General features: G+C 68.2%; 54 protein-coding genes and 2 pseudogenes (1 of these 56 running past the window's edge). 24 read left to right on the top strand and 32 right to left on the bottom strand.

Going from position 1 to position 56,519, the window contains the following annotated elements:
• The 4 genes from AB0H86_RS15445 to AB0H86_RS15430 form a co-directional block, all read right to left on the bottom strand.
• Positions 1-963 carry the 5' portion of a hypothetical protein gene (locus tag AB0H86_RS15445; RefSeq protein WP_362437467.1) on the bottom strand. 126 nt of this gene lie to the left of the window's left edge, so only the first 963 of its 1,089 coding nucleotides appear in the window; its start codon is at positions 961-963; its stop codon lies off the left edge, out of view.
• A 111-nt stretch (positions 964-1,074) separates the two neighbouring features.
• Positions 1,075-2,013 carry an N-acetylneuraminate synthase family protein gene (locus AB0H86_RS15440; RefSeq protein ID WP_362437465.1) on the bottom strand — a complete coding sequence of 313 codons (939 nt, stop codon included), beginning with the start codon at positions 2,011-2,013 and terminating at the stop codon, positions 1,075-1,077.
• Positions 2,014-2,026: 13 nt separating this feature from the next.
• The gene (locus AB0H86_RS15435; protein ID WP_362437463.1) at positions 2,027-3,385 is read right to left on the bottom strand and encodes an N-acylneuraminate cytidylyltransferase; all 1,359 of its coding nucleotides are present in this window, start codon (positions 3,383-3,385) and stop codon (positions 2,027-2,029) included.
• Between the two features lie 197 nt (positions 3,386-3,582).
• The gene (locus AB0H86_RS15430; RefSeq protein WP_362437461.1) at positions 3,583-4,929 is read right to left on the bottom strand and encodes a DUF6716 putative glycosyltransferase; all 1,347 of its coding nucleotides are present in this window, start codon (positions 4,927-4,929) and stop codon (positions 3,583-3,585) included.
• A 198-nt stretch (positions 4,930-5,127) separates the two neighbouring features.
• On the opposite strand from AB0H86_RS15430, the gene AB0H86_RS15425 reads away from it, so the two are divergent.
• The 6 genes from AB0H86_RS15425 (at position 5,128) to AB0H86_RS15400 (ending at position 10,823) form a co-directional block, all read left to right on the top strand.
• Positions 5,128-6,114 carry a glycosyltransferase family 2 protein gene (locus tag AB0H86_RS15425; RefSeq protein WP_362437459.1) on the top strand — a complete coding sequence of 329 codons (987 nt, stop codon included), beginning with the start codon at positions 5,128-5,130 and terminating at the stop codon, positions 6,112-6,114.
• Positions 6,114-7,460 carry an alpha-2,8-polysialyltransferase family protein gene (locus AB0H86_RS15420; protein WP_362437457.1) on the top strand — a complete coding sequence of 449 codons (1,347 nt, stop codon included), beginning with the start codon at positions 6,114-6,116 and terminating at the stop codon, positions 7,458-7,460. Before AB0H86_RS15425 ends, AB0H86_RS15420 begins: the two co-directional genes overlap by 1 nt.
• 260 nt (positions 7,461-7,720) lie before the next feature.
• Complete coding sequence (locus AB0H86_RS15415; protein WP_362437455.1) at positions 7,721-8,758, top strand: glycosyltransferase family 2 protein; 1,038 nt, start codon at positions 7,721-7,723, stop codon at positions 8,756-8,758.
• Positions 8,742-9,164 (top strand): GtrA family protein, encoded by a 423-nt coding sequence (locus AB0H86_RS15410; RefSeq protein ID WP_362437453.1) that lies wholly within the window; start codon positions 8,742-8,744, stop codon positions 9,162-9,164. Before AB0H86_RS15415 ends, AB0H86_RS15410 begins: the two co-directional genes overlap by 17 nt.
• The gene (locus tag AB0H86_RS15405) at positions 9,161-10,429 is read left to right on the top strand and encodes an NAD(P)/FAD-dependent oxidoreductase (RefSeq protein ID WP_362437451.1); all 1,269 of its coding nucleotides are present in this window, start codon (positions 9,161-9,163) and stop codon (positions 10,427-10,429) included. Before AB0H86_RS15410 ends, AB0H86_RS15405 begins: the two co-directional genes overlap by 4 nt.
• A 178-nt stretch (positions 10,430-10,607) precedes the next feature.
• The gene (locus tag AB0H86_RS15400) at positions 10,608-10,823 is read left to right on the top strand and encodes a DUF6243 family protein (protein WP_362437449.1); all 216 of its coding nucleotides are present in this window, start codon (positions 10,608-10,610) and stop codon (positions 10,821-10,823) included.
• 97 nt (positions 10,824-10,920) lie between these two features.
• Here the strand turns inward: AB0H86_RS15400 and AB0H86_RS15395 are convergent, their stop codons facing one another.
• A complete protein-coding gene (locus AB0H86_RS15395) occupies positions 10,921-11,358 on the bottom strand; it encodes an ATP-binding protein (protein WP_362437447.1) in 438 nt (145 codons plus the stop codon).
• A gap of 270 nt (positions 11,359-11,628) precedes the next feature.
• On the opposite strand from AB0H86_RS15395, the gene AB0H86_RS15390 reads away from it, so the two are divergent.
• The 4 genes and pseudogenes from AB0H86_RS15390 (at position 11,629) to AB0H86_RS15375 (ending at position 14,406) form a co-directional block, all read left to right on the top strand.
• Positions 11,629-12,894: an XRE family transcriptional regulator gene (locus AB0H86_RS15390; protein ID WP_362437445.1), complete on the top strand. Its 1,266-nt coding sequence runs from the start codon at positions 11,629-11,631 to the stop codon at positions 12,892-12,894.
• Complete coding sequence (locus AB0H86_RS15385; RefSeq protein ID WP_362437443.1) at positions 12,879-13,418, top strand: GNAT family N-acetyltransferase; 540 nt, start codon at positions 12,879-12,881, stop codon at positions 13,416-13,418. Before AB0H86_RS15390 ends, AB0H86_RS15385 begins: the two co-directional genes overlap by 16 nt.
• Before the next feature lie 48 nt (positions 13,419-13,466).
• Positions 13,467-13,872, top strand: a pseudogene (locus AB0H86_RS15380) (transposase); the annotation flags it as partial.
• Between the two features lie 90 nt (positions 13,873-13,962).
• Positions 13,963-14,406: an ankyrin repeat domain-containing protein gene (locus tag AB0H86_RS15375; RefSeq protein ID WP_362438492.1), complete on the top strand. Its 444-nt coding sequence runs from the start codon at positions 13,963-13,965 to the stop codon at positions 14,404-14,406.
• A gap of 178 nt (positions 14,407-14,584) precedes the next feature.
• Here the strand turns inward: AB0H86_RS15375 and AB0H86_RS15370 are convergent, their stop codons facing one another.
• Genes AB0H86_RS15370 through AB0H86_RS15360 form a run of 3 tightly spaced genes read right to left on the bottom strand, consistent with a single transcriptional unit; the run spans position 14,585 to position 20,118 of the window.
• A complete protein-coding gene (locus AB0H86_RS15370) occupies positions 14,585-16,321 on the bottom strand; it encodes a hypothetical protein (protein ID WP_362437441.1) in 1,737 nt (578 codons plus the stop codon).
• 3 nt (positions 16,322-16,324) lie between these two features.
• Positions 16,325-18,655: a glycosyltransferase gene (locus AB0H86_RS15365; RefSeq protein WP_362437439.1), complete on the bottom strand. Its 2,331-nt coding sequence runs from the start codon at positions 18,653-18,655 to the stop codon at positions 16,325-16,327.
• Positions 18,652-20,118 (bottom strand): hypothetical protein, encoded by a 1,467-nt coding sequence (locus tag AB0H86_RS15360; protein WP_362437437.1) that lies wholly within the window; start codon positions 20,116-20,118, stop codon positions 18,652-18,654. Before AB0H86_RS15360 ends, AB0H86_RS15365 begins: the two co-directional genes overlap by 4 nt.
• 223 nt (positions 20,119-20,341) lie before the next feature.
• Here AB0H86_RS15360 and AB0H86_RS15355 point away from each other — a divergent pair, with 223 nt between their 5' ends.
• Positions 20,342-21,466, top strand: coding sequence for an acyltransferase (locus tag AB0H86_RS15355; RefSeq protein ID WP_362438489.1), 1,125 nt, complete (start codon positions 20,342-20,344; stop codon positions 21,464-21,466).
• A gap of 52 nt (positions 21,467-21,518) precedes the next feature.
• On the opposite strand, the gene AB0H86_RS15350 is transcribed toward AB0H86_RS15355, so the two are convergent.
• Positions 21,519-22,169, bottom strand: coding sequence for a TetR/AcrR family transcriptional regulator C-terminal domain-containing protein (locus AB0H86_RS15350; protein WP_362437435.1), 651 nt, complete (start codon positions 22,167-22,169; stop codon positions 21,519-21,521).
• A 74-nt stretch (positions 22,170-22,243) separates the two neighbouring features.
• On the opposite strand from AB0H86_RS15350, the gene AB0H86_RS15345 reads away from it, so the two are divergent.
• Positions 22,244-23,653: an FAD-dependent oxidoreductase gene (locus AB0H86_RS15345; protein WP_362437433.1), complete on the top strand. Its 1,410-nt coding sequence runs from the start codon at positions 22,244-22,246 to the stop codon at positions 23,651-23,653.
• 103 nt (positions 23,654-23,756) lie between these two features.
• Here AB0H86_RS15345 and AB0H86_RS15340 read toward each other — a convergent pair whose 3' ends face one another.
• On the bottom strand, positions 23,757-24,002 hold the full coding sequence (locus tag AB0H86_RS15340; RefSeq protein ID WP_362437431.1) for a LysE family transporter: 246 nt from the start codon (positions 24,000-24,002) through the stop codon (positions 23,757-23,759).
• A 20-nt stretch (positions 24,003-24,022) separates the two neighbouring features.
• On the opposite strand from AB0H86_RS15340, the gene AB0H86_RS15335 reads away from it, so the two are divergent.
• Together AB0H86_RS15335 and AB0H86_RS15330 are read left to right on the top strand one after the other, a co-directional pair.
• A complete protein-coding gene (locus AB0H86_RS15335) occupies positions 24,023-25,597 on the top strand; it encodes a recombinase family protein (protein ID WP_362437429.1) in 1,575 nt (524 codons plus the stop codon).
• A gap of 434 nt (positions 25,598-26,031) precedes the next feature.
• The gene (locus AB0H86_RS15330) at positions 26,032-26,598 is read left to right on the top strand and encodes a winged helix-turn-helix domain-containing protein (protein WP_362437427.1); all 567 of its coding nucleotides are present in this window, start codon (positions 26,032-26,034) and stop codon (positions 26,596-26,598) included.
• A gap of 741 nt (positions 26,599-27,339) precedes the next feature.
• Here the strand turns inward: AB0H86_RS15330 and AB0H86_RS15325 are convergent.
• From AB0H86_RS15325 to AB0H86_RS15295, 7 genes are all read right to left on the bottom strand, one after another.
• A complete protein-coding gene (locus AB0H86_RS15325; protein ID WP_362437425.1) occupies positions 27,340-27,501 on the bottom strand; it encodes a hypothetical protein in 162 nt (53 codons plus the stop codon).
• A gap of 353 nt (positions 27,502-27,854) precedes the next feature.
• Complete coding sequence (locus AB0H86_RS15320) at positions 27,855-28,688, bottom strand: helix-turn-helix transcriptional regulator (protein ID WP_362437423.1); 834 nt, start codon at positions 28,686-28,688, stop codon at positions 27,855-27,857.
• Positions 28,678-29,199, bottom strand: coding sequence for a DUF6879 family protein (locus AB0H86_RS15315; RefSeq protein WP_362437421.1), 522 nt, complete (start codon positions 29,197-29,199; stop codon positions 28,678-28,680). Before AB0H86_RS15315 ends, AB0H86_RS15320 begins: the two co-directional genes overlap by 11 nt.
• Positions 29,183-29,389: a hypothetical protein gene (locus AB0H86_RS15310; protein WP_361709517.1), complete on the bottom strand. Its 207-nt coding sequence runs from the start codon at positions 29,387-29,389 to the stop codon at positions 29,183-29,185. The genes AB0H86_RS15315 and AB0H86_RS15310 overlap by 17 nt, the downstream gene beginning before the upstream one ends.
• A 340-nt stretch (positions 29,390-29,729) precedes the next feature.
• Entirely contained in the window at positions 29,730-30,377 is a 648-nt protein-coding gene (leuE, locus tag AB0H86_RS15305) for a leucine efflux protein LeuE (protein ID WP_362437419.1), read from the bottom strand.
• A 44-nt stretch (positions 30,378-30,421) separates the two neighbouring features.
• Positions 30,422-31,105 carry a Uma2 family endonuclease gene (locus AB0H86_RS15300; protein WP_362437417.1) on the bottom strand — a complete coding sequence of 228 codons (684 nt, stop codon included), beginning with the start codon at positions 31,103-31,105 and terminating at the stop codon, positions 30,422-30,424.
• Complete coding sequence (locus tag AB0H86_RS15295; protein WP_362437415.1) at positions 31,095-32,675, bottom strand: methylmalonyl-CoA mutase family protein; 1,581 nt, start codon at positions 32,673-32,675, stop codon at positions 31,095-31,097. The genes AB0H86_RS15300 and AB0H86_RS15295 overlap by 11 nt, the downstream gene beginning before the upstream one ends.
• Before the next feature lie 177 nt (positions 32,676-32,852).
• Between AB0H86_RS15295 and AB0H86_RS15290 the strand changes: the two genes are divergently transcribed.
• Positions 32,853-33,761 (top strand): L,D-transpeptidase family protein, encoded by a 909-nt coding sequence (locus AB0H86_RS15290; RefSeq protein WP_362437413.1) that lies wholly within the window; start codon positions 32,853-32,855, stop codon positions 33,759-33,761.
• 241 nt (positions 33,762-34,002) lie between these two features.
• Here AB0H86_RS15290 and AB0H86_RS15285 read toward each other — a convergent pair whose 3' ends face one another.
• From AB0H86_RS15285 to AB0H86_RS15250, 8 genes are all read right to left on the bottom strand, one after another.
• The gene (locus AB0H86_RS15285) at positions 34,003-35,067 is read right to left on the bottom strand and encodes a hypothetical protein (RefSeq protein ID WP_362437411.1); all 1,065 of its coding nucleotides are present in this window, start codon (positions 35,065-35,067) and stop codon (positions 34,003-34,005) included.
• Positions 35,067-35,729 (bottom strand): RNA polymerase sigma factor, encoded by a 663-nt coding sequence (locus AB0H86_RS15280; protein WP_362437409.1) that lies wholly within the window; start codon positions 35,727-35,729, stop codon positions 35,067-35,069. The genes AB0H86_RS15285 and AB0H86_RS15280 overlap by 1 nt, the downstream gene beginning before the upstream one ends.
• Before the next feature lie 372 nt (positions 35,730-36,101).
• Complete coding sequence (locus AB0H86_RS15275; RefSeq protein WP_362437407.1) at positions 36,102-36,869, bottom strand: hypothetical protein; 768 nt, start codon at positions 36,867-36,869, stop codon at positions 36,102-36,104.
• Between the two features lie 123 nt (positions 36,870-36,992).
• Complete coding sequence (locus AB0H86_RS15270) at positions 36,993-37,610, bottom strand: RNA polymerase sigma factor (protein WP_362437405.1); 618 nt, start codon at positions 37,608-37,610, stop codon at positions 36,993-36,995.
• A 248-nt stretch (positions 37,611-37,858) separates the two neighbouring features.
• Positions 37,859-38,254 (bottom strand): hypothetical protein, encoded by a 396-nt coding sequence (locus tag AB0H86_RS15265; protein ID WP_362437404.1) that lies wholly within the window; start codon positions 38,252-38,254, stop codon positions 37,859-37,861.
• Between the two features lie 129 nt (positions 38,255-38,383).
• Positions 38,384-38,953 carry a hypothetical protein gene (locus AB0H86_RS15260; protein WP_362437403.1) on the bottom strand — a complete coding sequence of 190 codons (570 nt, stop codon included), beginning with the start codon at positions 38,951-38,953 and terminating at the stop codon, positions 38,384-38,386.
• Positions 38,954-39,029: 76 nt separating this feature from the next.
• On the bottom strand, positions 39,030-39,617 hold the full coding sequence (locus AB0H86_RS15255) for a hypothetical protein (protein WP_362437402.1): 588 nt from the start codon (positions 39,615-39,617) through the stop codon (positions 39,030-39,032).
• A gap of 179 nt (positions 39,618-39,796) precedes the next feature.
• The gene (locus AB0H86_RS15250; RefSeq protein WP_362438486.1) at positions 39,797-41,356 is read right to left on the bottom strand and encodes a glycoside hydrolase family 20 protein; all 1,560 of its coding nucleotides are present in this window, start codon (positions 41,354-41,356) and stop codon (positions 39,797-39,799) included.
• 291 nt (positions 41,357-41,647) lie between these two features.
• Here AB0H86_RS15250 and AB0H86_RS15245 point away from each other — a divergent pair, with 291 nt between their 5' ends.
• From AB0H86_RS15245 to AB0H86_RS15225, 5 genes are all read left to right on the top strand, one after another.
• Positions 41,648-42,247 (top strand): 2-oxo-4-hydroxy-4-carboxy-5-ureidoimidazoline decarboxylase, encoded by a 600-nt coding sequence (locus tag AB0H86_RS15245; protein WP_362437400.1) that lies wholly within the window; start codon positions 41,648-41,650, stop codon positions 42,245-42,247.
• A gap of 182 nt (positions 42,248-42,429) precedes the next feature.
• The gene (gene sdhC / locus AB0H86_RS15240; protein ID WP_362437398.1) at positions 42,430-42,810 is read left to right on the top strand and encodes a succinate dehydrogenase, cytochrome b556 subunit; all 381 of its coding nucleotides are present in this window, start codon (positions 42,430-42,432) and stop codon (positions 42,808-42,810) included.
• A 5-nt stretch (positions 42,811-42,815) separates the two neighbouring features.
• Positions 42,816-43,298: a succinate dehydrogenase hydrophobic membrane anchor subunit gene (locus tag AB0H86_RS15235; protein WP_362437396.1), complete on the top strand. Its 483-nt coding sequence runs from the start codon at positions 42,816-42,818 to the stop codon at positions 43,296-43,298.
• A 20-nt stretch (positions 43,299-43,318) separates the two neighbouring features.
• Entirely contained in the window at positions 43,319-45,073 is a 1,755-nt protein-coding gene (gene sdhA, locus AB0H86_RS15230) for a succinate dehydrogenase flavoprotein subunit (RefSeq protein ID WP_362437394.1), read from the top strand.
• Positions 45,073-45,852 carry a succinate dehydrogenase iron-sulfur subunit gene (locus AB0H86_RS15225; RefSeq protein WP_362437392.1) on the top strand — a complete coding sequence of 260 codons (780 nt, stop codon included), beginning with the start codon at positions 45,073-45,075 and terminating at the stop codon, positions 45,850-45,852. The genes sdhA and AB0H86_RS15225 overlap by 1 nt, the downstream gene beginning before the upstream one ends.
• Positions 45,853-45,936: 84 nt before the next feature.
• On the opposite strand, the gene AB0H86_RS15220 is transcribed toward AB0H86_RS15225, so the two are convergent.
• Both AB0H86_RS15220 and AB0H86_RS15215 read right to left on the bottom strand, forming a co-directional pair.
• Positions 45,937-46,557, bottom strand: a complete 621-nt coding sequence (locus AB0H86_RS15220; protein ID WP_362437390.1) for a Uma2 family endonuclease — start codon at positions 46,555-46,557, stop codon at positions 45,937-45,939.
• Positions 46,558-46,627: 70 nt separating this feature from the next.
• A complete protein-coding gene (locus AB0H86_RS15215) occupies positions 46,628-47,137 on the bottom strand; it encodes an ATP-binding protein (protein ID WP_362437388.1) in 510 nt (169 codons plus the stop codon).
• Between the two features lie 237 nt (positions 47,138-47,374).
• Between AB0H86_RS15215 and AB0H86_RS15210 the strand changes: the two genes are divergently transcribed.
• Together AB0H86_RS15210 and AB0H86_RS15205 are read left to right on the top strand one after the other, a co-directional pair.
• Positions 47,375-48,226: a Scr1 family TA system antitoxin-like transcriptional regulator gene (locus tag AB0H86_RS15210; protein WP_362437386.1), complete on the top strand. Its 852-nt coding sequence runs from the start codon at positions 47,375-47,377 to the stop codon at positions 48,224-48,226.
• A 10-nt stretch (positions 48,227-48,236) separates the two neighbouring features.
• Positions 48,237-48,524: a DUF397 domain-containing protein gene (locus AB0H86_RS15205; protein ID WP_362437384.1), complete on the top strand. Its 288-nt coding sequence runs from the start codon at positions 48,237-48,239 to the stop codon at positions 48,522-48,524.
• On the opposite strand, the gene AB0H86_RS15200 is transcribed toward AB0H86_RS15205, so the two are convergent.
• Both AB0H86_RS15200 and AB0H86_RS15195 read right to left on the bottom strand, forming a co-directional pair.
• Positions 48,490-49,191: a thioredoxin domain-containing protein gene (locus tag AB0H86_RS15200; protein ID WP_362438483.1), complete on the bottom strand. Its 702-nt coding sequence runs from the start codon at positions 49,189-49,191 to the stop codon at positions 48,490-48,492. The two genes, AB0H86_RS15205 and AB0H86_RS15200, sit on opposite strands and share 35 nt — an antisense overlap.
• A 249-nt stretch (positions 49,192-49,440) precedes the next feature.
• On the bottom strand, positions 49,441-49,581 hold the full coding sequence (locus tag AB0H86_RS15195) for a hypothetical protein (protein WP_362438590.1): 141 nt from the start codon (positions 49,579-49,581) through the stop codon (positions 49,441-49,443).
• On the opposite strand from AB0H86_RS15195, the gene AB0H86_RS15190 reads away from it, so the two are divergent.
• Both AB0H86_RS15190 and AB0H86_RS15185 read left to right on the top strand, forming a co-directional pair.
• A complete protein-coding gene (locus AB0H86_RS15190) occupies positions 49,522-49,914 on the top strand; it encodes a DUF5753 domain-containing protein (RefSeq protein WP_362438480.1) in 393 nt (130 codons plus the stop codon). The two genes, AB0H86_RS15195 and AB0H86_RS15190, sit on opposite strands and share 60 nt — an antisense overlap.
• A gap of 11 nt (positions 49,915-49,925) precedes the next feature.
• Positions 49,926-50,132 (top strand): DUF397 domain-containing protein, encoded by a 207-nt coding sequence (locus AB0H86_RS15185; protein ID WP_362437382.1) that lies wholly within the window; start codon positions 49,926-49,928, stop codon positions 50,130-50,132.
• A gap of 447 nt (positions 50,133-50,579) precedes the next feature.
• Here the strand turns inward: AB0H86_RS15185 and AB0H86_RS15180 are convergent, their stop codons facing one another.
• The 3 genes and pseudogenes from AB0H86_RS15180 to AB0H86_RS15170 all read right to left on the bottom strand — a co-directional run.
• The gene (locus tag AB0H86_RS15180; RefSeq protein WP_362437380.1) at positions 50,580-51,044 is read right to left on the bottom strand and encodes a hypothetical protein; all 465 of its coding nucleotides are present in this window, start codon (positions 51,042-51,044) and stop codon (positions 50,580-50,582) included.
• A 359-nt stretch (positions 51,045-51,403) separates the two neighbouring features.
• Positions 51,404-55,489, bottom strand: a pseudogene (locus AB0H86_RS15175) (polymorphic toxin-type HINT domain-containing protein); the annotation flags it as partial.
• Positions 55,490-55,543: 54 nt separating this feature from the next.
• Positions 55,544-56,519 (bottom strand): RNA-guided endonuclease TnpB family protein (locus AB0H86_RS15170; RefSeq protein WP_362437378.1); only part of this gene is annotated, 976 nt, incomplete at its 5' end.

Below are 56,519 nucleotides of genomic sequence, written 5' to 3'. Positions count from 1 at the left end.
GACCCGTACCTCCGTGCCGGACAGGGCCAGCGGGAGGGTGTGGACGACGGTCGAGGGGAAGCTGAGGATCGTCCGGCCGACCGGACCGCGGCGGGCGATCAGCTCCAGCGGGAGGTCGGGGCGGACGATCTCCAGGCCCGTCTCCACGGCCAGCCGGTGGAGCTTGTCGGTGCTCTCGCGGCGGTGGGCGAAGTAGCGGGTCGCGCCGTGGGCCTTGGCCAGGGTCTGGACCGCCTCCAGGTAGCGGTCCGCGTCGACGACCCCCGTCTCCACCAGGGAGGTGCCGACCATGTCCGCGCCCTTGGTGATGCGGGGCGGGCCGAAGCGGCCGCGGGTCCAGGCGAAGGTGTTCGCGGTGACCGAGACCCCCGCCGGGGGCTCCGCCATCGGCATCGAGGAGAAGATCTCGACCCGGCGGCTCTCGCTCGGCGTCAGCCGCCTGCGGGCCACGGAGGACACCGGCGCGAAGACCAGGTCCCGGGGGCCTGGGCGACCGCCCTTGCGGTGCCAGCGCACCAGACGCTCGCCGCTGGCCAGCTGGGCGACGAACTCCATCGTCGCCGTGCCGTCGTCGACCACGACCAGGTCACGGGCCCGGGTGATGGTCAGCAGCAGCTGTACGTAACGGGAGAACGGGTCCCCCAGGACGATCCGGTCGGCCCGCCGGAGCCTTCCGGTCAGACCGCCGATGGTCTGGAACGGGGCCATCGGACCGCCCCGCGCCTCCTCCCAGCGGACCTCGTGGCCGCACTCGCGGGCGAGTTCGGCCATGCGGCGCAGCTGGCCGCGGGTCATGGGGTCCATCGGGGCCAGGACCACGACGGTGAGCCCCGCGCCGGGTGCGCGCTGGTGTTCCCGCTCGAGCGCGTGCTCGTGCGCCCACTCCAGCACGTTCAGCAGCTGTACCGGACTCTCCACGAAGGCGAGAGTGCGGGGGCCGGCGGACCCGGCGCGGGGGCTCATCTACGGACGACCGTCCCGTCGTAAGTGATTCTCTGGGGGTGGTTCTCTGCGGTTCTCTGCGGGTGGTTCTCTGCGGTTCTCTGCGGGTGGTTCTCTGCGGGGTGGTTGGGCTCAGACCGAGACCGGCTCGCCCGCCGCCGCGGCGATCTCCGCCTCGGCGACGACGCCGCTGACCCGGCGCAGCTTCTTCATCGGGCCGAGCTCGGACTCGTAGACCTTCTTGACGCCGTCACCGAGGGAGGCCTCGATGGTGCGGATGTCGCGCACCAGGCGGGTGAGGCCCTGCGGCTCGACGGAGGCGGCCTGGTCGGAGCCCCACATCGCGCGGTCCAGGGTGATGTGGCGCTCGACGAAGGCGGCGCCGAGGGCAACCGCCGCGAGGGTGGTCTGCAGGCCCGTCTCGTGACCGGAGTAGCCGATCGGGACGTTCGGGTACTCGGCCTGGAGGGTGTTGATCACGCGGAGGTTGAGCTCCTCGGCCTTGGCCGGGTAGGTCGACGTGGCGTGGCAGAGCAGGATGTTGTCGCTGCCGAGGACCTCGACCGCGTGGCGGATCTGCTTCGGCGTCGACATGCCGGTGGACAGGACGACCGTGCGGCCGGTGGCGCGCAGCTCGCGCAGCAGCTCGTCGTCGGTCAGCGAGGCGGAGGCGACCTTGTGGGCGGGGACGTCGAACTTCTCCAGGAAGGCGACGGCCTCGTTGTCCCACGGGGAGGCGAACCAGGCGATGTTCTTGCTCTTGGAGTACTCGTCGATCTGGCGGTACTCGTCCTCGCCGAACTCCACCCGGTGGCGGTAGTCGATGTAGGTCATGCGGCCCCAGGGGGTGTCGCGCTCGATGTCCCACTGGTCGCGCGGGGTGCAGATCTCCGGGGTGCGCTTCTGGAACTTGACGGCGTCGCAGCCGGCCTCGGCGGCGGCGTCGATCAGCTTGAAGGCGTTCTCGAGCTCGCCGTTGTGGTTGATGCCGATCTCGCCGACGACATAGACGGGGCGGCCCGGGCCGGCGGTCTTCGAACCGAAGGTGCGCAGACGGGAGTTGGTGCTCATGGCGATACGTTCCTTACTTGTTGAGGGAGTCGAGAGAGGGGCCGAGGATCCAGCTGGCGATCTCTCGGATCGCGCCGTCGCCACCGGGGACGGTGGTGACCGCGCGTGCGGCGCCGCGCACGACGTCGTGGGCGCTCGCGACCGCCACGGGCCAGCCCACGAGGGCGAAGCACGGGAGGTCGTTGACGTCGTTGCCGACGTAGAGCACGCGCTCGGGCGCGATGCCCTGCTCCTCGCACCACTGCTTCAGTGCGAGGTCCTTGCGGTCGATGCCGTGCAGGACCGGGATCCTGAGCTTCCTGGCCCGGGCGGCGACGACCGGGTTCTGCTCCGTGGAAAGGATCAGCATGCCCAGCCCGCTCCTGCGCAGGGCCGCGATGCCGAGGCCGTCCCCGCGGTGCACGGAGACGAACTCCTTTCCATCGGCGTCGATCAGCACCCGGTCGTCGGTCTGGGTGCCGTCGAAGTCCAGTACGACCGCGTCGATGTCGTCGGCGGTCGGCAGCGAACCGGGTCGGTTCGCGTCGAAGAGGGGGGCCAGCGCGCGGGCGCGGGCCAGCTCGTGCGGGTCGTCGATCTCCAGTACGCGGGCCGGGTCCGTGCGGACGAGTTCCGTGTGGCCGAAGAAGCGGTGCTGGTGCTTACGGAAGCCCGTCGCCTCCATCGCGTAGGCGGCGCCGGTCTCCAGGAGGTCCTGGGGGCGGTCCTGGCGGCGGGGGCGGAAGGACTTGTCGTGGTTGACGCCGTGGCCTCCGGCGGTCGGCGCGGAAGTGGCACGGCTGTCGCCCGCCACCTCGTCCGCGCAGGAGGCGCCCAGCGCGTCCGCCGGGCGGGCCGTCGAGCCATCCGCCGTGGCGCCGGCGGCGCCCACCCGCTGGTTCGCGGAGAGGTCGTCGACCGCCTCCCGCCAGACGAATCCGTGGAACGGCGCGACCGTCAGCGCGGTGTCCGCGCCATGTTCCGCCACCGCCGCCACAACGCCGTCGATGTCCTCGCGGAGGATGAACGGGCTGGTGCACTGCACGAGCAGCACCACGTCGACCGCCGCCCCGTGCAGGGCCTCGTGGGCGTCCATGGCGTGCAGGACGGCCGCCTCCGAGGTGGCCGTGTCACCGGCGATGGCGGCGGGCCGCAGTACGACCTCGGCGCCGGCCTGGCGGGCCGCGGTCGCGATGGCCTGGTCGTCGGTGGACACCACGACGTCCGTCACCAGCCGGGTGGCCCGGCACTCGCGCACCGCCCGCGCCACCAGGGGGACGCCGCCGACGGGGGCGAGGTTCTTCGCGGGCACGCCCTTGGAGCCGCCGCGCGCGGGGATCACCGCGAGCACTCGGCGCACCGAAGCGCCCGCGTGTGCCGGGGAGTCAGACATGGTTTGCACTCCTTGCGCAGAGTTCGCAGAGCTGTGGAGGGCGGCGGAGCCGCCCGGCAGGGGCGCGGGGCTGTCTTGATCAGCGGCTCCGCCGCGATGGGGGTCCCCCCGCTCGAGCGAAGCCGAGAGTGGGGGAGCGACCGGCCCCGACGGCGCCGCGGCCGCCCGGCGCCCCGAAGCGGCGCTTCCCGGGGCGCTCACAGCTCCCCCATCCGCCGAATGACAGGCGCCACCCGCTGCACCCCGTGCCGATAAGCCCCCCGAGCGGCCCGGCGCACTATCTGCCGAACAGGCCCCGGCTCCTTGTCGGCCGAGGGTGCCCCCGGCAGAACGCTGCCGTCGGGGCCGAGGTGGTGGCGGGCGAGGATGCCGGGCAGATAGCCGGCGGCGGTCGCGGGTGTGTAGTACGGGGTCAGCGGCTCCGGGCCGCCGGGGCGGTCGAGCAGCTTGGCGATGCGTTCGCGGGCCGCGTCGAAGGCGGTCGCGTACGAGCCGTCCGTTGCGACGCCCTGCCGGGCCACCCACTCCTCGTCGGGCGCCGGCCGGTGCCCGGCGTCCAGCTGGTCCCAGGAGGCGAGGCACCCGGAGCCGACGAAGTGGTGGTTGCCGAGGACCTCGCGCACGCCCAGGTCGGTCAGGACGACCGTCGGGATGCGCCGGTGCAGGGACTCCAGCGCGGCCGTCGAGCTGATGGTGACCAGCAGGTCGGTCCGGTCGAGGACCTCGCCCATGTTCCCGTACACGAGGCGGAAGTTGGCCGGCGGATCGAGCCGCTGGACCAGCTTCTGGTAGGGCTGCTCCTCGATGTGGGTGGTGTGTTCGCCCGGCCGGGAGCGCAGCTTCAGCAGCACTTCGCGCTCGGGGTGCAGCCGGGCGTGCTGGATCAGCCGGTTCAGCAGGTACGTACGGTCTTTGCGGCTGTCCGGCACGGAGGGCTGCACGGCGAACACCACGGTGTACGGGTCGTGTTCGCCCTCGTATGCGGCTCCGCCGAGGAACGGCAGCGCCACCTCGGTCACCGCGGAGGCGTCGGCGCCCACCCCCTCGTACACGGCGCGGAAGCGCTCCGCGTCCTGGCGGGAGTTGGCGAGGACCAGGTCGGCGCCGTGCCGCAGCAGCAGGCCGTCGGCGAGCTTCTCGTAGACGACGCCGACGTAGCCGGTGACGACGACGGGCCGCTTCTCCCGGCCCTCCCACACGCGCCCCAGGCCCTGCAGCATCGCCTGCACCCCGCCGCCGACGAGGGCGAGCACGACGAGGTCGTACGACTCCTCGGCCATGGCGCGCAGGAACTCGACGGCCGTGACCTCCCGCAGGGACTCGGCGCGCACCCCCACTTCCTCCAGTTGACGGGGCGTGGGCGTGGCCCGTCCGCGCAGCAGGAATCCGTTCAGCGCGGGGCGGGCTTGCGTGTCCTCGCGCGTTGCGGCTTCCATGGACGGACCGGGGGCGATGCGGTCCGCGGTCAGCGCACCCCATTTCCAGCGGGTGTCCGAGTCCGCGAGGACGGCGATTCGCGGGGGCTTCGTTGTACTTGACTGCACGACGAAGACGCTAGGAAGCAATTTCTAGGTCCGGCCCAACCCCGACTCAACGAAAAGTTAACAACAGCCCACCGGGAGCCGAACTGACCCGTCGGGAAGCGGAAAGTACATTGGATGCACCGTTCCGACACATTGAGTTCACCCCCTGTACGTGCACCGGAAAGTTCCGCAGCCGGGCGGCCTCCTAGGGTTTTGCAGGTGCCAAAGCTTTCCGTGATCGTGCCGTTCTACAACGTGCAGCAATTCGCCCCGGACACCCTCAGAAGCCTTCAGTTGAACGCCCGGCCGGACTTCGAGTTCGTGCTGGTCGACGACAAATCCAAGGATGAAACCCCGGCCATTCTCGAACGGGCGGCCGATGTGTTGTCGGACGTCGCCCAGGTGCGGCTCATCCGCCACGACGAGAACGGGGGGCTCGCCACCGCGCGCAACACCGGCCTGGACGCCGCGCGGGGCGAGTACCTGACGTTCCTGGACGGCGACGACTGGCTGGCCCCCGGCTACCTCTCCGAGCTGGTGTCGACCATCGAGGACCTGGATGTCGACTTCGTCCGCACCGACCATGTGCAGGCCACCGCCCGCGCCCGGTCCGTGCACCGGGCCCCGGTCGGCCGCCGCCACGAGGTGCTGAACCCGCGCGAGGCGATCCTGCCCGCCGACCGCACCACCTCCGTGGACTACGCCTACGCCTGGGCCGGCGCCTACCACCGCCGCCTGCTGGACAGGGGCCTGCTGCACTTCACCGACGGTCTGCGTACGGCCGAGGACCGGCCGTGGATCTGGAAGCTGCACCGCGAGGCGGAGTCGTTCGCGGTGGTGAGTCTGCTCGGCGTGTTCTACCGGCGCGGGGTCGCCTCCTCCCTGACCCAGATCGGCGACGCCCGCCAGCTCGACTTCATCCGCGCCTTCGACCAGGTGGTCGAGGAGACGGCCGGCGACCCGGATGCCGACCGGCTGCTGCCGAAGGCGGTGCGCACCTACTGCGCGATCATCGCCCACCATCTGTCCGACGAGTCCAAGTGGGAACCCGCCATGGCCAAACAGCTGCGGGCGATGAGCGCGGCGGCGATACAGCGCATGCCGCAGGACGCGCTCGGTGACGTACTCGAGACCATGGACATGCGCCGCTCCTCGAAACTGCGGCGGCTGCGGCGCCGGGTCACCACAGCGAAGGCGGCCGTCTGATGTCCCGTACCAGCCCTCGTCGCACCACCCAGATCTTCTGCGCCTCGACGCTGTACGGGGCCGCCACCCTGGCCGCCTCGATCGACTCCGACCTGTTCACGGAGCCGGACCGCCGGGTGCTGCTGGTCTTCAACAACTCCACCACCCCGGAGACCACCCCGGCGCTCGACGCGATGCCGGGCTTCGAGCCGCTGCGCGCCCACTTCGACGAGGTGCTGTCCTGGAACGAGGCCATCCGCCCCTTCCACCCGGGGGCCTGGTCGCCGCGCCCCGACGACATCCCGCTGTTCGAGCGCCATCTGCGGCTGCTGTGGGGTCTGGGTGACGACCGGGTCGAGCTGGTCCTGGAGTCCATCCAGGTCACCCCGGCCCTCACGGTGGCCCAGCTGTTCACCGGCGCCCCGGTCGACGTCTACGCCGACGGCCTGATGAGCTACGGCCCCACCCGCAACAAGCTCGACCCGCTGGTCGGTACCCGGGTGCGCCGGCTGCTGCACCTGGACCTGGTGCCGGGTCTGACGCCGATGCTGCTGACCGAGTTCGACGTGCCCGCGCACGTGGTGCCGACGGCCGCCTTCCTGAAGGTGATGGGCGAACTCACGGCATCCGTGGACGATTTGCCGGTCCTGCCCGAGGACGCGGCGCTGCTGCTCGGCCAGTACCTGTCCGCGCTGGACATCCTCTCCCCCGCCGAGGAGGAGGACCTGCATGTGCGGATGATGCGCGGGGCGGTGCGGCGCGGGCACCGGTCCGTCGTCTTCAAGCCGCACCCCACCGCACCGGCCCGCTACAGCCGCGCCCTGGAGACCGAGGCCGAGAAGCTCGGGGTGGACCTCACCGTCCTGGACACGCCCGTACTGGCCGAGGTGCTGTTCGAGAAGGCCCGGCCCGCGCTGGTCGTCGGCTGCTTCTCCACCGCGCTGTTCACCGCCTCCGCGTTCTACGACCTGCCGGTCACCCGCATCGGCACCGAGCCGCTGCTGGACCGGCTCACGCCCTACCAGAACAGCAACCGGGTGCCCGCCCTGCTGGCCGACGCCGTACTGCCGGACCTGGAGGACGGGGAGGGCGAGGACGCGATCCCGGCCGACGAACTGGGCGGCCTGGTCACCGCGGTCGGCTTCAGCATGCAGCCGCAGATCTACCCGTCACTGCGGCCGGCCACGGAACGCTATCTCTCGAAGCGCTTCGTGGCGCGCACCCGGCGCTATTTCAAGCGCAGGCGGCTCACCGCGCTGGGACTGCCGGGCGGTATCCCGGAGCGGCTGGCGTTCCTGCCGCGCAACGCCACGGCACGGCGGGTGGTGCGGCGGGCGCGGGCCCTGAAGAAGGCCGTACGCCGCTGAGCGAATCAGGGGTGAATTCACGGCGACCCGCATGCGAACTCAATGCGAACGCTTAAGCTCCCCTGCCGCCGAAGATGCGGAATCTGCCGTTCACCCCACAGGAGCGGTAACCGCCGAAACGCCCCGAAGGCGAAGAGAAACAGGGAAGTCGGCTTCCGGACGGGGGGAGTTCGGCGGGAATTCACAAAGGCTCCATAGTTTCCCCCAATGCGCCAGACAGCATTCGGGTCGATCCCGTCGGTATCCGCGGCCGGTCCGATATGACCCAGCAGGACATACGACCGCCCGCCCCGGCTCCCGTCGTCCTCACGGCGGTGGAGCCGGGGCCCGCGCGGCGGCCGCTCATCTCGTACGTCCTCCCGGTCTACAACGAGCAGGACGGCATAGCGGCCTTCCATGCCGAGCTGACCGCCGCCCTGGCCGGGCGGCCCGACCTCGACGTGCGGCTGGTGTACGTCAACGACGGGTCCACCGACGGCTCGCTCCCGATCCTCAGGGACCTCGCGGAACGTGATCCGCGGGTGCGGGTGGTCGACTTCGCCCGTAACTTCGGGCACCAGATCGCCATCACCGCGGGCCTCGACCACGCCGAGGGCGACGCGGTGATCGTGATGGACACCGACCTCCAGGACCCGCCGAAGGTCAGCCTGGAGCTGGTCGACGCCTGGCGCGAGGGTGCCGACATCGTCCACGCACGCCGTCGCAGCCGGCAGGACAGCGCGTTCAAACGGGCCACCGCGCACGCCTACTACCGCGTCCTGCGCGCCTCCACCGACGTGGACATCCCCCTGGACACCGGGGACTTCCGGCTGCTGGACCGCAAGGTCGCCGACGAACTGCGCAGGTACCGCGAGCGCAGCCGCTTCGTACGGGGCATCGTCGCCTCGATGGGCTACCGGCAGCGGGAGGTGTCCTTCGACCGCGACGAACGGTTCGCGGGAGAGACGAAGTACCCGCTGCGCAAGATGGCCCGGCTCGCGGTCGACGGTGTCACCAGCTTCTCCACCGCTCCCCTGAAGATGATCACCCGGCTCGGTTTCGGGGTGCTCGCGCTGTCCCTGGCGGGCATCGTGTACGCGCTGGCCATGAAGTTCTTCCGGCCCGAGATCACGGTGTCCGGCTGGACGATGCTGATGTGTGTCGTGCTGTTCCTGGGCGGCACGCAGATGCTGTCCCTGGGTGTGATCGGCGCGTACATAGGGCGTATCTACAGCGAGGCCCAGGGGCGCCCGCTGTACCTGGTGCGCGAGGTGCTCGGCACCGCCGGGGACGAGCGGGGCGGTGACGGTGACCGCTGAGACCGCGACCCCGCCGGCCACCGCGCCCGCCTCGCGGACCCTGCGCCAACTGGTCCGGTACACCCTGATCGGCGGCAGCGGGGTCGCCCTCGACCTCGGGGTGTTCCTGCTGCTGCACAACCTCGCCGGGATGGACGAGCAGCTCGCCAACGTGATCAGCACGGCCCTCGGCATCGCCAACAACTTCGTCCTGAACGCGCTGTTCACCTTCGAGCGGCGCGACCGGATCGTCCTGCGTCTCCTGCGCTTCTACGCCGTGGGCCTGACCGGCGTCGTCCTGACGTATCTGCTCTTCCTCGTCTTCACCGACGGGCTGGGGATCGACGCCAACCTGGTCAAGGCGGGTTCGCTGCCGCTGGTCCTGGCGCTCCAGTTCGTGCTCAACAGAAAATGGAGCTTCGCGTGAACCTCGGCATCATCGGCGCGGGTGCCTCGGGCCTGACCGCCGCCTGGGACGCCGTACGGGCGGGCCACCAGGTGACCCTGCTGGAGGCCGCCTCCGAACTGGGCGGTCTGGCAGCCTCGTTGGAGGTGTCTGGTGTTCCGCTGGAGCGCTACTACCACCACATCTTCCGCAGCGACACGGCGATGATCGCCCTGATCGAGGAGCTCGGGCTCGGAGACGCCCTGCGCTTCCACAAGCCGACCACGGGCATCTACCGGGGCGGCGAACTCATCGACTTCACCACGCCGTTCGACATGCTGCGCTTCCCGGAGTTCTCCCCGGTGGACGCGGTCCGCTTCGCCGGTTCGGCGGCGCTGCTGAAGGCGGTCCGCAGCGGCGAGCGTTTCAACGACCTGACCGCGCTGGCCTGGTTGCGCCGCTGGGCCGGCGAGAAGGCCACCGCGGCGATCTGGGAGCCGCTGCTGCGGGGCAAGTTCGGCGACCGCGCCGAGCGGGTGTCGATGGCCTGGCTGTGGGCGCGAATCCACTGCCGGACGTTCGAACTCGGCTATGTGGACGGCGGGTTCGAGCGGGTGTACGCGGTGCTTCAGGACGGGATCGAGGAGCGTGGCGGCAAGGTCGAGTTCGACAAGGCGGTGGAGTCGATACGGCAGGCCACCGACGACGCGCCCGCCGTGGTGACCTGCGCGGACGGCTCGACGTACGAGTTCGAGCGGCTGATCGTCACCACCCCGCAGCCCGCCTTCGCCAAGGCGGCCGGGCTGCCCGCCGACAACACGGCGTGGAAGAACCAGTACCTGGGCGCGACCTGCTTCGTGCTGGAGCTGGACCGCAGCGTGATCCCGTACTACTGGCTCAACATCAACGAGCCGGGCTTCCCGTTCCTCACGGTGGTCGAACACACCCGCATGATCGACCCGTCCGTGTACGGCGGCCGGCACATCCTCTACGTCGGCAACTACGTCGAGCGCGAGGACTGGCGCTTCACCACCGAACCGGCCGAACTGCTGGCCCGGTTCCTGCCCTACCTGCGCCGGGTCAACCCGGACTTCGACGAGTCCTGGATCAAGGACTGGCACTTCTCGAAGGCGGGCTTCGCCCAACCGGTGGTGACCCCCGAGTACCGCGCCCTGATCCCGCCCCACGAGACCCCGATGAGCCGCGTCACGCTGGTGACGATGGCCCAGATCTACCCCCAGGACCGGGGGCAGAACTACTCGGTGGCGTTGGCCCGCGAGGTCACGGAGTCCCTGGGGCTGCGGTGAAGGTTGGAAAAGGTTGGTGTGCGGGGCCGACGGAAGCGGGTAACGTCTTTGTCATGTTCTTCCAGACGCCGATTTACGAGTGAGAGCGTGATGGGCGCCTGCTGACGTCCTTCGACGTCGCCGCCCGTCCCCCACCGACGAATCCGTAGATCACTTCACATCATTACCGGGAGAACCCGTGACCGTGAGCAAGAACATCAACAACCCCGTGGGCATGGGCGGCGGCCAGCGCAAGAAGCTGTCCCGCGCCGAACGGCAGAACAACGGCCCGTACCGCAACCTCGACCGCCAGGGTGCAGCCGACCAGAAGGCGGAGCTGGTGCGCAAGATGCGCGAGAAGGCAGGCGCAACCGAGGGCGCCGGGCAGGCGGACGACGACACCGCACAGAGCTGACGCACCGCCGCCGCGGGGGCGGCACCGCACGGGGCAGGGCCCGGGCCGCGACGCGCGGCCCGGGCCCTGCTGCCGTACCGGGCGCGACCGGCCCCGCTCAGCTCTCGGCCGACCACCCGCGTCTCAGCTGACCACCCGGGGCAGCCGCATATTCGGCAGCCTCGTCACCGCCACCACCCCGAGCTGCCTTATGGCCCGGCCGGCGAGGCTGCTGTTCCTGCTGCTTACGGAACTGAGTCGGCTCGCACTCGAGCTCCGCCCAGACCTGCTTGCCCCAGCGGTACAGGTCGGTGCCCCAGCGCTCCGTGACGGCGTCGACCAAGAGGAGACCACGGCCCCGGATCTGGTCGCCGTTGGAGTCGGTCCGCATCCTCGGGATGACTTTCGAGCGGTCGACGACGCCTAGGCGGACCCCGTTCTCGGCGGGGCGGGAGACGATCACGCGGATCGAGGGCAGGCGGCCGTGGTCCACGGCGTTGGAGACCAGCTCCGTGATGACCAGGCGGCGTCCTCGATCAGGTCCTCCAGGCCCCAAGCGGTCAGGGCCGTACGGACGAGCCGACGGGCGACGGCCGCGCTCTCCGGCACACGATCGAGCGTCTCGGAGTATCCGGAGTGCCCCGTGGGGCGTGGCGTTGCCATCACAGTCATCAGGGCCTCGAGGGTGTGGTGCGGTCTGGCCTTACCCGAGTGAACGGCTCTGGGCCCTCCGGAGGCAGGAAAAATCCGCCCGCTGTGCATCCGTCCCGACCGGAAATTTCTGCGCCCTGCTCACTGATGGGGACTCAGTCACTACCGTGGGTATGTGGAGGGGAACGAGAGCCTCAACAGCGCCATGCGGGAGAGCGGGCTCACCCAGGTCGAGTTGACCGACAAGGTGAACACCCACCTGATCTGTGCCGGGCACGAAGGCACGGTCAGCGACCGCACCGTCCGCAACTGGCTGACCGGAAAAACGAGGTGGCCCCACCCCAGGCAGCGCGAGGCGTTAGAGGCAGTATTCGGCTGTACCGCCGAGGAACTGGGCTTCAGCCCACCGGCGAGACGACGACGCCCCTCGACCCCTGCGGAGGACGCCGTGAGGCGCAGGAACTTCCTCACAGCCGCCAGCGGCACGACGGCCTCCGTCGTGGTCCCCTTCGTCGGCGCCCCTCACCGGGCGGGCACCTCCGACGTCATCCGGCTCCGCAGTGGCCTGGACGCCCTGATGGCCCTTGACGACACCAGGGGAGGCCACGAGGGTCTGGAGCAGGCCGCGTTGGCCGGAGCTGCCGAGGCCCTGGAGAAGCAGAAGCTCGGGGCCGCCCAACGGGTCCGGCTCCGGCTGTTCTCGGTGGCCGCCGACTACACCGCCACGGCCGCCTGGAGCGCCCTGGACGCCCGTCAGCCGGACCGCGCGTACGCCCTGCTGGGCAAGGCCCTGTACTTGGCCGGGATGGGCCAGGACCCCATGGCGGAGCTGAGGGTCTGGAACTCCTACGCGATGCTGGCCCACCAGCGCGGGGAGCACGTGGCGGCTGTCGACTCCGCACAGGCCGCGCAATCCACCTCGATCACCAAGCGGGACCATCTCTTTGCTTCCCTGGCCCACGCCCGTACGGCCATCGGCCACTCGAACCTCGGCGACCGCCAGGCCGCCATCCGTTCCCTGGGGTACGCCCAGGAGGCTCTGGGCAAGGCGGACCCGGACCAGCCCCGTCCGAGCTGGATTGCCTTCTACGGGCCGGCTGAGCTGACCGCCATGACTGCGATCGTCCGGGACCGGATCGGGGACTCCGCCGAGGTTGAAGCGGCCTCTCACAAGGCCCTCGGGACGATCCCCAAGCAGTTCCGCAGAAACCGTGCCTTGGCCACTACACGGCTCGCCTTGGCCCAGCTCCACCAGCGGGACATCGACCAGGCGTGCTCCACGGCCTCCAGCGTCTTCGAGCTGATGAAGGGCTCTCCGATCCCCGGCCGGATGCGTTCCCTTCTGGGCGACTTCTACCGGGACTTGATCACCCTTGCGCCGGACGCGACAGTCGCACAAGAGTGGGGAGACCGCTACCGAGCCGAATGGAGGCGAGCTTGAGCGCCGCCGATCTGGACGTCCGTCGCTTCACCCACGACGACCTCCCACAGATCCGCCAGGCCCTGATCGACGTGCACGCCGACGCCTACACCGATGCGATGGATGACGAGTTCAACCAGCGCTTCCCCTGGTTCGTGGATCATTGGGGCGGCAATCCGGACTTCACCTGTGTGATCGCCTTCGACGGAGACGAGCCGGTGGCCTTCGCCTACGGGGCTCCGGCCGCCCCGAAGCGGGAGTGGTGGAGGGAGCATGTGAAGCCCGCCCCGGAGAAGCACCGGACCTTCTCGTTCTCCGAGCTGGCCGTCCACACGAGGTGGCGCAAGACCGGGACGGCGGAGCTGGTGACCCGGGCGCTCCTGGAGAGCCGGGACGAGGACCTCGTGGTCCTGCTCGTCGACCTTGAACACCCCCGGGTCCAGGCCATGTACGAGTCCTGGGGCTTCCGGAAGGTCGGTGACCGCCAACCCTTCCCGGACTCCCCGGTCTATGCCGTCATGCTCGCGGAGCTGCCGTTGGGGTAAGGCCTTCGAACGGATGGCCCTTATCCTCCAGAGCCGTTCGTGCCGCCAGGCGGGCTGACCACCAAGATCCACCTCGCCGTCGAGCAGGGGCAGAAGCCGCTGTCGGTGCTGATCACAGCCGGGCAGCGGGGTGACTCCCCACAGTTCGAGCCTGTCTTGGAGGCGATCCGGGTGCCTCGGGTCGGGCGCGGGCGACCTCGCAGGAGACCGGACCGGGTGCGGGCCGACAAGGCGTACGACTCCCGCCGCAACCGGGTCTACCTGCGCAGACGTGGGATCAAGGCAACCATCCCGGTCCCTGCGGACCGAGTCCGCAACCGCCAGAAACTCGGCTCCCGAGGCGGTCGGCCACCGAAGTTCGACAAGACCGACTACCGCGAGCGACATGCCGTCGAGTGCGGAATCACGCCTCAAGCGCCACCGGGCCGTGGCCACGGGGTACGACAAACTTGCCATCCGCTACGAGGCCACCGTGCTGGTCGGAGTCCTCAACGAGTGGATACGACTGGTTCCACCGCGTCCACGATCGCTAGCCTCGCCAACCATGAAGCGGCGACAGCAAAAGAAACTCTCCCGTCATCTCTTCGAAGCGACAGTGACAGCTGACGCTTCCCGCGTGAAGGCTCTTTTGCGCGCTGGAGCAGACCCAGAGCGAGAGGACAGCGACGCCACCACCCCTCTATATCTGGCGTCTGTACAGGGAGAAGCCGAGATCACGCGCTTGCTCATGGAAGCCGGGGCCTCCTCCGACACTGAAAGCAGGGGAGCCGGCTCAGAGGGCACACCGTTGTGCGCAGCCGCGTGCTGGGGACACAGGGAGACAGTGCGCGAGCTGTTGGCGCACGGCGCCGACGCGAACCTACGTGAAGATCACGGAACAGGTTGGTCTCCCCTGGACTGGGCGAACAACGGACCCCACCCCGAGACTGCCGAACTCCTCATAACAGCGGGAGCAAACCCCACAAGGAGACCATCCAGCGGCTCATGAATCGATCGCGGTGCCCAGCCGCTCTGTCCAGGTATGGGAGGCTCTCGTCTGCCGTTGCATACCGATCACCATGCCGACGGGACCAGCCCCGTGGGGCTGATCCCGTCAACTCCTCGGCGGCCGACCAGCTCTGGTGCGGGCCGGTTCTGAACCCGCCGAGATCACGTGACCGGCAGGCTCAGGGAGCGTCCGTTCTGCGCACGCACAGCACTATCGTCGGGCCGCCGCCCGTCGAACGCGGGCAGTCGTATACCGCGGTGACGCGCCGCCAGAGTTTCTTGTCGACCTGGGCGGGGCGGAACCAGGTGCGGTCCAGGATGGCATAGGGGGCCGGGGCGTGGTCGACGCAGTTCTCGTTCTCTTGGAACGACTTCAGTTCGGTGACGTCCGGGAGGTAGCGGGTGCGCTGGAGGAACGTGGCGATCGGGTAGCGGCACCGGGCGGGGTGGTCGATGTAGTACGTCGTGTCGCCGAAGGCCAGGTAGAGGACCGGGGCGTCGGCGGGCATCCGGGAGCGGAGCCGGTCGGCCTCCGCCTCGGTGTCGCGCATCCCGGTCAGATATCCGGTGTTGGTCATCGTGACCTTGCCGAACTGCACCAGGTGCGGGGAGCCGGGCCACATGCTCGCGGCCAGGCAGACGACTCCGGTGAGGGTGACGGTGAGGGTGGCCAGGGCGGCGGGTCGGCGTTCCGTCGCCCGGTTTCGGGCGCGGGTCTCCAGTGTCACGTCCACCACGGCCGCGATCAGGGCGAGGGACCCCAACACCCAGGCCACGTACGGCTGTTGCTCCGACGCCGCCGCCCTGGCGTACAGCACGGGCAGCGCGCCGTACGCCAGGGACACGGCGCCGAAGCACCACGGCGGCGAGCGGCGGGCGCCGCCCACGGCGATGCCCCACAGGGCGGCGGCGAGCACCGGCATCTGGGCGCCGTGGTACAGGAACCAGTTGCCCTGCACGACGACGACTGCCTGTGCGCCCAGGCCGATGGTGAGCGCCACCAGGGCCAGTTCGATCCGCCGGCGCCGCCCGGGCACCCGGGCCAGCACCAGCAGCAGTGCCCCCGGGAGCAGGAGCAGCACCGGGCTCTCCACCGCCCGGTCGGCCAGGAAGTCCACGGTGCGGTCCAGGATGAAGCCGGGGCGGATGCCGGTGCGGCCGAGTGCCGACTGGTTGATCTGCGGCATGTCCTCGGTCCACTGCCATTCGTGGGACCCGCCGAGCACGCTCAGCCCGAACAGGGCCGCCGCCGCGGGCATCCCGACCAGCGCGAGCCGTACGGCCCGGCCCCGGTCGACGGCGTACACGAGGAGCACGCCGATGGCGGCCGTGGCGGCGGTGGAGTACTTCATCATCACCGCGAGGCCGAGCGGCAGCGCGGCGAGCAGGGCCGCCGGCCACGGCCGCGACGGGCCGAGCGCGGCGGCGACGGCGCACACCGTCAGCACCACCGCCGCCCACTCCGGCTGGAGGAAGTCGTTGCGGGGTGCCAGGACCAGGGCGAGACCGGTGGCGCCCGCCGTGAGGGCCGCCTCGCGTCCGGTGGCCCGGTGGGCGAGCGCCAGGAAGAGGGCGTACGCCGACGCGGCGGCGAGCAGGATGCCCGTCGCCCCGATCACGGCCTCGCGGACCGCCGGCGTACCGCCGAAGGAGATCCGGTCGAGGCCGGCGATGAACCACCGGTAGAAGTACGGCCGGTGGGTGAAGACCTCCGACGGGGAGTAACCGGCCCTGGCGCCGGTGCGCAGGGCGCCGAGGACGTAGTGCAGGTCTCCGGTGAGACGGCGGGTGGCCGCGGTGTACACCACGGCCACCACGGCGGGCAGGGCGACCACCGGCCACCACAACGGTGACCGGCGGCCGTCCTCGCGGGACCGCGCCTCGGCGGAGGTGTCGTCGGCCAGGGCGGTCGCCATCCGTCAGCCGCCCAGGATGACCCGGAGGTCGGCCGCGTTCGCCTCGGTGACCTTCCACAGCTCCTGCTGCCGGCCGTGCACGTCCGCGACCGTCCTGTCGTGGTCGGCGAGTAGTTCCCCCGACCGCTCCACCAGGCGCGCGGCGAGGTGCCGGTCGTGCACCGAGACACCCCACTCCGGGCGCTCGATGTCCCGCAGGAAGTACGTCATCTTCGGATGCGAGATCAGGCTGATGACGGGCGTGCCGCAGCCGAACGGGATCATGCCCGCGTGGCCGCGCATGCCGATCACCAGCTTGGTGCGCGCGTACAGGTCCGTGATCTGCTCGTTCTCGAAGTCGTACATCGGGATGACCGGCAGCGAGATGCCGTGTTCGCGGCGCAGGTCGAAGACGATCTTCTCGTCGTCGAGGGAGTGCGCCACGCACCGCACCTCGGCCAGCTCGCCCAGGTCCCGCACGGCCTTCGCCATCTGGGCCAGGAAGTAGCCGTAGTCGTGGCCGAAGCGCAGGCCCGCCCGGTCGTAGGCGGCGTTGATCAGGATGGTGTCGTCGCGTTTCACCGGGTCCCGCCAGCCCGGCACCAGGTGGCGGGTGACCGTCGTCGGGCACGGCTGGAAGCGCACCTTGTCGTGCAGGTGGGCCGGGATCATGGCCCGCACCTTCTCGATCGAGCCGTGGTTGCGCAGCCCGAAGAAGGCGGACCGCTCGACGAGTTGACGCAGCGACTCCCGGAACCGGTTGGCCCGGTAGGACTGGCCGTCGAAGGCGTTGAAGCCGACGGCGAAGACCGCTATGGGGACGTCGATGCGGTTCAGCAGCTCGTCGGGGACGTTCCACTGCCAGGCGCTGTTGCCGTTCGGCATGGTGTCCGGGATGAACAGGCCGCCACCGCCGATGACCAGGCCCCGGCGGCGGTTGACCCGACGCAGGGCGGCCTCGTCGAACAGCCGGTGGGCGTGCACGGAGTGCCAGCGGCGGGAGGTGGTGTCCGGCCCGAAGGCGGAACGCACGCTCTCCGGCAGCAGCTTGTCGCCGGCGTTGCCCTGGCGGTCCATGTAGAACGCGACGTGCGCGAGCTGGTCCTCGGCGGCGCCCAGTTCCTGGGCCGGTACGGAGGCCGCGCGCTGCGCCCACAGCCGGCCGGCGCGGTGGGTCGGGTCGACGGACATGCCGGCCGTGGCGTACCGGAGCGCCTCGCTGTTGTCGCCGTGCACCCAGGCCATCTGGGCGAGGCGGGCGTAGGCGGTGGCGGCCCGGTTGGGGGCGGCGGTGGCCAGCAGCAGCTGTGTCCTGGCCTCCTCGTAGCGGGAGACGCTCATCAGGGCGTGCCCGTACACCTCGTGCGGCCAGGCCTCGTCGAGCGGGATGCGGACGCTGCCGAGGAGGTCGACGGCGTCCTGGTAGTCGCCGGTCGAGATGTGCGCGGCGGCGACCTTGCGGGCCACCTCCACATCCGCGGTGCGGGCGACGTGCGGGGTGCCGTAGTGGACCAGCAGGTCGTGGTGGTGGCCGCCCTGTCTGGCGAGGTAGGCGGCGTGGAAGTCGGCGTCGGACAGGTCGAACTCGCGCCAGCGGGCCTCAGCCTGGCTGTAGCCGGCCTCGCCACCCTGCCAGGGCTTGTGGCGGCCGGTGAAGTGCAGGATCGCCGTGTCGTCGGGGACGGGCAGGTCGCCGGACAGTCGCCGCTTGACGAAGTTGTAGCGCGGGTCGAGGCGGACGAAGTCACCGTCCAGGACGGCGTTGAGGATGCCCTGGTCGTGCTTGTCGAGCTCGTAGTCGCCGCTGCGGCCGATGGCGTCGATCTTGGCGCAGAACGCGTCGGACAGGTACTCGCGCTGGATGACCAGCAAGCCCGAGTTGAGCTTGTGCTGCCCGTAGAAGAACTGCGAGACGGCCGCCAGTCCCTCGCGCAGTCGCAGCAGTTCGCTCAGGTCGCCGAGGACGACCATGTCGGTGTCGAGCGTGATGATGGTGTCGTACTCGCGCAGCCGGAAGACGTCGAGGATGAAGTACGCCTTGCGGACCAGGTAGTTGTCCTGGTCGCCCTTCTTGTACGAGTCGTAGTGGCTGTCGTTCACCCGGCGCAGCACGATCCGCGGGTGCAGGTCGCGGATCTGGGCGATCGAGCCGGGGCGCAGGTCGTCGTAGAGGACGACGAAGTCCTCGCACACGCCCGGGTTGGACAGGGCGAGGCTGCGCAGCAGGACGAGGAAGCCGGGGAGGTAGTTCTCGTCGACGTAACTGGCGAAGGCGATGCGGCGCTTGCCGGTGAGCGCGTGCGCGTCGGTCGCCGGGGCCAGGGGGGCGGCCGTGGCCGGGGAGGTCATGGTCATCGCAGGGATATCCTCAGGTCGCTCACGCTCTGGGCCCGCTGCATGACCCAGTCCTTCTCACTGGTGTATTCGTGCACGGAGGTGATGGCCAGCTTCATCGCCTCAGGGACGCGGTAGGCGCCGCTCTCGTAGAAGTCGAAGCCGATCAGGTCCAGGGTGGGGCTGACGTCCAGGAAGTCCAGCAGCCACAGCATGTTGAAGCCGGTGGTCGGGATGCCCGACCAGACATCGCCTCCGAGCTTGCCGATGTTGCGCACGGGCCAGCGCAGCGACTCGTCACCGAGGTGGGCCTGGGCGCCGGGCACCAGGCGGTTGCGCAGCGAGTACTTCCAGTCGCCGGACACGCCGCCGAAGACGAGCCGGGTGGTGACCTGCTGGTCCCAGTTGAAGCCGTGCTTGTGGATGGTGGCGTGGATGTCGGTGCGGCCACCGGTGTGCAACGGATCGATCCGGTACGAGTTGAAGCGCACCACCAGGTCGTACGCGTCGATCTCGGCGCCCATCGAACTGGCGCCGACCCGGCCGGAGTTGGCGATCAGGCAGATCGACCTGCCGGCGATCTGGTTGCGGAACTCGCCCAGGGTGATCCACCGCACGCCGCCGACGGTCGGGTCACTGACGGGGCCTCGCATCCGGCTGCGGCGCTGTTCGGCGTAGAGGGCGACGGCCTCGGTGAGCGCGGGCAGGTCGACGCCGGGGACGGCGGTGCGCAGGTCGAGGTACTGGCTGAGCAGTTCCTGCCGGTCCTGCACGGGGGCGTTCTCGGCGGCCAGCGAGAGGAGCGCTCCCACGAGACGGGGTTCGGCCTCCGTCCAGTCGCCCACGGCGTGCGCGGCGAGACCCTCGGCCCATACGTCGGTGGCGGGGCGGCGGGTGAAGTCCTGGGCGCGCGGCACCTGGCGCTCGAGGAGGGCGAACAGGTCACTCTCCTTGTCCGCCGCGATCTTCAGGCCGTCGATCCGGGCGCGGATGCCGAAGCCGTCGTCGTCGGTGAGGGCGAGGTAGCGCTCGTACGCCTCCAGGGCCTCGGTCTCCTCGCCCATGGCCTCCAGGAGACGGGCGCGCAGCCGCCAGCCGGCGCGGGAGTTCTTGCGCTGGGCCAGGACGGTGTCGCTGATCACGAGGGCGAGGTTCAACTCGTCGTCGTAGCCGCACTCCAGGGCCTTGTTGGCGACGGCCAGCAGGGCGTCCAGCAGGTCGTTGCCCATACTCGCCGAGGGGGTCGCGGGGCCTTTGACGGCCCGCTTGAGCAGGGCGGTGGCCCCGCCGGCCGGGGCGGGTGCGGGGGCGGTGGCAGAGGTCGTGCTCCACACGACGAGCAGCTTGCGCAGCTGTTCGGCGAGTTCGACGCGGCGGCGGTCGATACTGCCGACGAGTTTCCCGCTGTGCGCGGCACAGGCACGCAGGCAGTCGTCCAGCTCCCCTCCACGCGCGCGTGCACGTCTCTTCTGGACCGTCGTCATGGCACTCCTGTGTTCTTTTTACCCAGCATTAGCTGCGTCTTTGGGTTTACCGCTGCGTGGGGGGATTCTGGGGAAACTTAGGAAGCCAAAACGACATTCAGGTGAACTCACCGGGACCGGGCGGCTAATCGTTGGCTGGCCGACACGGACCTCCCTGTGAATCGGACTAACGTGCTGGCAAGCACCCGAAGGAACGCCCGTCGAGGGGAATTTCGTGACCAGCATGACCGTCCGGCCGGAGCCCGACGCGTCCGCTCCCCCGCTGCCCCCGGCGGCGCGGACGGGTGCCCGGCAAAAGCCCCGGCTGCGCGCCCTCGACGGACTGCGGCTCGTCGCCGCGCTCATGGTGGCCGCCTATCACTACGGCGGCCGGGGCGGCGAGATCACCCACGCCTGGGGAAGTTCGCCGGACAGACAGTTCCCCACGCTGCACAACTATTTCGCGTACGGCTGTCTCGGCGTCCAGGTCTTTTTCGTGATCAGCGGATTCGTGATCTGCATGAGCGGCTGGGGCCGGCCCCTGAAGTCGTTCTTCGCCTCCCGCGCCTCCCGGCTGCTGCCCGCCTACTGGGCGGCGGTTCTGCTGGTGACGGCGGTGTTCGCACTGCCGATGGTCACCTACAAGGCGCTGTCCCCGAGCGACACGCTGGTGAACCTGACGATGCTTCAGTACCCGCTGGGCGTGGACCGGGTGCTGGGCGTGTGCTGGACGCTGTGGGCGGAGGTCCGCTTCTACGCCCTGTTCGCGCTGTGTGTCGTGCTGCCCGGGGCGTCACGCCGGCGCGTGATCATGTTCTGCGCGGGCTGGACCCTCGCGGCGGCGATCACCCAGGGCGCGCACCAGCCGCTGCTCGACATCGTGTTCATGCCGGAGTACGCCCCGTTCTTCATCGGCGGCGTCGGTCTCTACCTCGTCCACCGCGACCGCAAGGACGTCTACGCCTGGGGCATCGTGGCCGTGAGCTTCCTGATCGGGCAGCACTACGCGGTGCGCAGCCTGTGGAACGCCTCCGACCCGAACGCCTTCGCCCACCGCACCTCGCTCGGGATCGTCCTCGTCGTCGCCTTCGGTTTCGTCGCGGTCGCGGCCATCGCCCTCGGCTGGTTCGGCTGGGCGAACTGGCGCTGGCCGACGGTGGCCGGGGCGCTGACGTACCCGTTCTACCTGGTCCACGAGCACCTCGGCTGGGTGGTGGTGCGCGCCCTGCACGTCAGCCTGGGACTGCCGTCGGCGGCGACCTTCGTCCTGACGGTCCTGTCGATGCTGCTGCTGGCCTGGCTGCTGAACCGGTACGTCGAGAAGCCGCTGACGCCGTGGCTGCGGGCGGCGCTGGCGAAGGTGCGCTGACGGCTCACTCGGTTCCGTTCCCCGGCTTCCGGGTCACTTGGTGCCGGCCCGCTCACTCGATCCCGTACTGCGCCCCGATCCCCGCGATCACCAGCGCCAGTCCCTCCTCGAAGTGCTGGTCGAAGTCCTGGAACAGCTCGGCGCCCGCCCGGGCCGACAGCGGGAAGTCGGCCATGAGACGGGCGCGTTCCTCGATGTCATAGCCCTCGCGGCGCTCGCCGGGCAGCGGCCGGACACCCTGTTCCTCCGTGACGAAACCGAGGGTGTAGAGGTACGTCGTCCCGGTCGCGCGCACGGCCTGCGCGAGGCTGAAGCCGGCGCCCGTGAACAGGCGCAGGTTGTCCTCCATGGCCTCGGCGTGCGCGAAGCCGGTGAAACGTGAGCCGCTGAAGACCTTCGCGCCGTCCCGGTAGCCGAGCAGCGCGGCACGCAGTCCGCGGTTGGACTTCAGCAACCGCTCCCGCCAGCTGTCGCCGGGGGCGAGGTGCGTCCCCGCGACCATCCGGCGGTACATCTCCGTCGCCATCTCGTCGAGCAGCGCCTGCTTGTCCTTGAAGTGCCAGTACAGGGCGGGCGCCTTGACGTCCAGCTCCTTGGCGATGGCACGCAGGGTCAGTCCGTCCAGACCCACCTCGTTCAGGAGCGTCAGGGCGGCGTCCGCCACTCGGCGGCGGTCGAGGGGGGCTCGTCGTTCCGTGTTCACGCTTGACAGCTTAACGCCGTTAAGGGCATCGTCATGAGCGACGGCACTTAACAGCGTTAAGGAGAGTGATCGGCATGGACACCGACGTCTTGATCGTGGGTGCGGGCCCGACCGGGCTCGCCCTGGGGATCGACCTCGCCCGGCGGGGCGTGGCCGCGCTCGTGGTGGAGCGTGCGGACACGCTGTTCCCCGGCTCACGCGGCAAGGGCATCCAGCCGCGCACGATGGAGGTCTTCGACGACCTCGGCGTGCTGGACGCGATCCGCGAGGCCGGGGGCGGCTACCCGACCCAGATGATCTGGCAGGACGGACAGCGGGTCGGCGAGCACCGGATGTTCGACCCGGCCGAGGCGAGCGAGGACTCGCCGTACACCGCGCCGTTGATGGTGCCGCAGTGGCGCACCCAGGAGATCCTGTTCGCCCGGCTGGCGGAACTCGGCGGGCGGGTCGACTTCGGCCGGGAGGTCGTAGGGCTCGACCAGGACGACGACGGCGTGACCGTGCGGTTCGGGGCGGGGGATGGCCTCCGCGCGCGCTATGTGGTCGCCGCCGACGGCGGCCGCTCGACCGTACGCCGTGCGCTGGGCGTCGGCATGACCGGGGAGACCGTCGACCCGAACCCCCTGCTGGTGGCGGACGTCCGGATCGCCGGCCTGGACCGCGACAACTGGCACGTCTTCCCGCCGGGCGGGGAAAGCGACGGCTTCCTGGCGATCTGCCCGCTGGCGGGCACGGAGGACTTCCAGGTGGTGGCCCAGTTCCCGGAGGGCACCTCCGTGGACCTCTCGCTCGACGGCATCCGCAAGGTCGTCGCGGCCCGCTCCCACCTGGCCCCCGAGGACGTCACCGAGGTCCGCTGGGCCTCGGACTTCCGCCCCCGGGCGGCTCTCGCGGACCGCTTCCGCTCCGGGCGGGTCTTCCTCGCCGGGGACGCGGCCCACATCCACTCACCCGCCGGGGGCCAGGGCCTGAACACCAGCGTCCAGGACGCCTACAACCTGGGCTGGAAGCTGGGCGCGGCGGTGCGGGGCGAGGGTCCGGCCACGCTCCTCGACACCTATGAGGAGGAGCGGCGTCCCGTCGCCGCGGGTGTGCTGGGGCTGTCCACCAGCGTCCACCGCGGCGAGACCAAGCGGGGCGAGGCGACCCGGCAACTCGGCCTGGGCTACCGGGAGTCGTCACTCACGGCGGAGACCCGGGCCGCGGTGGACGGAATCCGGGCCGGCGACCGAGCCCCGGACCGGACCGTCGCGGGCGTCCGTCTCTTCGACGCGTTCCGGGGGCCCCACTGGACCCTGCTGGCACTGGGCACGAAGGCACCGGAGACGCGGGAGGCGCCCGCGTCGGTGCGGATCGTGGAGGGCCCGGCACCCGAGACGTACGGCACCGGTCTGTTCCTGGTCCGCCCGGACGGTTACGTGGGCTGGGCGGGAGCCACGTCACAGGGCCTGAAGGAGTACGCCGAGCGGGTCGCGCTCGGCTAGGCGCTCAGGCGCTGAGGCACTGAGGCGCTGAGGCACTCAGGCGCTGAGGCACTCAGGCGCTGAGGCACTCAGGCGCGCCGGGGCTCTATCGCCAGGCGAAGCGTCACGCACTCGCCAGCGACAGCTTCACCGCGAACCCGAGGAACAGCGCCCCCGCCGCCGAGGTGACCCCCGCCGACAGCCGCCTGCGGCGACGGAAGGCGGCCGCGAGTTTCGTGCCGCCGAATATCAGCGCGCTGAGGTACAGGAAGCTGGCGAGCTGGGCGAACGTGCCGAGGACGACGAAGGACACCGCCGGGTAGGCGTACCCCGGGTCGACGAACTGCACGAAGAACGTTCCAGAATCCAACTGCGTATACTCTCGCGCCCATGACCGCTACCAAGACCGCTCCCGAGTGGACCACTGAGGAACTGGCAGAGCTGGCCGACCTCCAGGCCAGGAACGATGCGCTACCGGAGGACGCGCCCCGTGGCCTCCTGTCGGTACGCCTGTCCATCCTCACGGAGGACACAACTTCCCCCGCCAGGCAGGAACTTGACCTCCGTCGCCATGCCATCCGCGAGGGCGTGAGGGTTGTTGGCGTGGCCAGGGACCTTGGAGTGTCTGCGACCAAGAAAGCACCTTGGGAGCGCAAGGAACTCGGGGACTGGCTCAATAACCGCATACCCGAGTTTGACTTGATTCTGTTTTGGAAGTTGGACCGGTTCATCAGGCGCATTTCTGACCTACATGAGGTCATCAAGTGGTGTGAGAAATTCGGGAAGAACCTGATTTCTCTCAATGACACCCTGGACCTGTCATCCCCCATGGCACAAGCAATGGTGACTTTCATTGCAGCCGTCGCCGAGATTGAGGCGGCCAACACTAAGACTCGCGTTTCGTCCCACTGGGAATACACTAAGCAGCAGGACCAATGGCGGATTGGTAAGCCGTCGTTTGGCTACAAGACTGCCAGGGTGGGCGGGAAACTCCGCCTAGTCCAGGACCCTAAGCAAGCCCGAGCGGTGCGCTATATGTACCAGGCTGCAATGCGAGGGGTTCCGGCAAACCGAATTGCGAAGGTTCTAGACCGGGCCAAGGTTCCGACTTACAGCGACCGGAAGTGGAACAATCAGCAGGTTCTTAGGACTCTTAGGAACCCTGCGGTTAGGGGAATTCGCACAGAGGGAGGGACGAAGGCAGCAACCTATAAATCTACGCCGGTACTGGATAAGCACGGCCAGGAGATCAGGGTTACGGATGAGCCGATCCTGACTGACAAGGAATTCGAAAGCGTGCAAGCGGCGCTAGCCACCCGTTCGAAGAACAAGCGTCATCATGAGAAGAACCGTCGTCCGACCCGGTTCCTCGGCGTCATGAAACACGACTGCGGCAGGAACGTTAACGAAACGAACAACTACAAAACGCTCTCTACTGGCGAAGTAAAAGAGTACCGATACTTGCGGTGTCCCGACTGCCGGAAGCCCGGATTCGTGACACCGGACCCTGAGCATGTGTATTCATCTTTGGCACAGGCAGTCTTTGAGGCCCTGGGGGATTACGAGGTGATCCGCCGGGAGTACGCTAGAGGCGACGAAAACAGGCGTGAGCGCAAGCGGCTGGAAGAGTCCATTGCCTACTACATGTCCGGGCTGGAGCCCGGAGGAAGGTTCGATAAGGCCGGATTCATTCGAGAGAAGGCAGAGAGCACGCTAGATGCTCTCATGAACGACTTGACGAAGATTGACCCGGACTCCACAAAGGACAGGTGGATCTACGAAAGTACCGGCATGACGTACAAGCAGCATTGGGAGGCCGGTGGCGTAGAAGCCATGGAAAAGGACCTACTGAGCGCCGGGATAACTTTCGAACTTGGAAAGCAGGATGGAGAACTGTTGGGGCGGCTGGTCATTCCGCATGACGTTGAGAAGCGACTGATCAGGATGGACAGTAACTGGAGTTGAACATACCGGCCTCCGCCAAACAGAAATGCCCCCTCTGGAAGGAGGGGGCATTTTACTTTCAACTCTCGGAGGGGTAGATGACATCGGCTACGACTCTCCGGTTACCGTCCTGATCCTGAATAACGGTTACAACACGCATACGTCCCCTGTCAGCGCCAAGACCCTGCGCCGGGCGCAAGTACCGGAGAAACCTTGCATCGCCACCCCCTGGCGAAGTCAAAGGCATCGTTTAAACGCTCTCTGCGGTGCCCGTTTAAACGCCCTTCATTGATTCCGCCAGGGGTACACCTGTATACATGCCTGGAGCGCACCGAAGCCACGGCGAGACATGAACGGGAAGGAACGCCACTCCGGGCGGAAACTTCCTCCCACTGACCGCAGAGCCCCGGCGAAAGCTGGGGCTTTCTCTTTGCCTGCCAACGAACGGGATACCCATGACCGAGATTTCCCGCGTCGACCATGACTTGTGGCGGCGGTCTATATCGCATGACCCGAGGGTGAAGCAGAACACCTACGCCGTCGCCATGGCGTTTGCCATGTTCGGCGACTACACAGACGGAACCGATGTCTTTCCATCCATGGCGACCATTGCCGAAATGGTCGGCCTATCCAGCGCGACGAAGGTTCACCCGCACCGCAAGAAGCTCGTCGAGTACGGCTATCTCACTGACACCGGGGCGCGGTCGCCCGCCGACACGGTTGTCTACCGTCTCACTGCCCCGGCTGAGGTTGTTGCAGCCATCAAGGCTGGACGGGAAGCACGAACCCGCAGGAAGCCCCAGAACGGCCCTTCGAGGGCCGCTACGGCAAGCCCCGGCCCCTCGGTCCCCTCGGCCGGAAATCGACCTTTCACGGCCCCCGTAGGGCCGATTGAACTTTCCCTGGAACAGAAGGCTTGGTTCCTGGGCGGGAACGAGCCGCAATGCTGGCCGTGGGCGGAGATCCCTTACGCCCTGGGCGAGCATGCCTATCGGCTATACACGGGCGAACTAGCGGCCTAGTACCGCTACGGGTACAGGGGGTGTCCCCCTACAGGTACAAGGGATATACCCGAGCGGGTACACAATCTCATATGGATCTCAATAGAGATCCCATAGCTAATAGCTCATAGAGAAGGTGTACCCCCTTCGGGTACACCTAGCCTTGGCCGAACGAAGTGAGAGACCGACAGGCATCCTGACGGATCCAGTCTCTGGCCTAGGCCGAAAGCTCGAAGCTGCGAAGCAAAGCTGAGAGCTGACAGAACAAGGCTCCTTCGGCTTGCCACTGAAACGGGTTGCCGCGTTTGGCGCGGCAGGTGTGACAGCAACGGCGAACCGAAGGTTCGCATTCGCTGAAACCTTGCCTCGGTTAAACGCTACCTGACAGCGTCGAAGCGTAAGAGAAACCGTGATGGCTTCTATCCCGTGTTTCAGAACACTTGCGGAAACCAGCGGTGCATCACTGTCGGGCATCTGGTAATCCTGGATTGGAAGCCGCTTCCGCCGAAGCCGAGGCGGGAGGATCAGTGAACGAGCTGATTCTTTGGATGGCCCGGAAACGTTTCGAGGAAGAGAAGAAACGCAACCGTAAGGCTCGGCCTCTGGCCGAGGGACTGAAAGCGCGTGCCGCGCGCCTGAATTCTCTCTAGGGCCCTGGCCGGCTGAACCGTATCCGGGAAAGTTGCAGCCCCACCAGCCTGGTGGGGCTATTCCGTCACGCTAGGCGAGAGGAGATTCGCCGTCCCTAACGTGCCGGGGCCTTTACTCGATCCGCTCGACCAGGGCGAATGAGGTGCAGATGCGCCGGAATCCCTGGTGTTCCGTGCGGCCCGTATGGCCCATGCATTCGACATCGACGGCCGCGCCATCGGTTGAAGGCGTGGCCTGCCATTCACACTTCAGACACTCGGCCTCGAACGTCACGTCAGTATTCGGGTGCTGGGTAATCCGGTGTTGCACGTATCGCAGTACAGCGCGCACCATCACTCCGCCCCGTGTTCTTCTCGAAGGTGTGTCCGAAGGACCACATTCGCATCGGACACCTTCGAGTAATCCCCAACCGATCGGGCGTTAGTTCGGGTCACGGCGATGTGAAGGCATTCCTGGCAGCCTGCCACGGGGTCCGGCTGCTGAAGCGGGGGCGTCAAGTGCACCGGTTCCGTCATCGTCGTCTGCCTCGCACTCATACCGTGGCCTCTCCCCGACTGTGTCGTCTAGAAAATGTTCCCGCACACGACGCAGGGGATCGACCATTATTTGCGATGTCGGGTAGAAGATCAGGAACGGAACCGAGTGGCCCACTCGGAAAGGAGTGCCCGGCAGCCGTCCCCGAACAGGGCGTAACCTTCGTAGGTTCCGAACTCATTGAGGTAAGCCGACACGTCCCGGTGATCCCGGAACACCATTACTCCAGTCTGAGTTTCGACTGTCGCAATCCGTGAATCGTACAGAGTGAAGGTGTTCAATGGTGCGGCTGGCATATGGCCATCCAAGGGGATGACTCCGAGCTGGATATTCGGCAGTAGGCTGATCGAAAGCAGTCGGTCAATCTGCATGGCCATGGCTGCCGGGGGCAAGAATGGCCATCTAACGGCCTGCTCGGTAAGGATGAACGTGAAGTGCTTCGACGTGTCATAGAGGACCGACTGTCGTTCTAGCTTCTTCGCAATGGCCTTACTGTGGTCGCCGGGAATGTGGGCAAGGCTCGCTCTCACGTATTCGGGCGTCGCGAGTAGCCCGGTAATCATGGACAACAGGAAATACCGGAACTCTGTGGATGACTTCTCGAACCCCGCTAGCTCGTTCTGTTTCTTCTCCAACCCGGTACGGCGTTGCGACCAAGCGTCTTGCCACTCGCTGTTAGCGTTACGCGCAAGGGTCGCCACCCGGGAAACGAGGTCCGGGGGCGCATCCAATGCTCTGAGAATCAGCTCAACGTCAACAAGGGTCGGGGTTAGCTTGGCCCCTTCAATGTTGCTGATCTTTGTTTGGCTCATGGCGCACCGCTGAGCGAGCCGGGTTTGTGTGATCCCGGCCCGCTTGCGTAGCGTCTTAAGAGTCTCGGCTAGGTCTGCTCTCGACTGGCCTAGCTCTTCCGGCTCAAAGGTCAATGCCCTTCACGTACTCCTCGAAGGGCACAGACTCAGCCAGTGCGATGCGCTGATATTCGAGAAACGGCTTCACATCGCCCTCGTACAGTTCGCGGTTGATCTGTGTTCCGTCCGCCTCATAGTTCATGAGGACGACTTCTGTTTTGTCGAACATCCAGAAGTCTTGAACGCCCGCTAGGGGGTTGTCCCTGTCGGTCACGTCCATGATTCGGATGTCTTCCCCGACGGGGGCCTGATGACGGTAGTACCGCTCGAACTCGAAGCGTAGATAGTCGGAGAGAGGCCGAGTCAGGATGTGCACTCGCCCCACACTTGCCCCGGATTCCCTTCGGTTTCGGATCATGGCCGTCCACGAATCCTCGTACGGCCCCGGAAACCGTTCGCCCGCCAGGAAGCGCGAGAACTCTTCGGCCTCTTGCTGCACGCGGTAAGCGGGCAGGGTTTCCAGTCGCCACGCCTCGCTCTGGAAGTCCCGGAACTTGGCTTGCCAGGCTTCACCAGCCAAGAGCATTGAAAGCCTCCCTCAGCACGCTTTCCGGGATCTCAACCAACCCTTCACCCTCGGGCGGCCGGAAGGCGTCGGACACGTCGCCCTGCACGACGAACGATCCCTTTCCGGTGCGGTACACGTTCGGGCAGTCCCCCTGCCCGCACTCCCCGTTCCCATTGCCGGTAAGGCGAGTCAGTTCCTCGCGCGCCATGCCGAACCCCTTTGCCTCTGGCCCCTGTTGGGGCCCTTGAACGAGACGGTACGAGGGTTGTACGGGGTCGTCTATGCGGCTCCGCCAATATTTGCGTTGTCGGGTAAACCGAGGGTCAGGACGCCCCGGGGCTACGCACGGCCCTCACGGTGAGTGGCTGCCGCTTCCGCCTGCTGGGCGTGCTGGCAAGGGCAGAGAACGGGGTGACCTTGGGAGGCTCCTGGGACTCCTTCGGGAGCCTCTTGGGCAGGCCGAGGGCTCCTAGTGCCGCATGCTGCTCCTGGAGGCTCATGCGGGCGAACAGGGCCGCGGCTTCGTCAAGGTGAGACATGCCAGCCCCCTACACGCTTGCCAGAGACAGCTTGACGGCGAACCCCAGGAAGAGCACCCCGGCGGCCGAGGTGGCCCCTGCGCTGAGCGTCCTCCGACGACGGAACGCAGCAGCGAGACGAGACCCGCCGAAGATGAGGGCAGACAGGTACAACACGCTTGCCAACTGGGCGAGTACGCCCAGAGTCACGAACCCCACGACCGGGTTGGACTCTGACACGAACTGCACGAAGAAGGCGACGAAGAACAGGATCGCCTTGGGGTTGAACAGGCTGATGACGAGGGCCCGGCGGTAGGGCCGCTCGTCGGTGGCGGCGGAGCCGGCCGGGCTGTCGGCGAGGGTCTGTTCCCGTCGCGCCCGCCACATTCCCCACGCGGCCCGCAGCATCCCGACCGCCAGCCAGGTCAGATATCCGGCACCGGCGTACTTCACGATCCCGAACAGCACGGCGTTGGCCTGGAGCAGCGAGGCGACCCCGGCCGCGGACAACGTCATCAACACGGCGTCCCCGCACCAGACTCCGGCGGCGGCGGTGTACCCGGCGCGGATCCCCTGGCGGGCGGCCACGGAGATGACGTACAGGGAGTTGGGGCCAGGGAGCAGGACGATCAGGACGAGGCCTGCCAGGTAGGTGGGGAGATCGATGACGCCGAACATGGGACGAGTGTCGCACGGGGGTACGACACTCGGTCTCCGGACGGTCAGTCGTCGCCGTCGAGGAGGGTGTCGACGGAGAGTTCCAGACTGACACCGACCGACTCGGGGACGAGGACGGTCTGGCCTCGCTGGTAGCGGACGGGGTCGGGGTACTTGCCGTCGAGCGGGTCGGCGTAGAGGAGGACCTCGTCGTGTTTACGATCGGCGATGAGGTAGACCGGGATGTTGGCCCTGGCGTAGACGTCGACCTTGGTGGCTGTGTCGTTCGTCCAGTTGGAGGACGTCACTTCCAGCACCATATGGAAGACATGCGGGGCATAGCAGTTCTTCTCGACGAGCGCGTCGTGGAAGTCGGCATCCACGAGTGACAGGTCCGGTACGGCGTAATCGTCCGGCCCGGTCGGCAACCACAGACCGACTCCCGACACCGTTCTCAGTCCAGCCTGCCGATCTCCGGCTTCGTGGCACGACACGATCAACCACGACAGTGTCACTTGATGCGGCCCATCGGGCGGCGGTGTCACAACAATGCTCCCGTTGAGGATCTCCACCCGGTGCCCGGGCAGCTCCTCCCAAAGCCAGTCGGCAGCATCAGCAAGCGACGACTCGTGCAGCATCACAGCCACGGCACCCTCCTCATCGGGAACACCCTCCACGAGCGTAACCAGGAACGGGCGGATTTCGCCCCCGATCACCCATTCGGAGGAATCACCCAGCTCAGAACGCATCCGACGCCACGTAAGTCCCCCAAACCCCCCGCAGCGCATTGCACACCTCGCCCACCGTCGCCCGGGCCCGCAACGCCTCCTTCATCGGGTACAGCACGTTGTCCTCCCCCTCGGCCGCCTTCTTCAGGGCGTCCAGGGCGGTGTCCACCGCCGCCTGGTCCCGCTCGGCCCGCAGCTTGGCAAGCCGCTCCGCCTGCTGGGCCTCGATCGCAGGGTCCACCCGAAGCGGCTCGTACGGTTCCTCCGCGTCGAGCTGGTACCGGTTGACGCCGACCACGACCCGCTCGCCGGAGTCGGTCTCCTGGGCGATCCGGTACGCGCTGCGCTCGATCTCCTCCTTCTGGAAGCCGTGCTCGATCGCTTCGACCGCGCCGCCCAGTTCCTCGACCCTCGTCATCAGCTCGACCGCCGCCGCCTCGACGTCGTCGGTCATCTTCTCGATGGCATAGGAGCCGGCGAAAGGGTCGACGGTCGCGGTCACGTCCGTCTCGTAGGCGAGCACCTGCTGGGTGCGCAGCGCCAGCCGCGCGGACTTGTCCGTCGGCAGGGCGATCGCCTCGTCGAAGGAGTTGGTGTGCAGGGACTGGGTGCCGCCGAGCACCGCGGCCAGGCCCTGCACCGCCACCCGGACCAGGTTCACCTCGGGCTGCTGGGCGGTCAGCTGCACGCCCGCCGTCTGCGTGTGGAAGCGCAGCATCAGCGACTTGGGGTTCCTCGCGCCGAACTCCTCCTTCATCACCCGCGCCCAGATCCGGCGGGCGGCACGGAACTTCGCCACCTCCTCCAGGAGCGTCGTACGGGCCACGAAGAAGAACGACAGGCGCGGGGCGAAGTCGTCGACGTCCATACCGGCCGCGACCGCCGTCCGGACGTACTCGATGCCGTCCGCGAGGGTGAACGCGATCTCCTGCGCCGGGGAGGCACCCGCCTCCGCCATGTGGTAGCCGGAGATCGAGATCGTGTTCCACTTCGGGATCTCGGCCCCGCAGTACTTGAAGATGTCCGCGGTCAGTCGCAGCGACGGCTTGGGCGGGAAGATGTACGTCCCGCGCGCGATGTACTCCTTCAGTACGTCGTTCTGGATCGTGCCGGTGAGCTCGTCGGCACTCACGCCCTGTTCCTCGGCGACCAGTTGGTACAGGAGCAGCAGCAGGGCGGCCGGGGCGTTGATCGTCATCGACGTGGAGACCTTGTCCAGCGGGATCCCGTCGAACAGCACCCGCATGTCGTCCACCGAGTCGATCGCCACGCCCACCCTGCCGACCTCGCCGTGCGCGATCGGCGCGTCCGAGTCGTGGCCCATCTGGGTCGGCAGGTCGAAGGCGACCGACAGCCCCGTCGTGCCGTGGGCGATCAGCTGCCGGTAGCGGGCGTTGGACTCCGTCGCCGTACCGAAACCGGCGTACTGCCGCATGGTCCAGGGGCGGCCGGTGTACATCGTCGGGTAGACGCCGCGGGTGAACGGGTACGACCCCGGCTCACCCAGTTTCTCGGCCGGGTCCCAGCCCGCCTGGTCCTGAGGCCCGTAGACCGGCTCGATGGGCAGCCCGGACTCCGACTCGCGCGTCATGGTCTGTCGCCTCCGTCTGAGCAGTTGGTCGCCAGGCACTCGCCAGTTCCTGAAACAACAATGCCGTGCCGTTCGCGAGCCGTCATTCGGGGGGAACATCTTCGGTGGTTGGTTCGACGGCCGGCTCGGTGGCTGGTTGGGTCGCGCGCGCGGATCGGTGAGACGACGGGGGTTGGGATGCGTACTACGGGCGTGGGGAGAACGATCGTCGCGCTGCTGGCGCTGGCCACGGTCTGCGGCTGCACGGTTCAGCCCGCCGACGAGGACGGGAAGTCCCGCTCGCCGGTGCACGTCGACGTCCCCGGCAGCACCCCTCCCAAGGCCTCCGCCGACACGGACGCCGACGACGCCGACGACGCCGGCTCCGGCTCCGGCTCCGGCTCCGGCGGGGACACCGACGCCGCCAAGGACACGAAGGGCGGCGAGCCGAGCGCGGCGCCCGCCTCGCCCGCGCCCGTCGTCCTGTGGTCGCGGGGCGACAGCGGAGGGGACGTCCGCGAGCTCCAGGCCCGGCTGCGTCAGGTCGCCTGGCTGTACGACGGGCCGACGGGGACGTACGACGACCTGACCGAGCAGGCGGTGGAGGGCTTCCAGGGCAAGCGCGGGCTGCCGAAGACGGGACGGACGGACAGCGTCACCTGGCAGCGGCTGCTCGGGATGACGCACGAGCCGGGCAAGTGGGAGCTGTACCTGATGGGCGGGCAGCCGGCCGCCGCGCCGGACCCGCGCTGTCTGACCGGCCGGGTGCTCTGCATCAGCAAGTCCAGCCGCACCCTGCGCTGGATGGTCGACGGCCGCACTCTCATGACGCTGCCGGTCCGCTTCGGCTCGCAGGGCACACCCACTCGCGAGGGTGTGTTCAGCATCTACTGGAAGTCCCGGCACCATGTGTCGACGCTCTACGACTCACCGATGCCGTACGCCATGTTCTTCAGCGGCGGCCAGGCCGTGCACTACTCGTACGACTTCGCCGCCCGTGGCTACTCCGGGGGCTCGCACGGCTGCGTCAACGTACGGGACGAGACGGCGATCGCGGATCTGTTCGCGCGGGTGGGGAACGGCGACAAGGTCGTCGTGTACTGGTGAGTCCCCGCGGCGCGGCCCGAGCGGGAGAGGTGGAGAGGTATGGGGCGCGGGCGGGACCGGGGGAACGTGTCCCGCCCGCGCCAGGTTGCACGAGCCGTGAGTACGGGGGGAACCCCGGCTCTGTGCGGCGGCCGATGACCAGTCGGCTCACTCATTACTGCGCCCCGGCCCCCGGAAACGTCACACCCCTCTGGCGGGAATTCTCGCCATGCGGGAAACCGCAGGTCAGAAGCTGTGTTGCTCAGACGGTGCGGGTGCCGGTGCCGGTGCCGGTGCCTTCGGCGGAGTCGTGACGGTTGCCGCCGGAACCCCGGTGCGGCCTGTCGGTTCCGCCGTCGCCGCCCTCGCCCCTGCCCCGGTGGCCTCTGCCGTCACCGTGACCGTCGTCGTCCTTGTCGGACTCGCGGTCCTTCTTCGTACGCTCTTTGCGGTCCTTCTTCGTGCGGTCCTTCGTCGTCCGGTTCTTGACGTCGTTGTCCGCGGACGCGCTGTCGGCCAGCACCACCTTGCAGTACTTCTTCACGTGCGAGGCTCCGCCCGCCGCGCCCTCCAGGGTGTGCCTGCGGTCGGCGGTCAGTCCCTTGCCGTCTCGCATGTCACGGCAGGCCGAGAGGGCGCCGGGCGAGGCGTTCCCCGGGCGTCCGGCCCGGCCGTCGGAGCCGGCGGTGGTGCCGGGGTCCGCGGTGGAGCCCTCGCGTGCGGTGTCGCGTGAGGTGCCCCGGCCGGGGCCGGTGGTGCCGTCGGGCGACGGCTCGCCCTGCGAGCTCTTGGGGGACGGTGGGACGAGGGGGCGGTCCGGTGTCGCCGGGGCGGAGGCCGACGCGCCGGGATCCGGTTCGGCCTCGCCGGACAGCGCCGGCAGGACTCCGGTTCCGACCGCGAGGGCGACCGAGGCGACCATGCCGACGGCCAGCGCGGCGGCCAGTCCCACGCGGATCGAACGGCCTCGGCGGGGGCGCGGGACGTCCCGGTCAGGGCCGCCGATGCGCACGAGTCCGACGTCGGAGGTGCCGATGCGGGCGCGCTCTCCGGGGCCGGTCCAGCCGCCGGCCCGTCCGTCGGTCCGGCCCGCGGCCGGCCCCTCGGCCAGGCCTTCGGCGCGGGCCGCGCGGAAAGCGGCCAACGCGGCGGCCTCACCGGGGAGTTCGGCGCTGGTGGGCGCGGTTTCCACGGACAGCGCGTCCAGGGTCTTGGCGAGCCTTTCGGCCTCGTCGCGGTCGGCCACATCGACGGCTTCGAGGGACTCTCCGCTCAGCAAACGCTCCGCCGTTTCGCGGTCCAGCCACCTGTACTGCTCGTCGGCCATCACATGTCCTTCTGCGTCCGCGCTCGCGTATGCGTCACACCGGCGGACGTCACCGCACCTCCGCGCGGTTCTCTCTGGGGTGGCAGGGCGTCGAGGACACCGGCCGATTCCGGATCCTCGCCGAGGAGTTCGGCGAGCCGCTTCAGACCGCGGTGCGCGGCCGTCCGTACGGCGCCCGGGCGCTTGCCGAGTGTCTCGGCCGCGCTCTTCGCGTCGAGGCCCACGACCACGCGCAGCACGACCGCCTCGGCCTGGTCCTGCGGCAGCCGGGCGATGAGGGAGAGCGTGGTGTCGGTGGCCAGGGCCTCGATGGCCTCGCCCGCGGTGTCGGACTCGGCGGGCTTGCCGGTCAACTCGGTCTCGTCGCCGACCATCGCGGGGCGACGCCCCCGCATGCGGATGTGGTCCAGGGCGCGGTTGCGGGCTATCCGGGCGGCCCAGCCGCGGAACCGGTCCGCGTCGCCGCTGAACCGCTCCAGGTCACGGGCTATCTGCAGCCAGGTCTCGGATGCCACGTCCTCGGCGTCCGGGTCTCCGACCAGTGTCCGGACGTACCCGAGCAGCCGCGGGTGCACGGCGCGGTACACAGTCCGGAACGCGGTCTCGTCCCCGTCCTGTGCCGCGAGCACCGCGGCGGTCAGCTCCGCGTCGTCCCCCAGCACCCGTGCTTACCTCAAAAGATGGTCGAGTCGATGGTCGCTTCGAGCCGGCTTCACGACCGGCTTCGCGCCGACCCCGAGCCGAAGATGGTTGCGGTGATCGCGCAACTTCCATGCCCGGCGCGAAAGGCACGTTACGACCTGAAACCACTGCTCGTCCATGTCCGTCCACGATGCAGCCACCTGAGCACGAATCCTGACGGCAGGACCCACTGCCGCTCGGTCCACCAGAACGGTGTGACAGAAAACGCAGTCGCGGCGCTGTAGGAGATACGGGCCGCCGCGCGACCCGTGCCAGTGCGACGGCCGGGGCCTCTCCTGTGGGGGGTGGCGGCCCCGGCCGTTGCTTGGCCGCTCGCCCACGGGGCCGTACGACTACTTCTTCTCAGCCTTCGGTTCGGCCTGGCGGTTGTTGGCGTTCTTGCCGGTGTCCTCGTTCTTGCCGTCGTCGTTCTTGCCGGTGTCCTCGGCCTTGGGGTCGGCCTCGCCCTTGTTGTCGTCCTTGGCCTTGGCCGTCGACTCCACCAGTCGCTCCGCGCAGTAGGCACGGACGTTCGCCTGGCCGCCCGCTGCCGTGGCGAGCCGCTGCCAGGCCGTCGAGTCGCGCGCCTTGCCGTGGGGCGCGACGCGTTCGTACGCCCGGCAGTGAGCCAGGGTGTCCTTCGCGGTGGCCGGCCGGTCCGAGGGCGCGGCGTCGGCGTGTGAGTCGGGGGCAGGGCGGGAGGACGGGGCGCTCGGGCGGGCCTCGGTGCTCGCCGCCGGGTGCGGACGGCCGGGCCCGTCCTCCGCACCGTGCGTGTCGTGGCCCGCCGAACCGATCGCCGCGAACGCGACACCGCCCAGCGTGAGGCTCGCAAGAACCACGGAGAGCGTCGCCCGCACCGACCGAGCACCCCACCTCCGCTCACGGGGCCGCCAGTCGTCCCGGCGCCGGGTACGCGACCGGTGCGCGCCCGCGTCCCGTGCGGTCCGGAAGGCGGCCACGGCCCGCGACTCGTCCTCGCCGTCGAGCCGGCCCTCGCGCAGGGCGGCGCGGAGCAGGGCCTCCAGTTCCAGGGTGGCGGCGGAACCGGGCGCGGTGTCGGAGGCGGGGTGCACACGCTGACGGCCGGGTGTCCCGTTGCCGCTCTGCCGCTCACCCATGCCGTGTCCGTCCCTGTCTGTCTCTGTCCGTCTCTGTCCGTCGCAGGCCGGCCTGTTCGTCCCGTCCCGTCCGGTGGTCCGGCCGGCCCATCCGGGCGGTCGGCGTCCGGTGGCCTTCGCCTGTCACGTCGACTCCCCCAGCGTCCGGGGACTGTCATCCGTCACACCCTGGTCGCCCAGTTGGTCGGCCAGCCGCTTCAGACCCCGGTACGCGGCCGTCCGTACCGCGCCGGGCCGCTTGCCGAGGACGCGTGCGGCGGCGGGGCCGTCCAGGCCTACGACCACCCGCAGCAGCACCGCCTCCGCCTGGTCGCGGGGCAGACCCCGGACCAGGTCGAGGGCGTGCCCCGTGGAGATGGACTCCAGCGCCTGGTCGTGTGTGCTGCTGGGCCCCGGCAGCTCCAGTACGTCCTGTTCGAGCGTCGCCGGCTTCGGCCGTACCTTCTGCCGGCGCAGATGGTCCAGCGCCCGGTGCCGGCCGATCGTCGCGCTCCAGCCACGGAACCCCGCGCCGTCGCCCTTGAACCGGCCGAGGTCCCGGGCGATCTCCAGCCAGGCGTCGGAGGCCACGTCCTCGGCCTCGTCACCGACGATCCCGCGCAGATACCCGAGCAGTCCGGGCTGCACGATCCGGTAGGCGACCGCGAAGGCCGCCTCGTCACCCTGCTGGGCCCGCGCGACGGCCGCGCCCAGTTCCCCGTCGTACGCCTGCGCGCGTCGGGGTACCGCTCCCTGACCCAAGAACTGTCCTCGTCCGTACCGAGTCCGTGGCGGATCCGCGGCCCCCGGCACAGCCGCCGTCTGCCTCCGCCCACACGGTCATCAGCGCCGAATCCCACGAAAGTGTCACTGTGTGCCCGCGGTCTCCCGGCTCACGCGTTCGACCGTCCGCCGCCACCTGGCGACCGCGACGGTGAAGGCACTCACCCACGCCGCACCCGCTCGCCGGCCGCGGCGTTCGCCAGAACCGGTCGACGGAGACGGTCGGGCTACGGCCGCGTCGACCCGTCGGTCGCGTCGCGGCACAGCAGGCGCAGCGATCCGTCTCCCGTGAAGCAGCGGCGCGCCTCGTCGATCGGGTCCCACAGTTTGCCGTCCGGGGTGCGGATCCAGTGGTCGCCGCCGGTCGCCCACCACTCGGCGGCGGACTGCCGGGCGATCACCTCACCGGCGTACGCGCCGAAGCCGCGCAGCACGCTGTCCACGGCGGCGTAGGGCGTCTCCTCCCGGCGCAGCTGGTCGATCATCCGGTCGACGCGCCACAGACTCTGCGCCGAGTAGTCGAGCCGCAGTCGCGCCCCCTCGCGCATCGTCGCCACCGCGTCCGCCGCCCACCGCACGGGCTTCGCCGCAGCTGAGGGCCTGGTTTCCTGGTGTGTCGTCACATCCCGGAAAGCGCCACGGCACAGGGATTCGTCACCCGGATCCGAGGGGTGCCCGGGACCGGTGCAGGACCGACCCACCTCCACCGCACGACAGTCACAGGACCCGCCCGGCGTCGAGGTTTACGCCGCTCAGCCCCGCTTCCCCCGGGCCCGCCGCGACACCACCGCACGGAGCACCCGCCGGCCCTCCGTCGAGACCTCCAGCGCCCGGCGCAGCCCGCCCACGCCGTGTTCGGAGAGCAGCTCCAGAACGGCGACCTGACGGCGCAGCTCGGCGGCGACGAGCGGCGACATGCCGTCCGTACGGCCCTCCCGGCGGGCGCCGACCGAGGCGGCGTCGGCCTCCTCGGGGGCCGCGCCTTCGAGGAGCCGGTGGATCCGGAGCGCGGCGACCGAGCAGGCGTCGGCCCACAACCGCACCTCGGCGGCGTCGGGCGCGGACGGGGTGGCGGCGAGCATCCGACGGGTGAGCAGCACGGCCTCCCCAGGGCTCGCGTGGTCGTGGCCGAGCTTTCCGCGCACCTGCTCCAGCCGTTCGCCCCAGGCACCGGCGTCCACATCGTCCGCGAGTCCGGCCCACAGCGGCCGCAGGATCTCGTCGTCGCCTCCCAGCAGGGGCAGACACCGATCCAAACAGGCCAACCCACTCGCGGCCAGTCCGCGCTCGTCGGCCTGAGCGATCAGTTCCACCAGGCTCATCCGCGTCTCCCACGCCGGGCGGTCATCCCTAACGGAACCCGCTTTGCCCCTTACTGCGTGCGACGGACCGGGAGTGTCACAGGGGCACCACGCCGAGCCGGTCGAGCAGCCGGAAGAACAGGTTTTCGGCCAACTCGTTCGCGGCGGGGTCGGGGTCCGCTCTCAGCACGTCGAGCAGCGGTTCCGGGGCCACGGTGTGCCCGGCCTCGGCGGCCCAGGCGACGGCCCGCTCGGCGGCGTCCCGGGGCTGGAGGAAGTAGTCCTCAAGGACCGGCCCCGCCATCCCGCCCTCGCCGTCCTCTCCGAGTCCGTCACCCTCGTCGCCCCCGTCGCCCCCGCCGCCCCCGTCGATCCCGTCGATCCCGAGTCGCGCCGCCATCGCCGCCCGCCCCAGGCACGTCGTCCACGCCCCGCTCTCCGGCCCCGCCGCCTCCACGACCGCCGACGCGCTGTCCATGACGTATCCGAAGAGCGCCGGCGCCCCGGTCTCCCCGGCGAGCGCGTTCATGTTCCCGACGTCGCCGACGCTGCTCGGGTACTCCCAGACCTGCCACCCGTCCGGCGCCGACACCCGCAGGGTGATGCCCTCGGCGTCCGCCAGCGCGCCCAGCTCGGCGAGCGGCAGCTCTGCGCGGCCCACGACGAAATAACCCCAGTAGCCCATGCCCGTTCCCCCCGGTGGCTCGATGCGGCTCGGCGCAGCTCAGTGCGGCGCAGTGCGACTCGGGCCGAATACACCACAGTCGTACGCCCGTTCGCAGGCGGACCGGACAATCCGCCCCCGACGCGCTCCCCGCCGTGCCCTCATCACGCCCTCATCACGCCCTCGCGACGCCCGTCGGCTCAGCCCAGCCGGTCGGCGAGCGCCCTGAACTCCGTCCAGGACAGCTCCGGACTGGCCGGGTCCCACAGCTTCTGCACGGTCGCCCGCAGCGGCATCCGGACGCCGGCCGCGACCTGCGCCTCGGTCTGCGCGTCCGACAGATCGCACCAGACCGCGAAGGACCCGCCGAGGATCTGGTCGTCGTACTTCGCGGGCACCGGCTGCGTGCCGCGCACGACGAGCGGTGTCCACTGTTCGTAGATCCGCTGTCCGGTCGGATAGACGAAGGTCAGAGGCTCTCCGAGGACGTAGTACAGGAACTCGTCGTTGTAGTTGACGATCTTCCGACCCTCCCTCAGATACTCCAACGGCTGCCGCGCCCCGATCTCCTTGCCCGTCCAGTAGGCCACCTGGATGTCCTTGTCGGGCTGCACGGACGTACCCCGGAAGAAGCCGTCGTTCCAGGCGCGGGGGTTCTTGTCGTGGGCGCGGACCGTGTCGGCCCGGTCATTGAGCCAGCCGGTGGTGAGGTCGGCGACGGTCGCGCCGGAGCCGTAGGCGTCGGTGGCGGCTTTGGCCAGCTGCGGATAGGACGCCTGCGGATCGGACACCGTCAGCGCCTGGTACTCGTCGCCGCCGAGATGCCACGGTGTGCCGGGGAAGAGGCCGGCGTACTCGTTCAGCAGGTCGTCGACGATCTCCCCGGCCGCCGGATCGGAGATGTCGACCGCGCCCCGCGTCGCCACGCCCTGCGCGTTGCGCAGCTGGAGGTCCGGGTGCGCGGCGATCACGGCGCCCAGATGCCCCGGCGAGTCGATCTCCGGCACGACCGTGATGTGCCGACTGGCAGCGAGGTCGACGATCTTCTTGACCTGCGCCTTCGTCAAATGCTGCTGGGACACGATCTCCGGGTGGGAGTCGGACTCGATCCGGAATCCCTGGTCGTCCGAGAAGTGCAGCCCCAGCTGGTTGAACTTGAGATCGCCGAGCTCCCGGACGCGGTCCTCGATCCACTCCGCCGTGAAGTGCTTGCGCGCGATGTCCAGCATGAACCCGCGCACCGGCTTGGCCGGCTCGTCGCGCACCACACCCTCCGGCGCCGTGCCCCCTCCGTGCACCTCCTGCTTGAGCGTGCGGGTCCCGTAGAACACCCCGGCCTCCGCAGGCCCGCTGATGTTCACCCGTCCGCCGCGCACGGTCATGGAGTACGACTCCGGGTCCGCGCCCTCGTCGTCGTTCAGCGTCAGTCGTACGTCCCCGGCGCACACGTCGTCCTTCGCGCCCCCGTACGCAAGCCCCAGCTCACCGGCGACCAGCCGGCCCTCGTCGGCCAGCTCCCGGTCGCTCACCACGACCCGCAGCCCCTTCGCCGGCTTCCAGCCGGGGCCGCGCGCCGGGGTGTGCGCGCGGACGGCGGGGATGGTGCGCGGTGTTCTGGACAGCGGGTACGAGCGGGTGGGCGCGGGACTCTGGGACTTCGAGACGCCGGCCGAGGGGCACGCGGACGCGTCCTGCGAGGGCTGCCGCTGCGCCGACACCAGGGGCCCGTCGTCACCGCCGTCCCCGCCGGTGGCCCACATTCCGAGACCCACCGCGGCCGCGACCGTCACGACAATCACCGCGACGATCAGCACCCACGTCCGGTTCAACGGCTTCTTCTGGTTCAACGCCTTGTTCGCCGATGTCCGGCGCCTGTGCCCACTCACTGCGCCAACCTAGGCCCTCGGGACATCCGCATCTGTCCACCACACGTTCTGAAACTCTCCCGTTCGGATGAAATTCGGGCATTCGTCGGACACGAGATGTCCGCTCTCGATAGCGTGGCGCCACATCTCTCACACCACCTCACGCCATCACCTGCCGAAACACACGTGACGCCCACACACCTCCCTGGCCAAGTCGCCATACCCTCGCTGCCCGCGCAGACCCGGGACACACCCGGCCCGCGTTCCCCACTTGAGCACTTCAACACCGCCCCGGCCGATGACCTGGAGCCCTTCCTCCTCACCTGCCTCCGCAGCCTCCGCTGGGCCCACCGCATCAGCGCCCACCGCCCGTACCCGACGCTGGACGCCCTCTTGGCCGCGTCCGACGAGGCGGCGTACGACCTGACGCTCGGGGATCTGTCGGAAGCCCTGGCCGGAGAATCGCTACCGGTACTGCCGGAGAGCGCGTACTCGGCCGCTCACATGGCCCTGGACGCGGCCCACGCGGCCTACGAGGCCCGATTCGGACACACGTTCGCCATCTGCCTGGACGGAGTCCCCCCTTCGGAGTTCGCCGACCACCTCCTGGCCGCCATCCGGTCACGATTGGCAAACGATGCGGAGGAAGAACGGGTGGTCACAGCGGAGGAACTCCGGCGTCTCGCGAGAGGACGGCTGGTGAGCCGTCTGAGGGACGCGGGAAACAGCGCGACCAGCCACAACGGCACCGCGCCGGGCATCGGACGAGGCCACCCCCTCCGATAGGCGCCCGTTAATAGCCCGTCCGTGCCCTTTGGGCTGCCGTTTTGATCACATGGCCAGACCCCGGCGCAGCCCACCGGCAGCGCATCGCTACGATGCTGGGGGCCGGTGGACCGTACCCGGCCGGGCCCGTCCGACACCCGAAGCCGGCGCGGCCCCAATCCCCGCTCCCGGAGGGTTCTTCCGTGCCGGCTGGAACGCTGTACCGCGGCCGGGAAGGAATGTGGTCCTGGGTGGCTCATCGAGTCACCGGCGTCCTCATCTTCTTCTTCCTGTTCGTTCACGTCCTGGACACCGCGCTCGTCCGTGTCTCCCCAGAGGACTACGACAAGGTCGTGGCCACCTACAAGACCCCGCTCGTCGCGTTGCTGGAGTACGGCCTCGTCGCCGCCATCCTCTTCCACGCGCTCAACGGCCTGCGCGTCATCGCCGTCGACTTCTGGTCGAAGGGCCCGCGCTACCAGAAGCAGATGTTCTGGGCCGTCGCCGGCGTATGGGTCGTGCTGATGCTCGGGGCGATCTACCCCGTCCTCGGCCACGCCGCTCGTGAACTGTTCGGGAGCTGACCCGCATGTCCACTACTGAGAAGACCGCGGCCGGTATCGGCCCCGTCGAGGGCCAGTCCCTCTACAGCGTCGACAACCCCGCCCCGTTCATCGAGGCCCCGCGCCAGCGCACCAAGAAGACCCCGAAGTCCACGCGGGGCAACTTCGAGATGGCCGCCTGGCTGTTCATGCGCCTGTCCGGCATCGTGCTGGTCGTCCTGGTCATCGGCCACCTGCTGATCCAGCTCGTGCTCGACGGCGGCGTCTCCAAGATCGGCTTCGCCTTCGTGGCGGGCCGCTGGGCGTCCCCGTTCTGGCAGGTCTGGGACCTGCTGATGCTGTGGCTCGCCATGCTGCACGGCGCCAACGGCCTGCGCACGATCATCAACGACTACGCGGAGCGCGCGAACACCCGGCTATGGCTGAAGGGCCTGCTCTACACGGCCACGGTGTTCACCATCCTGCTGGGCACGCTGGTGATCTTCACCTTCGACCCGAACATCCGCTAGGCACCGGGGCTGCGAGAATCATGAAGATCCACAAGTACGACACCGTCATCGTCGGCGCCGGTGGTGCGGGCATGCGCGCGGCCATCGAGTCGACGAAGCGCAGCCGCACCGCGGTGCTCACCAAGCTCTACCCCACCCGCTCCCACACGGGCGCCGCGCAGGGCGGCATGGCCGCCGCGCTGGCCAACGTGGAGGAGGACAACTGGGAGTGGCACACCTTCGACACGGTCAAGGGCGGTGACTACCTGGTCGACCAGGACGCCGCCGAGATCCTGGCGAAGGAGGCCATCGACTCGGTCCTCGACCTGGAGAAGATGGGCCTGCCGTTCAACCGGACGCCCAACGGGACGATCGACCAGCGCCGCTTCGGCGGTCACTCCCGCAACCACGGCGAGGCCCCGGTCCGCCGTTCCTGCTACGCGGCCGACCGCACCGGCCACATGATCCTCCAGACGCTGTACCAGAACTGCGTCAAGGAGGGCGTGGAGTTCTTCAACGAGTTCTACGTCCTGGACCAGCTGATCACCGAGGTCGACGGCGTGAAGCGGTCGGCCGGTGTCGTCGCCTACGAACTGGCGACCGGCGAGATCCACGTCTTCCAGGCGAAGGCCGTGATCTACGCGTCCGGCGGCTGCGGCAAGTTCTTCAAGGTGACGTCGAACGCGCACACGCTGACGGGCGACGGCCAGGCCGCGGTCTACCGCCGGGGCCTGCCCCTGGAGGACATGGAGTTCTTCCAGTTCCACCCGACCGGCATCTGGCGCATGGGCATCCTGCTGACGGAGGGCGCCCGTGGTGAGGGCGGCATCCTCCGCAACAAGGACGGCGAGCGCTTCATGGAGAAGTACGCGCCGGTGATGAAGGACCTGGCGAGCCGGGACGTCGTCTCGCGGTCCATCTACACGGAGATCCGCGAAGGCCGTGGCTGTGGCCCCGAGGGCGACCACGTCTACCTGGACCTCACCCACCTCCCGCCGGAGCAGCTGGACGCCAAGCTCCCGGACATCACCGAGTTCGCGCGCACCTACCTGGGCATCGAGCCGTACACGGACCCGATCCCGATCCAGCCCACCGCGCACTACGCGATGGGCGGCATCCCGACGAACGTCGAGGGTGAGGTCCTGAGCGACAACACGACGGTGGTCCCGGGCCTGTACGCGGCCGGCGAGGTCGCCTGTGTGTCGGTGCACGGCGCGAACCGCCTGGGCACGAACTCCCTCCTGGACATCAACGTGTTCGGCAAGCGCGCGGGCATCGCCGCCGCCGAGTACTCCCAGAAGGCCGACTTCGTCGAGCTGCCGGAGAACCCCGCGGAGCTGGTGATCGCCCAGGTGGAGCGGCTCCGCGACGCCACCGGCACCGAGCGGGTCTCGGTGCTGCGCCGCGAGCTGCAGGAGACCATGGACGCGAACGTCATGGTGTTCCGCACCGAGCAGACGATCAAGACGGCGGTCGAGAAGATCGCGGAACTACGCGAGCGCTACCTGAACGTCTCGATCCAGGACAAGGGCAGGCGGTTCAACACGGACCTGCTGGAGGCCGTCGAGCTGGGCAACCTGCTCGACCTGGCCGAGGTCATGGCCGTGTCCGCGCTGGCCCGCAAGGAGTCCCGCGGCGGTCACTACCGCGAGGACTACCCGAACCGCGACGACGTCAACTTCATGCGCCACACCATGGCGTACCGCGAGGTGGGCGACGACGGCAGCGAGACCGTCCGCCTGGACTACAAGCCGGTCGTCCAGACCCGCTACCAGCCGATGGAGCGTAAGTACTGATGGCAACCCCGACCCTGGACAAGACGGACGCGGCCGGCACGCCCGAGCCCGGCTTCGCCGACTCGCCCTACATCACCGCCACCTTCCGGGTGCGCCGCTTCAACCCGGAGGTCTCCGCCGAGTCGACCTGGGAAGACTTCCAGCTGGAGATCGACCCGAAGGAGCGCGTCCTCGACGCCCTCCACAAGATCAAGTGGGAACTGGACGGCACCCTGACCTTCCGCCGCTCCTGCGCCCACGGCATCTGCGGCTCCGACGCCATGCGGATCAACGGCAAGAACCGCCTCGCGTGCAAGACGCTGATCAAGGACATCAACCCCGAGAAGCCGATCACGGTCGAGGCCATAAAGGGCCTGACGGTCCTGAAGGACCTGGTCGTCGACATGGACCCGTTCTTCCAGGCGTACCGCGACGTCATGCCCTTCCTCATCACGAAGGACACCAACGAGCCGACCCGGGAGCGCCTCCAGACCGCCGAGGACCGCGAGCGCTTCGACGACACCACGAAGTGCATCCTCTGCGCCGCCTGCACCTCGTCGTGCCCGGTCTTCTGGAACGACGGCCAGTACTTCGGCCCGGCCGCCATCGTGAACGCCCACCGCTTCATCTTCGACTCGCGTGACGAGGCGGGCGAACAGCGCCTGGAGATCCTCAACGACCGCGACGGCGTGTGGCGCTGCCGCACCACGTTCAACTGCACGGACGCGTGCCCGCGCGGTATTGAGGTCACCAAGGCGATCCAGGAGGTGAAGCGGGCGCTGATCACGCGCCGCTTCTGAGCCGTTTCGGCTGCGTGTGTGAGGTCCCGTCTCCGTCTCCAGGCCATCTGCCCGGGGCGGGGGCGGGACCTTCCTCTTTTCCCTCTACCGGCGGCCTGGGCGCTCGTTGACCGCGGTCAGGTCCACCTCGATATCGAAGGGGACCGAGAGCTTGAGGCGGTCATGGAAAATCCCGCTGAGAGCGTACGCCTTCGTGGCAGGGTCGAGCTCGTAGACGTAGACGACAGGGAGGCCCCTGTCCTCGTCCTGCTCTACCCGCCAGAAGTGCCTCACCCCAGCCGCCGCGTACTTGCCGGGCTTGACTTTCCGGTCCCGTTCACGGGAGTCGGGGGATACGACCTCAACGGCGAGGATGACGTCCTCGGGCTTGTGCCAGGTCTGGTCAGGGCCCGAGTCGGCTTCCACGGGAATCACCAAGATGTCCGGTTCGGGCCGGTTCTTCTCGTCCAGCCTGACGGTGAATTCGCGATCGACATCCAGGTGGTCCGGCGCCTGCACCAGCAAGCTGTACTCCAGCAGACGCATGCAGCGCAGATGGAACCGGGTCTGCGGACTCATAAAAACGAGACTCCCGTCGATCAACTCCGTGTGCGGCGGGAGGCCCGGAATCCGGTCGAGGTCGTCCGCGGTCCAGCCTTCGGGAGGCGGAATGGGCCAGCGGTACACCGGCTCGTCGTCCAGCCCGTTGTCGGATGCGGCGCTCATTAGTGCTCCCATGGGACGGAGTCTCGCCTGACGATTCAGCGTACCCACGGGGAATGACAGCCGCCTCACCTCAACGAGTGATCCAACGGACGGTCGCCTCCGGACACGTGGCGAGGGCCGTTCCGGCCGACCTCCCGACTTCGCACCACAGCAGCTTCCCGCCCCGACCGAAGAGGTCGTCCCCGAGCGGATAGCCACCCCACGCCTCCGCGTAATGGCATACGAGGAACAGCCCACGCCCGCCGTCGGCGTCGGCCGGCACGGGACAGAGGGGGCCTGATCGCTTGTCGAAGGGAGGCGGGATGTGCGGGTTGGCGTCCCAGACGCTCACCCGTAGCCGACCGCGGTCGAGACCACGGAGCCGGAGGGTCGCGGGGCCGGTCGAGTACCGGTAGGCATTGGTGACCAGCTCCGATGCCAACAGCTCGGCACTGTCCAGGAGTTGGGACATGTCGTGGCCCGCGAGAACGGCACGGAGGGTGGCCCGGGCGATGCGCGCGGCGCGCGGGTCGTGGGGCAGTTGAAGCGCGTACGCCCAAGTTGGGGACACTTCGCACTGCGACGGGGATACGGTGACCATGAACGTCTCCTGCGGTGTGGGAACTTGGCTCGCTCGACGGCCCGGCCGGGCGGCGGTTGTGCCGCACGCATGGGGTGCGGCGCGGTGCGCTTCCGGGTTGTCTGCTGGGCTGGTTGAGCGGCTCGGGTCTCACCGTAGACTTCGAACCCTGAAGGTTTTGCTCAACTCTGCAAAACCTTCAGGGTTTTACCTCGTGTGAGTGACCCCCACATCAGGTGTACGGAACGGAGCCAGGACATGGCAGCACGGACCGCCCCCACGGCACGTCGTCTCCGCATCGGCAGCGAGCTGCGCCGACTGCGGGAACGAGCCGGCCTGACTGCCGCCGAAGCCTCCCGGTCGCTGGGCACCACACAGGCCCAGATGAGCAACATCGAGGCCAACCGCTTCGGTATCAGCGCGGAGCGCGTGCGCACACTGGCCCACATCTACGGCTGCACCGACCACTCCCTGGTCGATGCCCTCGCGGACATGGCCGCCGACCGCACCCGCGGTTGGTGGGAGGAATACCGGGACACCCTGCCGTCCCGGCTCCTGGACCTCGCGGAGCTGGAGCATCACGCCACCGCTCTACGCGTGACCCAGGTCATCAACATTCCCGGTCTGCTGCAGACACCGGAACACGCCCGCGCGCTGTTTCGCGAAGCCGTTCCGACACTGCGCCCGCACGAGATCGAGTACCGCATCTCTCACCGCATCAAGCGCCAGACAATCCTGCACCGCAAGCAGCCGACGCCCTACACGGCGATCGTCCACGAGGCCGCCCTGCGTATGCAGTTCGGCGGCCGTGAAGTGGCGAAGGCCCAGTTGAAGCATCTCACCGAGGTCAGCGAGCAGACCGACGTCGCCCTCCGCGTGATCCCGTTCAACGGCACCTCATTTCCCACCACCGGCCACGCCGTCGACTACTTCCGCGGCCCGGTTCCCGCCCTCGACACCGTGGAGGTGGACACTGCGCATGGCGGTCAACTCATCGATGCCGCCGGACAATTGGAGAAGTACCGACTCGTCCTTGACCGGATGGAGGCAGTCGCACTGAAGCCTGTTGCGTCCCGCGACCTCATCCACCACATCGCCCAAGACATCTGAGAGAAGCCCCGTGACCGAACCAATCTGGCAGAAGTCGACCTACAGCGAAGAAGGCTCCGCCTGCGTCTACCTCGCCACCACCCCCACCGGAACGATCCTCCTCCGAGAGAGCGACGAACCGGAAACGATCCTCACCATCGGCCCGCGCGAACTCCATGCCCTGATAACCACCATCAGACCCCGTCACCAGGGGCCCGCCTCATTCGCGTCGGCCGCCCATACCCTCCAGCTCCGTCCAGACCGTCCAGTCCGTCCGGATGCCGTCAGAACCCCACCCACTCCTCCGGATTCCGCTTGATCTCGCTCAACAGCCGACCGAACAACTCCCGGTCAATAAGAATCCCGGCGTACTGCTCCTGCACGCGTGTGCCGTTGATCACGGCGGTGGGTGTCCCCGGCCCCTTCGGAGCATCCCAGTCATTCTCGTAAGCCTTCTCCGACCTGACGACGAAGTCGCGGTACTTCATCGTCTTGACTGCGGAGTCGAAGACAGGGCCACGCAGTCCCTCCACCTGGCCGGCCAACTCAAGAAGCTTCGCGACCGTAAAACCGTCCACGGATTCCTCGGGCTGATTCTTGTAGAGCACGGCGTGGTACTCGGCGAACTTCCCCTCCTCCAAGGCGGCACGCAGAGCGTTGACGGCTCTCTTCGAGCCGCCTCCCCCCAACCTGTCGTCCAAGAAGGAAGCCAGCGTGTACTCGGTCAACACGCTGCGTTGCACGGTGAGATCATGCGCTGCGGGGCCACCGCCGGTCTGCTCGAACTCCTCGCACACGGGGCAGCGCGGGTCCTCGTAGAGGCGCAGGGTGACCGGTGCCTCCGGGTCCCCGACGCGGATGGTCGTACCGTCCGAGGCAAGCTTCTCGGGCAACGCCCCCATGCCCGAATAGGCAACCTTCCCGTCCCTCGTTACGGGCCGGCTCCCGCACCCACTGAGCGCCAGGGCCAGCGCAACGGCCACCACGGCAGCCACCGGTCTTACCCCACCCCATGTCTTCAACCTGCACAGCCTCTCTTGCAGCCCTCTCTGGCCCCTGCCAGATCGAGCTGATCATCATGAATTCCCTGGAGCAGTATGTGAGGTTGCGGTACGCCGTTCAACCGCACGCAGACGTGCTCGCACATCATCGAATTCACGAAAGTGATCCATGCCTGTCGCGGTCATCCTCAGTCGTGGCCGCAACCGTCGACCAACCCCAGCAGCCGTGCTCGATCACGGAGTAGCACCCGCCGCGAATTCGGGAAAGGCGTCCTCCCATGTTTCGCGCGGATCGAGCACCGCGTCTCGCACCGCATCAAACGGCAGGAAATCCTGCACCGCGAAGAGCCCCCGCCCTACACGGCGATCATCCATGAGGCCGCACTCCGCATGCGCTTCGGCGACCGTGCCACCGTCCGGGGCCAGCTCCTACACCTCAACGAGATCAGCCAACTCGACCACGTCACGATCACCGTCATCCCCTTCGACAGAGGACCTTTCCACACCTCGGGCCAGGGCATCGACTACTTCCACGGCCCGGTACAGCAACTGGACACAGTCCAGCTCGACGCCGACCATGGCGCAGAACTCATCGACTCCCCCGCACAGTTGGAGCGCTACCGACTGATCCTCGACCAGACCACGCAAGCAGCGCTCCCCGCGGCCGATTCCCGCGACTTCATCTCCCAACTCGCCCAAGACCTCTGAAGGAGCCCTCCGTGCCCGAACTCCACTGGCAGAAATCCACATACAGCCAGGAGGCCTCCGCCTGCGTCTACCTCACCGCCACTCCCACCGGAACGATCCTCCTGCGCGAGAGCGACGAGCCGGAAACGAGGCTCACCACGGGCCCCCGCCAACTCCACGCCCTGATAGCCGGCCTCAGACTCCATCTCTGCATCCGAGCCACGACGCCACAGCTTTGATATCGCGCTGCAAGGTGGCCAACCGAACCGCGCAGAGTTGATCGCCCTGACGCCCTCGGCAGCACCCCCCGAATCTGCCGAAAGGTCACGACTCAGACGCGCCGAACTCTGCAATCTTGTTCATTTGTTAGCTGACGAGATCATCAGGAATCCTGGCCAGCTTCTTCTCGTCCCGCACCCTCGGCGAGTTGCGCTTGTGGAACATCGCGACCGTCGCCTCTTTTCGGACAACCACGACTGCATGGGAATCCCTCACCGACTCGTCATCCGGAACGAAAATACCTGAACGAGCCGCAATGACACCGATTCGTCTCCGTATCCAGGATCAGGTTGCGCCTCGACCCTCTCATAGTCGAATGACTGGTCAGCATCCTTGAAGTTCGTACATTTCTCGGCCATGGGATCACATCCGCAAACACGCGGAGTTACCCATTCCATCCCATAAAATCACTCCGGAATCCATTCGAGAAGCGCGGGAATGTGACGGTGATCATTTGACTCCATAGTCATGACCACCCTCTTTCCACAAGCCTCCCCCACCTCACTCATGAAATCCACTACACAGCGGAAGGAATCCGCACTTTCGACGTCGGTCGGATCGAACGTGAATTCGATCTCACTGGACTGGAAGAAGTGGCATGAGAACCAGACGGTTCCGACTTTGGCGGAAAAAGTTGCACTCTCTTCCGCGTTTGAGGCGAGGATGGAAAACAACTCACCAGCGTTCCTTTTCAGGTCAACAGGTAACTGCGGAAGCGTTGTCGAGAAATGCGTCTCACTCGAATGCAGGCAAAGACGGGCGATGACCCTACTCCAGTCATCCTCCGACGCATCCAGGACACACACATCCCGAAGGGCACCGTCCACTTCAAACATACGGCTGTCGTAAATCACTGTCGCCCCCATACTCATTACAGGAATCCTTCGAAATTCAAGGATCCTCCACGCATGCTCCACCTCGCACCCCATCCGCCGGGTATTCGAACGTCACGCACAGTCCCGCCATAATGGGCAGTGCCAGGACGGATCGTTGTTCTAGCTGAGGGATTAGTAAGGATCTCTTGAATTATTTCCTCAGCAACCAATGAGCGCTCACTGTTTGTGACTTTACCGAAATTGTAGAGATCAACATGCGCCTGCCCTCGCTTAGCGATGTTACCCGGACTGGGATCGCCGTGCTTCTGAAGCGCGCGCCCTGCGGCTGTCAGTTGCCCCTTAGTGGTTGCCGTAGCCGTCGCGAATAGGTCCTCCGCCGTTGCGCTGACGCAATTTGCATTGTGGACAAGTACCGGAGTCTTGCCAGCCAGCACATAGTACGTATGCAGGTCGTCGACCGTCAGGTTGTACGTCCGGGCGTGCTTGGTGAACGCGCGGTTCCCCGTGACGATGACGGTGTCGCCGTCGTCGGTGCGCAGGGTCATGCCCGGCTTGAGGTCGCCGGCCGTGATCCAGTCGTGTTCGGATGGGGACCAGAAGGGGTGCTCGTGGGTTGCGGTGAGCTTCTCGATGCCGTCCTCGGTGGCGATGGACAGCTCGTTGAAGTACTTGTCGCCTTCTGTCCGGATGAGCCGTGTCACCTTCCGGGGACCGGTTTCACCGGTTCTCGGATCGGTGGCCTGGAGTGTGTCACCTACCGTGACATCTTCGATGTCCTTGGTACTGCCGTCCGCCATGAGAACGTCCGTGCCGGCCAGGAAGCACTTGCAGCCGGCGAGTCCCTTGGCGCCCTTGGGAACCCTGCCTGCGGTGATCAAGGCAGCCACAAAGCCCTCGATCAACTTACCTCGGTTATAAGCCCGCTCGTCGGCCTCGCATTCACCGGAATTGTAGAAGCAGTACGTCGCGGCGATGATTTTGGCCTCTTGGACGTCACCGCCTTTAATCAAGAACCTGTAAGCCTTGGCGCAGGCCAGCCGACCGAAACACGCGTTGCCCGGGCCGCTGTTCTCGTAGATGGGGACGTTCCAGTAACCCGCGTCGGGGTTGTGCCCATTCGGGCTGCCCTCCGAGAAGTGGCGCATCAAGTCATCGGCATCGTTGGAGACCGGTGTCTGGCTCGCTACCCAGTCCGAGTCCTCTGTCGCCTGGTATTTCTTCGGATTTGTCTTCGTTGTGGTGTTCTGGCCCCCATCCGGGCAGACGTCCGCAGGGCACAAACCAGTGGGGTCGCTCTTGCTGACCGGGCTGTTGTTGCTGTAGGCGTACCCGTTCATCTGCAATGGATCAGCGATGTCGATGACCGGGTCCGCCGAAAGGAACCGACCCGAGTTCTGGTCGTATTCGCGGGCGCCTATGTGTGTCAGACCCGTGGCGGCGTCGTCGATGCCCACGCCGAGGTAGCTGCGCTTGTTGGGCCAGGTGGTCGGCTTGGCGCCGCGGACCTCGCCGTACGGCTTGAAGGAGCGGCGGGTGACAGTCTGGCCGGTGGCGAGGTCCACCGAGGTGTTCGCGGTGCCGAGGTGATCGGTGATCAGGACGCTGAGCTTGTGGCCCGTCGTCGAACCGTTGCTCGTCGTGCGGACCACCGTCGGTGCGCCCGCCTGGGTGTAGGAGCGCGACGCCTTGGTGATCGTGCCTGTCGTGTTCGTCGTCAGTTCGGTCTCGCCCAGGTAGAGGGTCGAGCCCGTCGGCGAGTTCTCCAGCAGGCGGTTGCCGTCGGCGTCGTAGACGTACGTCGTCTTGGTGCCGTCGTCGGTGATCGACTCCAGTTTGTTGTCCGGGGACCAGACCAGGTTCTGGGTCGTTTCCGGGAGGTCGCGGGTCTCCGTGTTGCCCGTTGTGTCGTACGTATAGGTGCTGCCCTTGCCGGTCGTGCTGGACGCGATCGACGTCATCGTGTGCGGCTGGGTCGTGTACGACGGAGCCGTGCCGTTGGCGGCGACCGTCTTGCCGTAGCCGTATGTGGAGGTGACGTTCTTCGTCGCGTCCGCCGGGTCCTGCTCGGTCGTCTTCGCCCGGTTGCCGAGCCAGTCGAAGGTGTACGACTGGCGGTAGGCCGTCGCTCCCGTGGCGACCGTGGCCGCGTCCGGGGCCGCCGCCGCGAGCGTGGAGGAGAGGGAGGCGTCGGGGGCTGTCACGTCCGCTTCCGCGTCCGCGGCGTCCGCGACCGGGCCCGAGGAGAAGGCGTACGTGGTGCGCGGGCCCCACGTCGTGCCGTTCGCCGACTTGCAGCCGGTGCCGTTGCCGGCAGGTTCGATCTTCGACGTCCAGGCGTGCGCCAGCTCACCCATCGCGTCGTACGTGAAGCACTGGGTGTCCCACGTCGAACCGGACGCGTCGGTCAGCGCGCGGGCGTTGGATGTGATCGTGCCGGTCGCGTCGTAGGCGTAGTAGCTGTCCGTGATGCGGTTCGGGCCCGCTGTCTCACGGTCGGTGACCGTGCGCTGGAGACTGCCCGTGTGCGGGTCGACGAAGTTCGTCGTCCAGACGCGGTAGGGCTGGGCGCCGGAGACGGTGCGCAGCGCCTCGCCGTACGGGGAGTAGGTGGCGTCGGCCGTGTACCAGGTCAGGCCCGACGTCGACTCCGTCAGGCCGTCGCCGTTGTAGCGGGTGACGACCTTTTCCTGTGCCAGGCCGCCCTTGGCCGGCAGGGTGACGGACTGGGGCTTGCCTGTGGGTGTGTAGGTGTACGAGTAGGCGTACGTTCCGGACAGACCCGTCGTCATCGCGTTCGCCGGGATGACCGTCTCGCTGCCGGTGACGTGGGAGTCGACGTCGTAGCCGGTGACGCGGTTGACGTAGTCGCCGGTGTCCGTGTGGCGGATGGACTCCGACGGCTGGCCGATGCCGCCGGGTGCCTCGTCGTACTTGTACTCCTTGACCGGAGTCGCGGTCGCCGAGCCCTGCCGGACGTAGCGGGCGCGGCCGAGGATGTCGTACTCGGTGAATGTCTCCTGCCCGCGTGCGTTCTTGACGCGGTTCGGGCGGTCGGCGGCGTCGTACCACGTGTTCGTGGTGCCCGTGTCGGGGTCGGTGGCTGAAGTCACCCGACCCCGGGCGTCGAAGGTGTAGGACCAGGCGTTGCCCGCCGGGTCCATGACCTTGGTGCGGTTGCCCCGGGCGTCGTACTCGTACGTCGTCGTGCGCCCCGCGCTCGACGCGTCGCCCTGGGTGAAGTGCTTGACGGAGGTGACCCGGCCGAGGGCGTCGACGTACGTCCTCGTCTTCGGGGCCGTCGAGCCCGGCGGGTTCACCGTCGTGCTGACCGCGTCGTAGACGTGGAACGTCGCGTACTTGTAGTCCTCGCCGTGGTAGACCGACGCCCGGTGCTCGCGTTCCAGGCCGTCGTATTGGTACTTGGTCGAGTTGGGGATCAAGGACTCGGATCGCGGTGCGAAGAGCTTTGTGCTCGGCTCGTCCTTCGCCAGGTAGCCGCCGGTCTTCTCGACGACCAGGCCGTGGTCGTTGTAGTCGGTGTCCACGATGATCCGGCCGGGGCCGTGGGCCTCGGTCTGCGTCTGGACCTCACGCATCAGACCGTCGTAGAGGGTGATGCCGCGTGCGTAGGAGCCGTCGTCCTTCAGCGTGTCGACGGTCACCGCGGCCGGGCGGTTCTCGCTGGGGGTGGCGACCGCCGGCTGATAGTCGATGACCACGTTCGGTGACTTGCCGCCCGAGGACCGTGACGGGGACCAGCCCTTCACCAGGCGGCCGAGCGCGTCGTACTCGGTACGTGTCACGCGGCCGTTGGCATCGGTGACCACGAGCGGCAGACCGCGGCCCGGATCAAAGGTCGTGCTGACACTCTGGCCCTTGGCGTTGATGACCTTGGTCTCGGTGACCGGGCCGCCGGTGTCCGGCGTGTACCGCGTCTCGCTGGTGCCCGCACCCGGTTTGGTGACCGTACGGACGCGGCCCAGGTCGTCGTACGTCGTGCCGGTGACGACGGAGTACGCGGTGCCCGTCCCGTCGACTTCGGCCACCGAGGTGACGTCGCCCTTCGTGGGTGTCGCGCCCAACGTCGACTTGTCGTAGGTGTACTGGGCCGCTGACTTGAGCCTGGTCGCGGGGTCGGCCGTGTCGTAGCCGGCGCAGGAGGTGGCCGTGGTGCGCTGCTCCTTGGGGAGGCCGATCAGCCACGCGGTCGTGTTGTGCAGGTACGACGTCTTGGTGCAGGTCTGGTCGGACAGGACCTCGGAGCTGCCGCTCGGTCGGACCACGGCCGACTCCACCTGGACCGGGAGGCCGTAGGTGTCGTCGGGTGTGGTGAGGGTGCGGACGCCCCGCCAGCTCTCGCCGACGTGCTGTATCTCGTCGGATCGTTTGATACCGGTGCGGTGGGCGAGCAGCGGGTCCGCGGCTGTCGCGTCCTCGTTCTCGCGGGCGCGGGAGGCGGTCTGCTTGGACCAGGGTTGACTTGCACCTCGGGCTGAAGCCCGAGGATTCTGGCCTTCTCGATCGTTGCTGTGCCGCTACGCGGCACGTGGTTCGGTCGGGAATCCGTGGCTTCCTGTTTCTTCGCGCTGTGCCGGGATTGCTCCTGGTCTTACCGGCGCTCCGCAGGCCGATACCGCCAGTCCGGCGGCCGTCTTCACGTTGATCGCGGCGTTGGTGTCCCGGTCGTGGACGGTGCCGCAGGCGGTGCAGGTCCACTCCCGGACGTTCAGGGGTTTGGGCCCGTCCTTGACGCCGCAGGTCGAGCAGACCTGACTCGTCGGCTCGAACCGGCCGATCTTGATCAGGGTCCGTCCGTACCGGGCCGCCTTGTACTCCAGCATGCTGATGAACGATGACCATCCGGCGTCGTGCACGGACTTGGCCAGCCTGGTGCGGGCCAGTCCCGCCACCGACAGGTCCTCCACGGCGATCCCTTGGTTCTCGGAGATCAGCCTGGTGGAGAGCTGGTGGTGGAACTCGCGGCGGGCGTCGGCGACTTTGGCGTGGGCGCGGGCGACCCTGAGCCGGGCCTTTTCGCGGTTCTTCGAACCTTTCTGCTTGCGGGACAGCTCCTGCTGGGCCTTCTTCAGCTTCTTCTCCGCGCGCCGAAGGAAGCGGGGGGAGTCGATCTTCGTGCCGTCCGAGAGGACCACGAAGTGAGTGAGGCCGAGATCGATGCCGATCGTGCGGTCGGTGTCGGGCATGCGGGCGGTATCCGCTTGTAGGTCGGTGTCGATGACGAAGGAGGCGAAGTACCGCCCGGCCGCGTCCTTGATGACGGTGACGGAGGTGGGGGTGGTGGGCAGCGTGCGGGACCACTTCACCTTCACCGGGCCGATCTTCGGCAGGTTCAGCCTGCCGCTGCCGGTGATGTTCCAGCGGGCGTTGGCGGTGAACCGGATCGACTGGCGGGTGCCCTTGCGGGACTTGAAGCGGGGCGGACCGGTCTTCGGCCCCTTGCGGGTGCCCTTGAGGGAGGCGAAGAAGTTGCGGTACGCGCTCTCGGCGTCC

Origin of the sequence: Streptomyces sp. NPDC050997 (assembly GCF_040660135.1) — a bacterium.
Classification (GTDB): Bacteria; Actinomycetota; Actinomycetes; order Streptomycetales; family Streptomycetaceae; genus Streptomyces.
This window is presented reverse-complemented; position numbering and strand designations above follow the sequence as displayed.

Bases quoted from the DNA above. Each gene is read 5' to 3' on its own strand.
- AB0H86_RS15225 (WP_362437392.1), top strand. From the start codon at position 45,073: ATGGCAACCCCGACCCTGGACAAGACGGACGCGGCCGGCACGCCCGAG.
- AB0H86_RS15300 (WP_362437417.1), bottom strand. From the start codon at position 31,105: ATGCGTTCTGAGCTGGGTGATTCCTCCGAATGGGTGATCGGGGGCGAA.
- AB0H86_RS15385 (WP_362437443.1), top strand. From the start codon at position 12,879: ATGGAGGCGAGCTTGAGCGCCGCCGATCTGGACGTCCGTCGCTTCACC.
- AB0H86_RS15370 (WP_362437441.1), bottom strand. From the start codon at position 16,321: ATGGCGACCGCCCTGGCCGACGACACCTCCGCCGAGGCGCGGTCCCGC.
- AB0H86_RS15195 (WP_362438590.1), bottom strand. From the start codon at position 49,581: ATGGATGATCGCCGTGTAGGGCGGGGGCTCTTCGCGGTGCAGGATTTC.
- leuE (WP_362437419.1), bottom strand. From the start codon at position 30,377: ATGTTCGGCGTCATCGATCTCCCCACCTACCTGGCAGGCCTCGTCCTG.
- AB0H86_RS15315 (WP_362437421.1), bottom strand. From the start codon at position 29,199: ATGCTCTTGGCTGGTGAAGCCTGGCAAGCCAAGTTCCGGGACTTCCAG.
- AB0H86_RS15330 (WP_362437427.1), top strand. From the start codon at position 26,032: ATGACCGAGATTTCCCGCGTCGACCATGACTTGTGGCGGCGGTCTATA.
- AB0H86_RS15235 (WP_362437396.1), top strand. From the start codon at position 42,816: ATGTCCACTACTGAGAAGACCGCGGCCGGTATCGGCCCCGTCGAGGGC.
- AB0H86_RS15210 (WP_362437386.1), top strand. From the start codon at position 47,375: ATGGCAGCACGGACCGCCCCCACGGCACGTCGTCTCCGCATCGGCAGC.
- AB0H86_RS15335 (WP_362437429.1), top strand. From the start codon at position 24,023: ATGACCGCTACCAAGACCGCTCCCGAGTGGACCACTGAGGAACTGGCA.
- AB0H86_RS15285 (WP_362437411.1), bottom strand. From the start codon at position 35,067: ATGGCCGACGAGCAGTACAGGTGGCTGGACCGCGAAACGGCGGAGCGT.
- AB0H86_RS15260 (WP_362437403.1), bottom strand. From the start codon at position 38,953: ATGAGCCTGGTGGAACTGATCGCTCAGGCCGACGAGCGCGGACTGGCC.
- AB0H86_RS15345 (WP_362437433.1), top strand. From the start codon at position 22,244: ATGGACACCGACGTCTTGATCGTGGGTGCGGGCCCGACCGGGCTCGCC.
- AB0H86_RS15415 (WP_362437455.1), top strand. From the start codon at position 7,721: ATGACCCAGCAGGACATACGACCGCCCGCCCCGGCTCCCGTCGTCCTC.
- AB0H86_RS15440 (WP_362437465.1), bottom strand. From the start codon at position 2,013: ATGAGCACCAACTCCCGTCTGCGCACCTTCGGTTCGAAGACCGCCGGC.
- AB0H86_RS15290 (WP_362437413.1), top strand. From the start codon at position 32,853: ATGCGTACTACGGGCGTGGGGAGAACGATCGTCGCGCTGCTGGCGCTG.
- AB0H86_RS15255 (WP_362437402.1), bottom strand. From the start codon at position 39,617: ATGGGCTACTGGGGTTATTTCGTCGTGGGCCGCGCAGAGCTGCCGCTC.
- AB0H86_RS15250 (WP_362438486.1), bottom strand. From the start codon at position 41,356: ATGTGGGCCACCGGCGGGGACGGCGGTGACGACGGGCCCCTGGTGTCG.
- sdhA (WP_362437394.1), top strand. From the start codon at position 43,319: ATGAAGATCCACAAGTACGACACCGTCATCGTCGGCGCCGGTGGTGCG.
- AB0H86_RS15295 (WP_362437415.1), bottom strand. From the start codon at position 32,675: ATGACGCGCGAGTCGGAGTCCGGGCTGCCCATCGAGCCGGTCTACGGG.
- AB0H86_RS15220 (WP_362437390.1), bottom strand. From the start codon at position 46,557: ATGAGCGCCGCATCCGACAACGGGCTGGACGACGAGCCGGTGTACCGC.
- AB0H86_RS15435 (WP_362437463.1), bottom strand. From the start codon at position 3,385: ATGTCTGACTCCCCGGCACACGCGGGCGCTTCGGTGCGCCGAGTGCTC.
- AB0H86_RS15215 (WP_362437388.1), bottom strand. From the start codon at position 47,137: ATGGTCACCGTATCCCCGTCGCAGTGCGAAGTGTCCCCAACTTGGGCG.
- AB0H86_RS15275 (WP_362437407.1), bottom strand. From the start codon at position 36,869: ATGGGTGAGCGGCAGAGCGGCAACGGGACACCCGGCCGTCAGCGTGTG.
- AB0H86_RS15375 (WP_362438492.1), top strand. From the start codon at position 13,963: ATGAAGCGGCGACAGCAAAAGAAACTCTCCCGTCATCTCTTCGAAGCG.
- AB0H86_RS15355 (WP_362438489.1), top strand. From the start codon at position 20,342: ATGACCGTCCGGCCGGAGCCCGACGCGTCCGCTCCCCCGCTGCCCCCG.
- AB0H86_RS15420 (WP_362437457.1), top strand. From the start codon at position 6,114: ATGTCCCGTACCAGCCCTCGTCGCACCACCCAGATCTTCTGCGCCTCG.
- AB0H86_RS15365 (WP_362437439.1), bottom strand. From the start codon at position 18,655: ATGACCATGACCTCCCCGGCCACGGCCGCCCCCCTGGCCCCGGCGACC.
- AB0H86_RS15360 (WP_362437437.1), bottom strand. From the start codon at position 20,118: ATGACGACGGTCCAGAAGAGACGTGCACGCGCGCGTGGAGGGGAGCTG.
- AB0H86_RS15180 (WP_362437380.1), bottom strand. From the start codon at position 51,044: ATGAGTATGGGGGCGACAGTGATTTACGACAGCCGTATGTTTGAAGTG.
- AB0H86_RS15310 (WP_361709517.1), bottom strand. From the start codon at position 29,389: ATGGCGCGCGAGGAACTGACTCGCCTTACCGGCAATGGGAACGGGGAG.